The sequence below is a fragment of the Streptococcus sp. 27098_8_134 genome (assembly GCF_041431675.1).
GTDB lineage: Bacteria > Bacillota > Bacilli > Lactobacillales > Streptococcaceae > Streptococcus > Streptococcus sanguinis_R.
Genome location: NZ_JAPVYD010000005.1, coordinates 1 through 57,671 on the forward strand (window position 1 = coordinate 1; position 57,671 = coordinate 57,671).

Annotated in this window: 54 protein-coding genes, 5 tRNA genes and 1 riboswitch; of the genes, 33 read left to right on the forward strand and 26 right to left on the reverse strand. The window is 39.3% G+C overall.

The features are described 5' to 3' along the window. Positions 1-76: 76 nt before the first annotated feature. From O3620_RS10500 to ychF, 13 genes are all read right to left on the reverse strand, one after another. Positions 77-562: a sigma-70 family RNA polymerase sigma factor gene (locus O3620_RS10500; protein ID WP_002920042.1), complete on the reverse strand. Its 486-nt coding sequence runs from the start codon at positions 560-562 to the stop codon at positions 77-79. Positions 563-775: 213 nt separating this feature from the next. Then, positions 776-849 (reverse strand) — tRNA-Asn (locus O3620_RS10505). 5 nt (positions 850-854) lie between these two features. Beyond that, positions 855-926, reverse strand: a tRNA-Glu gene (locus O3620_RS10510). Positions 927-1,031: 105 nt separating this feature from the next. Continuing rightward, complete coding sequence (gene ftsH, locus O3620_RS10515) at positions 1,032-3,011, reverse strand: ATP-dependent zinc metalloprotease FtsH (RefSeq protein WP_002894312.1); 1,980 nt, start codon at positions 3,009-3,011, stop codon at positions 1,032-1,034. A gap of 17 nt (positions 3,012-3,028) precedes the next feature. Beyond that, positions 3,029-3,571 (reverse strand): hypoxanthine phosphoribosyltransferase, encoded by a 543-nt coding sequence (gene hpt, locus O3620_RS10520; RefSeq protein WP_032913127.1) that lies wholly within the window; start codon positions 3,569-3,571, stop codon positions 3,029-3,031. 4 nt (positions 3,572-3,575) lie between these two features. Next, the gene (gene tilS, locus O3620_RS10525; RefSeq protein ID WP_002920041.1) at positions 3,576-4,853 is read right to left on the reverse strand and encodes a tRNA lysidine(34) synthetase TilS; all 1,278 of its coding nucleotides are present in this window, start codon (positions 4,851-4,853) and stop codon (positions 3,576-3,578) included. After that, positions 4,850-6,133 carry a serine hydrolase gene (locus O3620_RS10530; protein ID WP_002920040.1) on the reverse strand — a complete coding sequence of 428 codons (1,284 nt, stop codon included), beginning with the start codon at positions 6,131-6,133 and terminating at the stop codon, positions 4,850-4,852. Before O3620_RS10530 ends, tilS begins: the two co-directional genes overlap by 4 nt. Continuing rightward, positions 6,126-6,254, reverse strand: a complete 129-nt coding sequence (locus O3620_RS10535; protein WP_002920039.1) for an SP_0009 family protein — start codon at positions 6,252-6,254, stop codon at positions 6,126-6,128. The genes O3620_RS10530 and O3620_RS10535 overlap by 8 nt, the downstream gene beginning before the upstream one ends. 2 nt (positions 6,255-6,256) lie before the next feature. Continuing rightward, positions 6,257-6,625, reverse strand: coding sequence for a septum formation initiator family protein (locus tag O3620_RS10540; RefSeq protein WP_002899511.1), 369 nt, complete (start codon positions 6,623-6,625; stop codon positions 6,257-6,259). After that, a complete protein-coding gene (locus tag O3620_RS10545; protein WP_002920038.1) occupies positions 6,618-6,884 on the reverse strand; it encodes an RNA-binding S4 domain-containing protein in 267 nt (88 codons plus the stop codon). The genes O3620_RS10540 and O3620_RS10545 overlap by 8 nt, the downstream gene beginning before the upstream one ends. 90 nt (positions 6,885-6,974) lie before the next feature. After that, entirely contained in the window at positions 6,975-10,478 is a 3,504-nt protein-coding gene (mfd, locus tag O3620_RS10550) for a transcription-repair coupling factor (protein ID WP_371601720.1), read from the reverse strand. Then, the gene (pth, locus tag O3620_RS10555) at positions 10,471-11,040 is read right to left on the reverse strand and encodes an aminoacyl-tRNA hydrolase (protein WP_002920036.1); all 570 of its coding nucleotides are present in this window, start codon (positions 11,038-11,040) and stop codon (positions 10,471-10,473) included. Before pth ends, mfd begins: the two co-directional genes overlap by 8 nt. A 72-nt stretch (positions 11,041-11,112) precedes the next feature. Continuing rightward, entirely contained in the window at positions 11,113-12,228 is a 1,116-nt protein-coding gene (gene ychF, locus O3620_RS10560; protein WP_032913039.1) for a redox-regulated ATPase YchF, read from the reverse strand. Between the two features lie 166 nt (positions 12,229-12,394). Between ychF and O3620_RS10565 the strand changes: the two genes are divergently transcribed. Next, a complete protein-coding gene (locus O3620_RS10565; RefSeq protein WP_002920034.1) occupies positions 12,395-12,886 on the forward strand; it encodes a DUF1307 domain-containing protein in 492 nt (163 codons plus the stop codon). 119 nt (positions 12,887-13,005) lie between these two features. On the opposite strand, the gene O3620_RS10570 is transcribed toward O3620_RS10565, so the two are convergent. From O3620_RS10570 to O3620_RS10590, 5 genes are all read right to left on the reverse strand, one after another. After that, positions 13,006-13,200, reverse strand: a complete 195-nt coding sequence (locus O3620_RS10570; RefSeq protein ID WP_002894296.1) for a DUF951 domain-containing protein — start codon at positions 13,198-13,200, stop codon at positions 13,006-13,008. Between the two features lie 127 nt (positions 13,201-13,327). After that, on the reverse strand, positions 13,328-14,464 hold the full coding sequence (dnaN, locus tag O3620_RS10575; RefSeq protein WP_002920033.1) for a DNA polymerase III subunit beta: 1,137 nt from the start codon (positions 14,462-14,464) through the stop codon (positions 13,328-13,330). A 158-nt stretch (positions 14,465-14,622) separates the two neighbouring features. Beyond that, entirely contained in the window at positions 14,623-15,975 is a 1,353-nt protein-coding gene (gene dnaA, locus O3620_RS10580) for a chromosomal replication initiator protein DnaA (protein ID WP_002920032.1), read from the reverse strand. Between the two features lie 213 nt (positions 15,976-16,188). After that, positions 16,189-16,950, reverse strand: a complete 762-nt coding sequence (locus O3620_RS10585; protein WP_002920031.1) for a ParB/RepB/Spo0J family partition protein — start codon at positions 16,948-16,950, stop codon at positions 16,189-16,191. 63 nt (positions 16,951-17,013) lie between these two features. After that, positions 17,014-18,186 carry a S1C family serine protease gene (locus O3620_RS10590; RefSeq protein WP_002899524.1) on the reverse strand — a complete coding sequence of 391 codons (1,173 nt, stop codon included), beginning with the start codon at positions 18,184-18,186 and terminating at the stop codon, positions 17,014-17,016. 203 nt (positions 18,187-18,389) lie between these two features. Here O3620_RS10590 and rlmH point away from each other — a divergent pair, with 203 nt between their 5' ends. The 7 genes from rlmH to O3620_RS10625 all read left to right on the forward strand — a co-directional run bounded on the left by rlmH (position 18,390) and on the right by O3620_RS10625 (position 21,601). Further along, positions 18,390-18,869: a 23S rRNA (pseudouridine(1915)-N(3))-methyltransferase RlmH gene (gene rlmH / locus O3620_RS10595; RefSeq protein ID WP_002920030.1), complete on the forward strand. Its 480-nt coding sequence runs from the start codon at positions 18,390-18,392 to the stop codon at positions 18,867-18,869. 42 nt (positions 18,870-18,911) lie between these two features. Then, a tRNA-Arg gene (locus O3620_RS10600) sits at positions 18,912-18,985 on the forward strand. A 180-nt stretch (positions 18,986-19,165) separates the two neighbouring features. Continuing rightward, positions 19,166-19,273 (forward strand): competence protein, encoded by a 108-nt coding sequence (locus tag O3620_RS10605; RefSeq protein WP_002905686.1) that lies wholly within the window; start codon positions 19,166-19,168, stop codon positions 19,271-19,273. A 27-nt stretch (positions 19,274-19,300) separates the two neighbouring features. After that, complete coding sequence (gene comD, locus O3620_RS10610; RefSeq protein ID WP_002920029.1) at positions 19,301-20,635, forward strand: competence system sensor histidine kinase ComD; 1,335 nt, start codon at positions 19,301-19,303, stop codon at positions 20,633-20,635. Between the two features lie 5 nt (positions 20,636-20,640). Continuing rightward, positions 20,641-21,405 (forward strand): competence system response regulator transcription factor ComE, encoded by a 765-nt coding sequence (gene comE / locus O3620_RS10615; protein ID WP_371601721.1) that lies wholly within the window; start codon positions 20,641-20,643, stop codon positions 21,403-21,405. 45 nt (positions 21,406-21,450) lie between these two features. After that, positions 21,451-21,522, forward strand: a tRNA-Glu gene (locus O3620_RS10620). 5 nt (positions 21,523-21,527) lie between these two features. Beyond that, a tRNA-Asn gene (locus tag O3620_RS10625) sits at positions 21,528-21,601 on the forward strand. Positions 21,602-21,688: 87 nt separating this feature from the next. On the opposite strand, the gene O3620_RS10630 is transcribed toward O3620_RS10625, so the two are convergent. Together O3620_RS10630 and O3620_RS10635 are read right to left on the reverse strand one after the other, a co-directional pair. Continuing rightward, a complete protein-coding gene (locus O3620_RS10630) occupies positions 21,689-24,274 on the reverse strand; it encodes a YfhO family protein (protein WP_002920028.1) in 2,586 nt (861 codons plus the stop codon). A gap of 75 nt (positions 24,275-24,349) precedes the next feature. Beyond that, complete coding sequence (locus O3620_RS10635; protein WP_002899531.1) at positions 24,350-25,972, reverse strand: ATP-binding cassette domain-containing protein; 1,623 nt, start codon at positions 25,970-25,972, stop codon at positions 24,350-24,352. Between the two features lie 290 nt (positions 25,973-26,262). On the opposite strand from O3620_RS10635, the gene trpS reads away from it, so the two are divergent. Together trpS and guaB are read left to right on the forward strand one after the other, a co-directional pair. Then, positions 26,263-27,288, forward strand: coding sequence for a tryptophan--tRNA ligase (trpS, locus tag O3620_RS10640; RefSeq protein WP_002908355.1), 1,026 nt, complete (start codon positions 26,263-26,265; stop codon positions 27,286-27,288). Between the two features lie 205 nt (positions 27,289-27,493). After that, complete coding sequence (gene guaB, locus O3620_RS10645; protein ID WP_032908038.1) at positions 27,494-28,975, forward strand: IMP dehydrogenase; 1,482 nt, start codon at positions 27,494-27,496, stop codon at positions 28,973-28,975. A 181-nt stretch (positions 28,976-29,156) separates the two neighbouring features. Here guaB and recF read toward each other — a convergent pair whose 3' ends face one another. Further along, the gene (gene recF, locus O3620_RS10650) at positions 29,157-30,251 is read right to left on the reverse strand and encodes a DNA replication/repair protein RecF (protein WP_002908353.1); all 1,095 of its coding nucleotides are present in this window, start codon (positions 30,249-30,251) and stop codon (positions 29,157-29,159) included. A 2-nt stretch (positions 30,252-30,253) separates the two neighbouring features. Next, on the reverse strand, positions 30,254-30,652 hold the full coding sequence (gene yaaA / locus O3620_RS10655) for a S4 domain-containing protein YaaA (protein WP_002920027.1): 399 nt from the start codon (positions 30,650-30,652) through the stop codon (positions 30,254-30,256). 187 nt (positions 30,653-30,839) lie between these two features. Here yaaA and yfmF point away from each other — a divergent pair, with 187 nt between their 5' ends. The 8 genes from yfmF (at position 30,840) to O3620_RS10695 (ending at position 38,067) form a co-directional block, all read left to right on the forward strand. Further along, complete coding sequence (gene yfmF / locus O3620_RS10660; protein ID WP_317627793.1) at positions 30,840-32,087, forward strand: EF-P 5-aminopentanol modification-associated protein YfmF; 1,248 nt, start codon at positions 30,840-30,842, stop codon at positions 32,085-32,087. Continuing rightward, entirely contained in the window at positions 32,087-33,382 is a 1,296-nt protein-coding gene (gene yfmH, locus O3620_RS10665) for an EF-P 5-aminopentanol modification-associated protein YfmH (RefSeq protein ID WP_371601722.1), read from the forward strand. The genes yfmF and yfmH overlap by 1 nt, the downstream gene beginning before the upstream one ends. A 33-nt stretch (positions 33,383-33,415) precedes the next feature. After that, positions 33,416-34,270: a cytoskeleton protein RodZ gene (gene rodZ, locus O3620_RS10670; RefSeq protein WP_002920025.1), complete on the forward strand. Its 855-nt coding sequence runs from the start codon at positions 33,416-33,418 to the stop codon at positions 34,268-34,270. A 16-nt stretch (positions 34,271-34,286) separates the two neighbouring features. Next, a complete protein-coding gene (pgsA, locus tag O3620_RS10675; protein ID WP_002894267.1) occupies positions 34,287-34,826 on the forward strand; it encodes a CDP-diacylglycerol--glycerol-3-phosphate 3-phosphatidyltransferase in 540 nt (179 codons plus the stop codon). Between the two features lies 1 nt (position 34,827). Next, positions 34,828-35,664 (forward strand): energy-coupling factor ABC transporter ATP-binding protein, encoded by an 837-nt coding sequence (locus O3620_RS10680; protein WP_002920024.1) that lies wholly within the window; start codon positions 34,828-34,830, stop codon positions 35,662-35,664. Then, positions 35,640-36,479 (forward strand): energy-coupling factor ABC transporter ATP-binding protein, encoded by an 840-nt coding sequence (locus O3620_RS10685; protein WP_002920021.1) that lies wholly within the window; start codon positions 35,640-35,642, stop codon positions 36,477-36,479. The genes O3620_RS10680 and O3620_RS10685 overlap by 25 nt, the downstream gene beginning before the upstream one ends. After that, positions 36,472-37,266, forward strand: a complete 795-nt coding sequence (locus O3620_RS10690) for an energy-coupling factor transporter transmembrane protein EcfT (protein WP_002920019.1) — start codon at positions 36,472-36,474, stop codon at positions 37,264-37,266. The genes O3620_RS10685 and O3620_RS10690 overlap by 8 nt, the downstream gene beginning before the upstream one ends. A gap of 210 nt (positions 37,267-37,476) precedes the next feature. Beyond that, entirely contained in the window at positions 37,477-38,067 is a 591-nt protein-coding gene (locus O3620_RS10695; RefSeq protein WP_002894257.1) for a LysM peptidoglycan-binding domain-containing protein, read from the forward strand. A 134-nt stretch (positions 38,068-38,201) separates the two neighbouring features. Here O3620_RS10695 and O3620_RS10700 read toward each other — a convergent pair whose 3' ends face one another. The 3 genes from O3620_RS10700 to sdaAB are packed head-to-tail and all read right to left on the reverse strand — an operon-like array spanning position 38,202 to position 40,453. Continuing rightward, the gene (locus O3620_RS10700; RefSeq protein WP_002920018.1) at positions 38,202-38,849 is read right to left on the reverse strand and encodes an HAD family hydrolase; all 648 of its coding nucleotides are present in this window, start codon (positions 38,847-38,849) and stop codon (positions 38,202-38,204) included. 51 nt (positions 38,850-38,900) lie between these two features. Next, entirely contained in the window at positions 38,901-39,773 is an 873-nt protein-coding gene (gene sdaAA, locus O3620_RS10705) for an L-serine ammonia-lyase, iron-sulfur-dependent, subunit alpha (protein WP_002920017.1), read from the reverse strand. An 8-nt stretch (positions 39,774-39,781) separates the two neighbouring features. Next, on the reverse strand, positions 39,782-40,453 hold the full coding sequence (gene sdaAB / locus O3620_RS10710; RefSeq protein ID WP_002920016.1) for an L-serine ammonia-lyase, iron-sulfur-dependent subunit beta: 672 nt from the start codon (positions 40,451-40,453) through the stop codon (positions 39,782-39,784). 298 nt (positions 40,454-40,751) lie between these two features. Between sdaAB and mnmA the strand changes: the two genes are divergently transcribed. From mnmA to O3620_RS10785, 15 genes are all read left to right on the forward strand, one after another. Further along, positions 40,752-41,873, forward strand: a complete 1,122-nt coding sequence (gene mnmA, locus O3620_RS10715) for a tRNA 2-thiouridine(34) synthase MnmA (RefSeq protein ID WP_002920014.1) — start codon at positions 40,752-40,754, stop codon at positions 41,871-41,873. Positions 41,874-42,010: 137 nt separating this feature from the next. Beyond that, on the forward strand, positions 42,011-43,918 hold the full coding sequence (gene mnmG / locus O3620_RS10720; protein ID WP_032913126.1) for a tRNA uridine-5-carboxymethylaminomethyl(34) synthesis enzyme MnmG: 1,908 nt from the start codon (positions 42,011-42,013) through the stop codon (positions 43,916-43,918). A 157-nt stretch (positions 43,919-44,075) separates the two neighbouring features. Continuing rightward, the gene (locus tag O3620_RS10725) at positions 44,076-46,097 is read left to right on the forward strand and encodes a DHH family phosphoesterase (RefSeq protein ID WP_002910955.1); all 2,022 of its coding nucleotides are present in this window, start codon (positions 44,076-44,078) and stop codon (positions 46,095-46,097) included. Then, entirely contained in the window at positions 46,094-46,546 is a 453-nt protein-coding gene (rplI, locus tag O3620_RS10730; protein WP_002894242.1) for a 50S ribosomal protein L9, read from the forward strand. The genes O3620_RS10725 and rplI overlap by 4 nt, the downstream gene beginning before the upstream one ends. 26 nt (positions 46,547-46,572) lie before the next feature. Then, on the forward strand, positions 46,573-47,928 hold the full coding sequence (gene dnaB, locus O3620_RS10735) for a replicative DNA helicase (protein WP_002894241.1): 1,356 nt from the start codon (positions 46,573-46,575) through the stop codon (positions 47,926-47,928). 2 nt (positions 47,929-47,930) lie between these two features. Further along, positions 47,931-48,206, forward strand: a complete 276-nt coding sequence (locus tag O3620_RS10740; RefSeq protein ID WP_002894239.1) for a Veg family protein — start codon at positions 47,931-47,933, stop codon at positions 48,204-48,206. Between the two features lie 96 nt (positions 48,207-48,302). After that, positions 48,303-48,926, forward strand: a complete 624-nt coding sequence (locus O3620_RS10745) for an HAD family phosphatase (protein WP_061603037.1) — start codon at positions 48,303-48,305, stop codon at positions 48,924-48,926. Between the two features lie 84 nt (positions 48,927-49,010). Further along, positions 49,011-49,112, forward strand: a riboswitch (TPP riboswitch). Positions 49,113-49,203: 91 nt separating this feature from the next. Then, on the forward strand, positions 49,204-49,983 hold the full coding sequence (locus O3620_RS10750) for an ABC transporter permease (RefSeq protein ID WP_002920006.1): 780 nt from the start codon (positions 49,204-49,206) through the stop codon (positions 49,981-49,983). Positions 49,984-50,027: 44 nt separating this feature from the next. After that, positions 50,028-51,026 carry an ABC transporter substrate-binding protein gene (locus tag O3620_RS10755; protein WP_032913036.1) on the forward strand — a complete coding sequence of 333 codons (999 nt, stop codon included), beginning with the start codon at positions 50,028-50,030 and terminating at the stop codon, positions 51,024-51,026. Further along, the gene (locus O3620_RS10760; RefSeq protein WP_002920003.1) at positions 51,026-51,748 is read left to right on the forward strand and encodes an ABC transporter ATP-binding protein; all 723 of its coding nucleotides are present in this window, start codon (positions 51,026-51,028) and stop codon (positions 51,746-51,748) included. The genes O3620_RS10755 and O3620_RS10760 overlap by 1 nt, the downstream gene beginning before the upstream one ends. 262 nt (positions 51,749-52,010) lie before the next feature. Continuing rightward, positions 52,011-52,622, forward strand: coding sequence for a 30S ribosomal protein S4 (rpsD, locus tag O3620_RS10765; RefSeq protein ID WP_002899562.1), 612 nt, complete (start codon positions 52,011-52,013; stop codon positions 52,620-52,622). A 198-nt stretch (positions 52,623-52,820) separates the two neighbouring features. Beyond that, entirely contained in the window at positions 52,821-53,852 is a 1,032-nt protein-coding gene (locus O3620_RS10770; protein ID WP_002920000.1) for an NAD(P)-dependent oxidoreductase, read from the forward strand. Continuing rightward, entirely contained in the window at positions 53,827-54,654 is an 828-nt protein-coding gene (locus tag O3620_RS10775; RefSeq protein WP_002919999.1) for an MBL fold metallo-hydrolase, read from the forward strand. The genes O3620_RS10770 and O3620_RS10775 overlap by 26 nt, the downstream gene beginning before the upstream one ends. Beyond that, positions 54,623-55,882 (forward strand): F390 synthetase-related protein, encoded by a 1,260-nt coding sequence (locus O3620_RS10780; RefSeq protein WP_002919998.1) that lies wholly within the window; start codon positions 54,623-54,625, stop codon positions 55,880-55,882. Before O3620_RS10775 ends, O3620_RS10780 begins: the two co-directional genes overlap by 32 nt. Before the next feature lie 100 nt (positions 55,883-55,982). After that, positions 55,983-56,927 carry a 3-oxoacyl-[acyl-carrier-protein] synthase III C-terminal domain-containing protein gene (locus O3620_RS10785; RefSeq protein WP_002919997.1) on the forward strand — a complete coding sequence of 315 codons (945 nt, stop codon included), beginning with the start codon at positions 55,983-55,985 and terminating at the stop codon, positions 56,925-56,927. A gap of 103 nt (positions 56,928-57,030) precedes the next feature. Here the strand turns inward: O3620_RS10785 and O3620_RS10790 are convergent, their stop codons facing one another. Beyond that, complete coding sequence (locus O3620_RS10790) at positions 57,031-57,561, reverse strand: TetR/AcrR family transcriptional regulator (protein ID WP_002899570.1); 531 nt, start codon at positions 57,559-57,561, stop codon at positions 57,031-57,033. Positions 57,562-57,671 lie beyond the last annotated feature (110 nt).

Sequence of the window (57,671 nt, forward strand, 5' to 3'; positions counted from 1 at the left end):
ATTTTTTTCTTGATAAAAAAACTTGATAGTCGAACCCATTCTATTAAAACAGATAGCGACTCATCAAGCTTGATTATTATAAAATCGTATTATCTTGAAAATCTTTTAAATGATTTTTTAAATCTTTAAGCATAGTTCTTCTTCCTTTAAAGCGCTCATTGCTCATCAATCGCTGGTAGTTATCCAATCCAACATCATCAAGAGTTCTTTTATAATTGTCAATCGCTTCTCTGAAGGCAACTAACTCATCTAGAAACAGTTCTTTTGATTTTAGTCGATGACCAATCTCACTCACTTCTTCATAAGGCTGGCGATCCAATTTGCGCTTTTGGCTTTCTTGTTTACGAATTTTATCATGTATATGATTCCTGAATTTTGTTTTGAAATAACGATAGAGTTTTTCCTCATCATTTTCAATTCCTTTTTCTTTAAGCAGAAGTTCGTATAAAACTAACATCCCTTCTTGCTCCCAATCGCTATGTTCCCACAAGTGTATATAGTAATCTTTCTTACACTTCCAAACTATCCATTTCACCTTCTCATAAGTAGCTTTAAAATCCATAGTTCCTCCTTAAAATTTACTTGGCTTAATTCTACTGTAAATAGAAAGCAAGGTGGGCTTTTTCTTCTAAAAAGCATCGTTTAGGAACTCTTCTGACTTGAATAATTGCTTTTAAGTCATTTCAGGCACATATTTAGTCATTTGGGAGGATTGTGCGAAGCATGAAAGCAAGAAAAAAATCAAATGCTTACACATTTGATTTTTTAAACCTAGCTCCGCCAGTAGGACTCGAACCTACGACATCATGATTAACAGTCATGCGCTACTACCAACTGAGCTATGGCGGATTATATAGTCCGTACGGGATTCGAACCCGTGTTACCGCCGTGAAAAGGCGGTGTCTTAACCCCTTGACCAACGGACCATTTCTTGCCCTTCTGCAGAACATATTCCATTATATCAGCTTTTCTTCCTTTGTCAATAATTATTTCAGAAAAAGAGAAAAAAGTTGGAATTTCTCCAACTTCTTCTACTCAGAACTTTTTTCTTCCATTTTCGTTTTAATTTCATCATAAGAAAGTGCATGAGCTTCTTTGTCTAATTCAAGTTCAGACTCTTCTGGCATTTTGCCAGTTTCATACAATGATTTAATCTGATTGCTATCCAAAGTTTCATATTTAAGAAGCGCTTCAGCAATCAATTTATGAGTTTCGCGATGGGACTGGATAATCTCTGCAGCTTTGTTACGAGCTTCATTAAGAAGTTCTCTTACTTCTTCGTCAATCTCATATGCAGTCTGTTCTGAAATTGATTTTTGAGGACTGGCTGCACCAAACATAGCATGGTTTCCTTCGTATTGAACCGGACCAAGTTTTTCGCTCATTCCATATTCTGTTACCATACTGCGGGCCATCTGAGTTGCCTGTTCAAAGTCATTAGAAGCACCTGTTGTTTGAACATTAAAGATAATCTCTTCAGCCACACGACCACCCATAAGACCAGCTAATTGCTCTTTCATATCTTCTTTAGATAGAAGCATTTGGTCTTCCTTAGGCAGGGCAATCATATATCCGCCAGCGCGTCCACGAGGGACGATGGTTACTTTATGTACGACACGCGCATTTGATAATACCAAACCAACAATAGTATGTCCAGCTTCATGATAAGCAACCATTTGACGATCGCGTTCAGAAACCATCTTATCTTTCTTAGAAGGTCCTGCAATTACCCGGTCTTCCGCTTCATCAATATCATCTGCATCAATGACTTTCTTGTTACGACGAGCAGCAACCAAAGCAGCTTCATTCAAGACATTTTCCAAATCAGCACCAACAAAACCTGGTGTCTGCTGAGCAACTAGTTTCAAATCAACATTTTTAGCCAGCGGCTTATTCTTAGCATGAACACGAAGAATAGCTTCCCGACCTTTAACGTCAGGACGACCGACCAAGACTTTTCTGTCAAAACGGCCAGCACGCAGCAAGGCTGGATCCAATACATCCGAACGGTTAGTAGCCGCAATGATAATGATTCCTTCATTGCCTTCGAAACCATCCATTTCAATCAAGAGCTGATTGAGGGTTTGCTCCCGCTCATCGTTACCACCGCCAAGGCCAACACCACGCTGACGACCGACTGCATCGATTTCATCGATGAAGATAATAGCAGGAGCTGCTTTTTTCGCATCTTCAAACAAAGAACGGACACGGCTTGCTCCGACCCCAACAAACATTTCTACAAAGTCGGAACCTGAGATACTGAAGAAAGGAACACCTGCTTCTCCAGCAACTGCCTTAGCAAGCAAGGTTTTACCAGTTCCTGGAGGGCCTTCCAGAAGGACACCGGCAGGAATACGAGCACCTAGTTTGGTGTAACGTTTCCGATCTTTCAAAAACTCAACAACTTCTACAAGTTCTTGTTTTTCTTCTTCGGCACCAGCTACATCCGAGAAACGAACTTTAATATCTTCTTTGTTAGCAGCACGCGCTTTATTGCGCCCGAAATTCATGGCACCGCGGGCACCGCCGCCACCACCTTGATTCATCATGGACATAAAGAAGAAAATGACAATCACAAAAGGAACGATGGAAGTGAGGATTGTAATCCACATTCCGCTTGAACTTTCACGCTTTATGCTGATTTCAGTGTTATGCTCAGAGGCTAATTTTTGTAAATCAGAAATTGTAATATCTGACGGTAAAATAATACTTGTGAATTTCTCTACTTTAGAAATGTTTGGAGTAAAAAATAAAATCCCTGTATCTTCTTTTGATTCCTGAGGTGTTTTGTAAGTACCTGAAATCTCTACGACACTACCATTGGGCTGGTAGCTCATCTCTGTGACATTATTTTCCTTAATTTCCTTCACTAATTCTGTGTAATTGATTTGCTGACTGCGACCGCCAGTATCTCCTGAGAAGAAATACTGAAACCCTGTCACTAGGACAACAATAATCAGAATATAGAGAAATGGATTTTTTATAAAACCATTATTTTGCTTATTTTTCATCTATTAATAGTAAACCTTTATTTTGTATAAACTTCTTCTTTCAAAATACCAATATATGGAATATTACGATAGTTCTCATTATAATCTAATCCATATCCAACAACAAATTCATTTGGAATTGTGAAACATGTATAATCTGCATCAATTTCAACAACACGGCCTTCTGGTTTATCCAAAAGTGTAGCAATTTTTACTGATGCAGCATTTCTTTCCTTAAACAAATTGCACAGATTTTTTAAAGTCTGACCAGTATCAATAATATCCTCAACAAATAGGATATCACGTCCTGTGATGTCTTGATCAATGTCCTTAATAACATTAATGACACCTGAGCTAGCAGTACCACCATGGTAGCTAGAAACCAACATAAAATCAAGCTCAATATGTGTGTCAATATGCTTGATTAACTCAGCTATAAAAGGCACGGAACCTTTTAAGATTCCAACAAAAATTGGATTCTTACCTTGGTAGTCTTTGGTTAATTGCTGACCAAGCTTTTTTGCAGCATCCACGATTTCATCATGGGAAATCAATATTTTTTTGATATCTTGTTCTAGCATAATTTTACCCATCTATTTTCTGAATATAAAGTACAGTACTCATTATATCACTTTTTAATGCCTTACTCAAATCACTGATAGCAATATTTAAGATTGCTAAAATTTGATGATTTTGTTCCACTATTACAGATGAATTCCGTTCTTCAAAGGAAACCTTCTTATCAATAAAAAGACGACGAAGTTTCTTGTGATGATCATTCAGCAAAATACTATCTCCCTCTTTTCGGAAGCGAAGTGTCAGAGAAGTTTCACGCGAAACAAAAATTTTCTGGATATTTTCACCACTCAAAGGAATCCCGAATGAAAATCGATAATGCCCAAACTCAATCAGATTCTCAAATTCTAACAAAATTGAATCCATTTTTAAATCGGGCTTACGACTGATTTTTCTAATTTCAAAACGCTGGTAATCTTTAACAAGCTCATAGTCTTTTTTCAAAGTATGCTGATAATTAGCCTTAGTCCGCAGGATGTTTAAAACTTCCTCAAACTGCTGCTTGCTCAGATTCAGACCAGGAAAGCTTTCAAGATAGTTCTGCAATAGAAATCGTTGAACCTGAGGGATTTGCTGATGAAAGACTTGGACATTTTCTATATCTAAATCTCTGGTCAAGTGAGACAAAGCGGTCTGCCAATCTTCAATTTCCTTTCCTAGATACCGCAAAGAATCCTTAAATTGTGGATTTTCTTTTTCTAGATCCGGCAGATAAAGATTGCGAATTCGATTTCTGAGATAGTCATTTTGAAAATTACTGCTATCTTCAAAATGCTGAATATCTGGAAAGTCTGACTTACGAAAAGTAAGCAAAGGACGAATCAGTTCCCCGCAAGCAAAAGACTGGACAGCTTTCATGCCGGACAGATGACGAAGTCTAGCTCCACGCAGCAGCCGCATAAAAACAGTCTCAGCTTGGTCATCTGCGTGGTGGGCAGTTACCAAAGCTGTATAGTGCCCCTCCTGCATCACTTTCCCGAAAAAATCATAACGGAACTGCCGAGCAGCATTTTCTGAAAAATTACCAGAAAAACTTGATGTAAAAATCTTTACACCAAGCTGTTCCGCAATCTTTACCAATGCCTTTTCTTCTTGATCTGACTCTGGCCGCTGTTTGTGATTGACATGAGCAATCGCAAGCTCGATAGCTAGTTCTTTTTGAGAATCAATCAACAGCTGTAGCAACGTCATAGAATCCAGTCCACCTGATACAGCAACCAAAACTTTTTGATGGTCTTGGAAATACTTTTTCTCCTGCATTTTTTTAAGAAATTCTTGCTTAATCATTTCAGGACTCCATAGACATCGTCTGCTATCTGAGAAATGTTATCGTAGTTTGAATTATTAGTGAAAATGACAATGATAAAAGGAGAATCTGCATAGACAATCGCAGCATCGTGCTTAAAATCATAGGCGTCACCAATTTTATGAGCCACTTTAACATCTATATTTTTAGAAATCCGCTGATTATCATAATTTGTCTGAGACAAGGCATCGATAATCATGCCATTTTGCTCATAGATCGCTTCCAAAACATTTCCAGCCATACGTGAAGATGCTTGCCTTTCTTCCACATCCCATTTCTTTCCAGCTATTTTGTTGATCGTCTGCTGAAAATTTTTATCAGATTGATTGGTCGCATAATAGCCTAAGATATTGTGGGCGACATTATCTGATTCTTTGGCCACTCGATTTATCAAATCCTGAACTGAATATTCCTTGTCATCAGCTGACTTAGCAATACTGCCACTTCCTTCTGGTTCGTAAGCACCTGCAAAATCATTGACTGCTCCAATATACTTGAACTTCTGATCTAACGAAAGTTTTTTCTGATCCAGCTGTTCCTGCACATAGTAAAGATAAGGCAATTTTGTCACACTAGCTGAATACATCTCTTGATCTTGATTAATGCCTGCTTCTTTGCCTGTGTCCAGCTGTTTGACGTAGATAGAGTAGTCTGCCTTGTTGTACTTACTGCTCAAAATTTCTTGAACCTTGTCCATTCGATTATCAGTTTCATCCAGGAATTCCATAGAAACCCAGCCCTGTCCTTCAAGCTGGGCATAAGTTCCTTTGACTGTCTGAACAATTTGAACAATGTTTACTTTTGTATATGGAGCTACTGTTGTATTTATTTTTTTAGCTCCGTTGATATTGGCTTTATCATAGAGAATGAAGCCAGGTTTCAGCCACATTTCTTGATGGATATCTTCGATTAACTGGACAGTATCTTCGTAAATTGTATTTTTATCCGCTATCACAAAATGACCGTTTTTCAGCTTGAAAATCGGGACTCCTTCTTCATTTACATAAAATCCTGCTATCTGGATAGGCTGGTCTGGAACTAGCTTTCCAGCAGTCTTACTCAGAGTAGAATCTGTAAATGTAGGAGTTTCTTCGTAAACATTAGGATTTGTCGGGATACTATCATAATAGCGTCCATACGCAGTGCTTGTAAAATGATATTTTTCTTCCTCGTCTAATACGAAATCTTTTTCGGTACTAATAACTGTGATACTGCTAAATAAAGCTGGTAGCAAAAATATCAGTAACAAAAACTTACGCATGTTTTCCCCTTTCCTCTTTATTTTCTTGAAGTTTCAAAGCTTGATTTTTTTCAGACAGTTCTTCTAGTTTTTCATCAGAAAATTCCAAGAACTGCTCAATTGTTTTTAATAAATCTTCCATAACTACTGCGGTAATAAATCTGGGATAGTATAAATGTACTCACCCTCTTTTGAAAAAGAGTATTTAGCGCGTGCATACTTAGCAGCATAGCTATCATCTTTTAACTTTGTTGCTATATCTGATTGATAGACCTTTTCTTCGCTGAGCGTCTGATATTTCTCCTGCAGTTTAGAATACTGTTCACGACGCTGCAGCAAGGTTTGATAGCTCTGGTATAAATTATAAGTAGGTAGAATAAATAAGAGAATCACCAAAATCAGAACCCAGCCCATAAAACGGTTGCGTTTCCGCCGTTCCTGATCCACATATCTGCGGCGTTGATTTTCATCTTGTATAAAACGATTATTGAGTTGGACGATATTTTTAGGCATCTTCTTCTATCCTTGTTTCACTGACTATTTCGTACATTTTAACTGCATCTTCTTTTTTGGTACTATCTTTCATCTCCAGAACCTTTACAGTTAAGAGTTTATTACCAAAGCGTACTTCAACCAAGTCATCCACTTTCAAATCTGTTGAGCTCTTGGCCAAGATACCGTTCACTTTTATCCGGCCCTTGTCAGCTACTTCTTTAGCCACTGGACGTCGCTTGATAATTCGTGACACTTTCAAATATTTATCTAATCTCATCCTATTACCTCATTTTCTCTTAATTTATTATTCTACCATTTTTTGAGAAAAATAGAGCTTAAAAAGCCAAACTTCACTGAATTGTAACCTTTATTCTGCCTTGCGCTGTTTAATTTCCAGCATCTTTTCTCCAAAATTAACTAGACCTTCTAAAATCTCATAATCTTTTTTGTTCCTCACATCAAAAATCACTTCAATCAAGCCATTTTTTTCACCAATTCGAGCCTTTAAATTCGTCATCGAAAGTGCTTCAAAATAGTCCTGCGTCAGATAAAGCTGCTGCGAAATCTTCTCAAAATGAATACTTACTGCATTCTGCTTACGTTCTACTGACTTTACAAATGCTTGATCTAAATAAGACTTAGCAAGTCCAATCTCCAGTAAGTATGCTACAACATCAGGGTATTCCCCAAAGCGGTCAATCAATTCATCCTGTAGATTTTCATAGTTTACACGGCTGTCAATTTCACGAATTCTCTTGTAAATTTCAATCTTCTGTCTTTCATCAGAAATATAGTTACTAGGCAGATAGGCATCAATCTGCAGATTAATCTCTGCATTGCTCTTTTGACGTTTGTTTTCTCTACCCTGCTTTTTAGCAATGGCTTCTTCTAGAAGCTGTGAGTACATCTCAAAACCAACAGAATCAATAAAGCCAGATTGCATACTTCCTAGAATATTGCCAGCCCCTCGAATAGACAAATCTCGCATGGCAATCTTAAAACCAGAACCTAACTCTGTAAATCCTTTAATAGCCTCTAGACGCTTTTCAGAAACTTCTGTTAAAATTTTATCTGGTCTATACATCAAATAAGCATAGGCAATCCGATTGCTGCGGCCAACCCGTCCACGAAGTTGATACAAGGTTGACAACCCCATATGGTCAGCATTTTCTACAAACAAAGTATTGGCATTTGGGATATCAACCCCAGTTTCAATAATGGTTGTAGTCACCAAAATATCGTACTCTCCATTGATGAAGTCCAGTAAAGTGTTTTCTAAACGAATCTCACTCATTTGACCATGAACATAGCCTATAGAAGCTTCTGGGATTAACTCTCTTAATTCTGAAACTTTCTGTTCGATTGTGTCAACCTTGTTGTAAAGGTAGTAAACCTGTCCACCTCGGTCTATTTCACGTAAGACAGCTTCTCGAATCACTGTAGGATTGCTTTCTAAAACATAAGTCTGAACAGGATAACGATTGGTAGGTGGGGTCTCAATGACTGACAAATCGCGAATCCCCAGCATAGACATATGAAGAGTTCGAGGAATAGGAGTTGCTGTCAAGGTCAGGACATCAACTTTCTTTTTCAATTCCTTTAATGTTTCCTTGTGCTTAACTCCAAAACGCTGCTCCTCATCAATGATGATTAAACCTAAATCCGCAAATTCTACATCTTTGGATAAGAGTCGGTGGGTTCCAATAATAATGTCAACTTGTCCCTTCTGCAGCTTCTCCAAAGTCTGTTTTTGTTCTGCCTTACTCCTGAAACGGCTGAGTACCTCGACATTGACCGCAAAATCATTAAAGCGTTCTTTAAAGTTAGTATAGTGCTGCTGGGCTAAAACCGTTGTTGGCACTAATACAGCTACTTGTTTATGATCATTGACAGCCTTAAAAGCAGCCCGCATAGCTACTTCTGTTTTCCCAAAGCCTACATCACCAACTAAGAGGCGGTCCATCGGACGACTGCTTTCCATATCCTTCTTCACTTCCTGAATACTTCTTAGCTGGTCCTCTGTTTCAACATAGGGAAAATCATTATCAAATTCCTCTTGATTAGAATCATCCGCTGAGAAAGCAAAACCTTTTAGCTGGCTGCGTTCAGCATATAGTTTAATCAAATCATCCGCAATATCCTGAACCTGATGTTGAACTTTTTGCTTACTCTTCTGGAAACGACCGTCATTTAGCTTATTTACCTTAGGTGTTTTTCCATCGCTGGCAACATACTTTGATAGGAGATCAATCTGGTCAACTGGAATCGAAATACGATCAGAATTTTGATATTGAATTGTCAGATAATCACGGTGGACACCAGAGATTTCAATCGTTTCTATTCCCAGATAACGTCCTATCCCATGAATATTATGGACAACATAATCCCCTTTTTCTAGCTCATTATAATCTTTCAGTCGTTCAGCATTTGAGATATTCTGACGCCGGATTTTTCGTTTTATTTTCTTGTGAATAATTTCGTACTCTGTAATAAGAATAATTTTCTCATCTACGAAATTAAAACCCTGAACAAGATTTCCTTCAATAAGCTGAACTGCATTTTTTTGGATCTCAGCCTCTCTTATATAGTCTAAATGAATATCATATTCCTGTAAATTTTTATGTAAACTTTGTAAACCTGCCGAAGAATTTGCTTGTAAAATTATTGTATAGCCAGATTTTTTATAACGATTAATCTCTTCCTTGAGCAAGGAAAACTGACTGAAAAATTCTTGCATTGGATACTGATTGAATTGATACAAAGCATCAAATTTCAGATTTCCCAAACCTTTTTGAAAGCTTGAAAAGAAAGTGGCTGGTTTATATTGACGATAATCTTGGTACTTATCTGCAAAATATTTTTGAGTTGACAAAGATTTACATTTTTGTAAATCATCTGTCAATAAACCAGCTGTTTCCAGTTCAAATTGAGCATGTCGATCCACAATTTTTTGAAAATCATCAAAAAACACAGGGCTATGAACAGGTAAATAGTCTAAAATAGTCCATTCTTTCTGATAAAAATAAGAAAGGAATTTACGAATATCTGCATGATGAAACTCCTCTTTGGCATTGATTAGTAACTCTTCTAAGTAAGATTTCAAAGCAGGATCAACAGTTTTTTCTAAAATAGCTTCCAGATTTTCTCGTCCTCGAGCATAATCTTTCTCAGAAAGCAGGATATCAGAAGCAGGTTTAATCAAAATACTTTCTATATTCTCAATTGAAGTTTGATTTTCTGGATTGAAAATCCGAATACCATCAATTTCATCTCCAAAAAACTCCAGTCGATAGGGAAACTCTGCTGAGCGCTCAAAAATGTCTAAGATATCTCCTCTTAGACTATATTCTCCCTGACTTAAAACTTGGGATACCTTCTTGTATCCTGTTCTTGACAACATCTTTACAAGATTATTTAGGTCATATTCTTGTCCAACTATCAAATTTATGTTGGTTGTTTTAAAATCAATGGGATCAGGCAAGAGTAATTTACTAGCCGCAACATTAGTAACTAGAATTCCAGACTTTTGATGGTCTATTAAAAAGTTCAGAGCATCTAATCTTGAAAATATTTTTTCCTGTGAGGCAAAGACAAATTCTGCTATAGGAGTATCATCTGCTAAGAAAGTATAGACCTTGTCTTCTCCCAACAAAGAAATCAAATCACTAGCCAAACGATCTGCTTCATTTTGACTAGAAGTCAGCACAAGGATTTTATCAGCTTCTTCTAATCCAGCCGCTATAGTGATTGCTTTTGTTGATGCAGACAGTCCCATTATCAACTGTCTGCTGCTTTTATGGAGATTTTTCTTCCAATCTGAAATTTGCTGGTTTTGACAAAATAAGTCAATCAGGTTCATTTTATTATCCATTGTATTTCTGCATTGTTTGTTCAAAATTGTCTGACTGTAAATAATAATTTACAGCATTGTCAACTTTATCAAGAGTATTCAAAATTGTTATATAATCATCTGTATCAAATTTTCCTAGAACATGGTGAACCACTGTCATGCCTTCTTTTGGACGGCCAATACCTATCTTTATCCGTTTAAACTCTTGACTTCCAATATGTTTGATAATAGATTTAATGCCGTTATGGCCGCCAGCTGAACCCTTGCTGCGCAAACGAATCTTACCAACTTCCATATCCAAATCATCATAGATGACCAATAAATCCTCTATATCTAAACCATAGTATGCCAGTAAAGCTTGAACAGCCTTTCCGCTCTCATTCATAAATGTAGTTGGTTTGACAAAATAGACTTTTTCACCATTCAGAAAAGTAGAAGCAATATCTGCTTGAAAGATTTTATCAGCTGTAAATTTTAAATCAAGATCTTTACAGATCTTGTCAACTAGCATAAAACCAACATTATGTTTGGTTTCAATATATTTTTCTCCTGGATTTCCCAGACCGACTATTAACTTTACCATTTTTCTCCTTTATAAAAGCCAAAAGGGCTGGAAAAAATTTTCCAACCTAGAATTTTTAAATTTACAAATACTTTACACATTAAATCTAAATTCCATAATATCGCCATCTTGAACGATATATTCTTTTCCTTCTTCGCGCAAACGTCCAGCTTCTTTAACTGCTTTTTCGCTGCCATAGTACACTAAGTCATCATAAGACATAGTCACTGCTCGAATAAAGCCTTTTTCAAAGTCTGAGTGAATAATACCAGCCGCTTGAGGAGCTTTCATTCCACGCTTAAAGGTCCAGGCACGCACTTCTTTTTCACCAGCTGTAAAGTAGGTTCCAAGTCCCAACAGATGATAAGCTGCTCTGGTCAGTTTATCCACACCTGATTCTGTCAAGCCGATAGCTTCCAGAAATTCTGACTTATCTTCATCGTCCAATTCAGAAATCTCTTCCTCTGCACGCGCTGAAATGACAACAACTTCAGCATTTTCTGTAGCTGCAAATTCACGAATCTGCTTCACATAGTCAATATTATCTGGATCAGCTACCTCATCTTCACTAACATTGGCCACATAAAGCACAGGTTTAGTCGTCAAGAGAAAGAGGCCTTTGACAATTTTTTGCTCTTCTTCTGTAAACTCAATTGTACGAGCTGACAGACCGTCTTCCAGGACAGGCTTAATTTTCTGTAAAACATTAAATTCTGCCACTGAATCCTTATCTTTTTGAGTACGAGCCATCTTCTCTACACGTGCATAACGTTTGTTAATACTTTCTAGGTCTGCTAAAATCAATTCTAGATTAATAGTCTCAATATCGGCCATTGGATCTACAAATTCAGACTCACGGCCTTGTTCTCGCATGACATTTTCATCATCAAAAGCACGTACTACGTGGACGATAGCATCTACTTCACGGATATTGGCTAAGAATTTATTCCCTAGTCCTTCTCCTTTTGAAGCACCTTTCACAATTCCAGCAATATCAGTAAATTCGAAGGTTGTTGGAACTTTCTTCTGTGGTTTGATGAGTTCTGTTAATTTATCCAGACGAGCATCCGGAACTTCTACCCGCCCGACATTTGGATCAATTGTCGCAAAAGGGTAATTAGCTGCTTCTGCACCTGCTTTTGTAATTGCATTAAATAAAGTTGACTTACCAACATTGGGTAAACCAACGATTCCTGCTGTCAAAGCCATTCTTATCTTCTCCATTCATCTTTTCAATCCAAACCATTATACCATAAATCCTTATCCTAAACAGCGGATTTAAGTTATTTTTTCTAGCTTTCTTTACAAAAATGTAAAATAAATTGAAGAAAAAAATGGTATAATATAGCTAATATTCTTATTAAAGGAGTCCCTAATGAAAAAGAATACTTTCAAAACACTTTTTCTTTCCTTCCTTGCAGTTTCCGCTTTGTTTGTTTTAGCTGCCTGCAGCAGTCCTAAAAAAGCTTATTTCCAGCTGATTGACCAAAATACTAAACAAGATAGCCGCATCACTGTTGAATATAAAGGTGATGAGCTTCTTATAAACGAAACAAACAACACCTTCTACTATAAACCAGTTGGCTTGACAAAAGACACTGCTAAAGAGCAGACAGAAGCCTATGCTAAATCTATTGAGGGTATCAAAGGATTAACTCATAAAATTGAGTACAAAGATGATTATTTAACTGAAAAACTGACAATCGATTTCAGTAAAGCTGATATTGAAGAACTACAAAGTAAACAGCTTCTTCAAACATCTGGTAATCAAAAAGCAGATTATATCAGTTACAAAGAAACTGCTAAATTACTCGAAAAAGCAGGTTATAAAGAAGTTAAAGACGGTAAATTTGAAGAACTTAAATAAAAGCAAAATGGATAGGACTTAAAAAGTCCTATCCATTTTTGCTTGAAAAATTAAATCTAAATCTGATCTTCAGCAATGCAAATTAGTTTTCCACAATAGCATTTACGATGATTTTTAGTTCAATCAATTATTTTCTTCATTTTTCTTTCAAAATCGTGACGACTCATCATCACAAGATGTTCACAATTAGTGCAACGGATTTTGATATCTGCACCAACCCTTGTGATTTCCCAGCGATTCGCCTTTTTCCCAGTCGCTTTAATGGTGCAGGCATGTGGCTTTTTCATTTCTACAAAATGACCAATTTCATACATTTTCTTTCTCCTTTCAAAGAACTATCATTGTCCAGGAAGAAAACTTAAGTATCTATCATACTCTGTGAATAAAAAACGATTAGGACCAAGAATTAAAAATCTTTAACTTGGTCCACTGCTTTTCATCTTAATTAGTTCTAACAGGTGTAATTAGCTGAATAAAGTTTTCTGTGTCTTCACTCGGTACCAAGGTGAAAGGACGAACGGATGAGATAAAACTAATCGTTACTTTTTCACTGTCAATGGCCTTCAAAGCATCGATCAGATAAGTTGGATTAAAGCTAATGGTCAAATCTTCGCCAGTTACACTTTCTGTATCAATTTCTTCGTTAACACGTCCGACCTCTGGTGAATTTACATGGGCACTGACAATACCGCCTGTAATCTCCAGTTTAACTGTTCCATTCTGTGTGGCATTAGATAAGAGACGAGCGCGTTCCATAGCTGCACGCAAATCAGAAGTATTAAAAGTAAGGATACTCGTAAATTCAGTCGGAATCAAACGATCTGTATCTGGATAATTTCCTTCCAAGAGGCGGGTGTAGAAACTGATATTTTCGCTTCTGAAAAGAATTTGATTGTTAGCAAAGAAAACCTCTACCGTTTCAATTTCATCGGTAAAAACAGCCGTAAATTCACGTAAAGAGCGACTTGGAATGACTACGTCAAAATTATCTCCGTTTTTCTCCAGAGTAATTTTCTTTTGACTCATTCTGTGGGAGTCTGTCGCAACTGTCTTCAAAGAACGGTTATCTGTCAAAACAAAGTGAACCCCTGTTAAAATTGGACGGCTTTCCTGAACACTGGCTGCAAAAGCTGTTTCGTTAATGACATCTTTGAGAATTTTTGTTTCAAGAACCAAGGGATTGCTGGCAGAAATTTCCTGGATTCGTGGATATTGGTCAGCGTCTTTTCCTTTCAAGGTAATCTCTGATTTGCCGCTAGTCAAGACGATTTGTTTTTGTTCAATTTCTTTAAAATCCAAAATAATATCTGGCAGGCTAGAAACAACATTAATAAAGAAAGTCGCTTCTAATAAAATTGAACCTGTTGAGTTGACAAGCAAGCCTGCATTTTCATTTTGAGTAGAAATAAAGTTTTCAATCGACACTTGGCCATTTGAGCCGATTAAGGTGATTCCTTCTTTGGTAACATCGATTTTTACAGTAGAAAGAATAGGAATTGCATTTTTATGGCTGATAGCCCTTTTAGTGGTATTTAAAGCTTGTAAGAAGAGATTTTTATTAATAGAAAAATGAATCATGGGATCTCCTTTTTATTTATTTATGATTATAAGATTAATAGTAATAGTAGTTTGTGTGAATTATGTGGAAAAATAGCTTTGTCCTTATTCTAACAAGTTTTGAGACTTGTTCACAAAGTGTGGATAAGTTTTGAAAAAAATCTGTAGTTTTCCACACGCTATTTAATTTTATTCTTGATGCTTTCAATTTCTAAACGCAAATTGTCGTCTGATTCAATCATAGTTTTGATTTTTCCATGTGCATGGATAACAGTCGTATGATCTTTCCCGCCAAATTCACGACCAATTTTAGGCAGACTGTTGTCAGTCAGCTCACGAGTCAGATACATAGCTACCTGTCTAGCTAAAACGATATTTTGCACTCGACGGCTGCCTTTCATCTCTTTGACACTAACACCATAGAATTTCCCAACTTCAGACTGAATCTTATCAATCGGGATAACTGTTACCTGGCTTGAATCCTGTTTGCGTGCTCGAATGGCTTCCGCAGCGATATCAATAGTAATTTCCTTTAGATGACGAACTCTAGCGATGAGACTGATGTCATTCAAAGCACCTTCCAAGTCGCGGACATTAGAGTCGAACTGTCCTGCAAGGTATTCCAAGGTATCATTCGGGAAAATATAATCCAAATTTTCTATTTTGTTTCGCAGAATTGCAATTCGTGTTTCAAAATCTGGCGGTGTAATATTTTGAGTTAATCCCCATTTGAAACGTGTTACCAAGCGTTCTTCCAAATTGTCCAGATGATCAGGACTGCGGTCGCTGGTTAAAACAATCTGTTTATTTTCACCATGAAGAGCATTGAAAGTGTTGAAAAATTCTTCCTGAGTTGAAACCTTTTTTCCTCCTAAAGATTGAATGTCATCAATCAGCAGAAGATCCAGACTACGATAGATTTTTTTAAAGCTATCCATTTCTCCCAATCTTAAATGTTCAAGGAAGTCGTTAATAAAGGTTTCAGCCGGTATATACTTGACACGCGCATCTGGAATATTTTCTAAAATTTGATTGCCAATAGCATTTAATAAATGAGTTTTACCCAGGCCAGGTCCTCCATAGATAAAAAGAGGATTATAGGTTGTGGCTAGATTCTCAGATACCGCTAAGGCAGCAGCTTTAGCCCAGATATTTCCGTCTCCCTGAACAAAATTATCAAAGGTATATTTTGACTTTAAGCCAGTATCAATAGGTGGCAAGCTTGGCTGAACAGTGCTGATTTGAGGACTGGTTACTGCAGATTTCGGTGTATCAATGTTAGTTTCTTCTTCAAAAATATACTTTCCCGCAATCTGATCATTAAAAATCTCAAATCCTGCAGTAAGAATAACTCCTACTAAGTTTTGCTCCCAAAATAGTTGTTTTACTGGACTATCTAGGAAAATAACAGCTTGCTTTTCTTCAACTTTGACAAGCTTGGCTTCAGCAACAAAGAAATCATAAGTTGTCTGTTTTAGCTGAGCATGAGCCAATTCTAAAATACGATTCCAAAAGTCCTGTTCTTTGGTCATAACTTCCCTCCTTTTCTATAATTTTCTGATTCATACGCATCTTATTTTATCATAAAGGTTCAAAGTTTTCCACAAGAACTGGAAAAGAATTCACATTGTTAGCTGAAGTTATCCACAGAATGTGAATAAAGCTAAAATTTCGTATTTTAATAAGCTTCCTAATTAATTTAACAGTGGATAATTTTGTTATTTTAAAAAAAGAAAATAACAGTTTTATTTAAAACTGTTTATAATTCTTTGATATTCTTCTTCGCTTTCAAAAGGAATAATCAGCTTTCCTTTACTCTGGTTTTTTAACTGAATAGAAACTTCCAGACCGAGAATTTTTTTAATTTTTTCCTCTTCAGATTTAGCAAATAGTTCTTTATTAGGTTTCTTTTTGAGACTCTTTTTTTGCTGAAGAAGCTTTTCGACTGCTCGAACCGATAAATCTTCTCTACATATCTTTTCCAGCCATAGTAACTGTTCCTCTTCTTTCAAGGGAACCAGCAGGCGAGCATGTCCTTGAGAAATCTCTTCTTCCTTTATAGCTTGACGAACTTCTTTGGATAATTGTAAAAGTCTGACAATATTGCTAATATAGGGTCTAGATTTTCCCATGATTTTAGCAATTTCATCATGTGTCAAGCCTTTGTCAATCAAATTTTGATAAGACTCAGCCTCTTCTATAGGATTCAAGTCTTCTCTTTGAAGATTTTCGATAATGGCCTGTTTCAGCATTTCATCATCAGATAATTCTTTGACGACAGATGGGATCGTTTCTAGGCCAAGAAAAGAGGCAGCTCTAAATCTCCGTTCTCCTGCTAAAATTTCATAACCAAAAAGTGAAGATTTCCGAAGAATGATTGGCTGAATGAGACCATTTTCTTTGATTGATGACGCCAATTCTTCAATCTTTTTTTGTGAAAATTGTTTACGAGGCTGATAAGGATTGGTTCGAATGTCTTTAAGTGCAATATATTGAAAGTTTTCCATTTGTATATAGAATAACACACCTTTACGATTGTGTAAAGGTGTGTTGACAATCTTGTAAATAGGTTAATTTGAGCTTAACTCTTTTGTTGATTTAGTGAGTTTGATTTTGACTGTTTGAGATTTACCATCTCGATAATAAGTAATCTCTACCTCATCTCCAATGCTATGCTTGTAGAGAGCAGACTGAAGGTCACTAGTGGATTCCACATCTGTGTTATCTACTTTTGTAATGACATCATTTTTTTGAAGTTTGCCATCAGCAGGCATCCCTTGCTGAACAGAGCGAACAAGAATACCTGATTTCACTGAAGAAGGAAGATTTAATTTAGAAAAATCAGAAGTTGTTAAATTAGATAAATCCATCATTTGAATTCCTAAAGCAGGACGTGTGACTGTTCCATTTTTCTCTAGTTGATTGATAATATTTACGACATCATTAGACGGAATCGCAAATCCCATCCCTTCAACAGAGGTTTGCCCATTTGTTGAAATTTTACTTGAAGTAATCCCAATAACTTGTCCTTGGATGTTAATCAATGGGCCGCCAGAGTTACCAGGATTGATTGCAGCATCTGTTTGCAGTGCAGTTGTTGAAATATTTTCACCATTTTCAGATTGTAACGTAACGTTTCTGCCTAGGCTAGAAATGATTCCTTGTGTTACAGAGTTAGCATATTCTGTTCCAAGAGGACTTCCGATAGCGATAGCTGTCTCACCAACTGTCAGAGAACCAGAATCTCCAAATTCAGCGACATCAGTTACTTTTTCAGAGCTAATTTTAACGACAGAGATATCTGAATAAACATCTGATCCAACTACTTCACCTGGAACCTTGTTTCCATCAGCTAGCAAGATATCTACATTAGTTGATCCGTTCAGAACGTGGGTGTTGGTTACCAGATAGGCTGATTTTCCATCTTTTTTATAAATTACGCCAGAACCTTCACTGGAGATTTGTGATTCATCGTTGGAAGATTCATCATTGATAACGCTGCTAGAAGATTCAGCATAAGTAATTACTGAAACAACTGCATTTTGAACCTTTTTCACAGCTTCTGAAATATCTGTAGAGTTTTTATATGAAGTAGCTACACTAGTTGTTGAATTTCCATTCATTTTTACACGTGAAGTTACTAATGTAGTAACATAATTTCCTAAACTTCCACCGATAAAACCTACAATTAACACTGCAAAAAGCAATAAAGCCTTTTTGATGGCATTTGAAGAGTTTTTCATGTTTTCCTCCTTGAATTACAATTGATGAAATTATAGTTAGCTAAACTTAATTATAACTTAAATCCTCTAAGTTTTCCACACCTTGTGGAAAACTTAGAAAAACTGTTGATAGGCATTAGAAAATACACAGATTAGCCGATTCCCAGATAAATTTTACTTGTTAATAAAGTGTGAAGTATAGATGAATATGATAGAATAAACTTATGAAAATAAAACTTGTAACAGTTGGAAAACTGAAAGAAAAATATTTAAAGGATGGAATTGCTGAATACATGAAGCGTCTCAATCGATTCTGCAAGGTGGAAATGATTGAGCTAGCGGATGAAAAAACACCTGATAAAGCTAGTGATTTAGAAAATCAGCAGATTCTTGAAAAAGAAGGAAATAAAATTCTGGCTAAAATCAATGAGCGTGAATTTGTTATTGCTTTGGCAATTGAAGGAAAGCAATTTCCGTCAGAAAAGTTTAGTCAGCTCATGATGGATACTACAGTGCATGGCTTTTCTGATATCACTTTTGTTATTGGCGGAAGTTTAGGTTTATCTCCTGCAGTAAAAAAACGGGCAAATCTTCTGATGAGTTTTGGCAAATTAACGCTACCTCATCAACTGATGCGCCTTGTTTTAATAGAGCAAATCTATCGAGCTTTTATGATTCAGCAGGGGAGTCCTTATCATAAGTAATCTTGACGGCAATCCTATTTTCTGATAGAATGAGATAGTATTGGTCTCATAGCTCAGCTGGATAGAGCATTCGCCTTCTAAGCGAACGGTCGCAGGTTCGAATCCTGCTGAGATCAGAAATGTAAAAAATGCGAAATATTTTACAATATTTCGTGTTTTTTTCTTCTATTTTTTTGGTATAATGTCATTTCGGGGATAAAAAATGACATTTCAGGGAAAATTGTCACTAACTCTTTCTATTTTTCTATAATGATAAATGTAAGGTGACTTACAAGATAAAAAGATAGGAGATAGTTATGAAAATCTATTCTTTTCAAATTGCTTTAAATAGCAATTCACTTGTTCAAACCTTTTGGGATTTAAGAGGTGTTCCAAATCCATGGGGTTGGATTTTTGGAAGATAAGAATTTTAAAGTTTAGGGGAGAAATTTATGTCACTTGAAATAATTGGATTAATTATTCATCCTTTTATTAATGTAGCTGCATTTTTAGTTATTTTATCAAAAATCACTAAAATTAAGCATACTCGCTTTTTTGTATCTGTTTGCTTTGGTCTTGAGATTATAGTTCCGTTTATAATTGCTTTTTTAGGACACATATTTTCATTTTCTAGCACAATTCCATCATATACACTGTCATTTTTTCTCCCTATATTTTTAGTTTGGTATTTTTGTAGAGTTGAAAAAATTAAAAGATACCAATCTTTCTTACTTTCGTTCTTTTTATGTTTGTCAATTGATAGCTCTACTACTTTCTTTTCAGTTATTATTTCATCTGTTTTAGGAGATGATTTTGTAGCTCAGTACATGGGCTTGTTTCTGACATGTATCAACTTAATATCCTTGTTCTTTATGGCAAAGGTTATTGATATTTTTGATTTCAGAATAGATTATTTTAAAAGAAGTTTCTTTAAATCTCAGATTCTGATGATTAGTAGTTTATATGCAGTGAATTGGCTGATTTTAAATCTCTCTCATTGGATTAGTAATATAAGGCATTTCAACAGTTTTAGCAGTATGATTGCTACTATTTGTTTCTTGGCCTTTCTTTCTACCTTGGTGACATTCAAGGACAGCCGTGAGAAATACGAAAAAGAAGAGCGTTTGCATCAAAAAGAGTCTGAACAGCTTCGACTTCAGGAATATACTGATGAAATTGTGAGATTATACTATGAAATCAAAGGATTTCGTCATGATTATGCTAGCATGCTGACAAGTATGCAAGTGGCTATTCAAACTGGAGATATCAAGGAAATTGAGCACATTTATCAAGAGGTCTTGGCTGATGCAAATTTGAACCTACGTTCAGATAAATATACAGTTTTTGATTTGAATAATGTAGGAGATTCAGCTTTAAGAAGTGTCATGACTGAGACAATCTTTCAAGCGCGTGAACATCAGATTCAGCTGACTTTTGAAGTTAAGGATAAAGTGGAACGCCTTCCAATCAAGTTGTTAGATTTGGTGAGAATTGCTAGTATTTTATTAAATAATGCTATTGAGAGTGCCATTGACAGCTTAGAAAAAATTGTCCATGTTTCTCTGGTTCAACTGGATGATAGAACCATTTTTGTTGTTCAAAATTCTCGTAAAGAAGGAAAATTGGATTTGGAAGAACTCTATCAGCCCGAGTTTTCAACTAAAGGAGAAAATAGAGGCTTCGGATTGAATAACATCAAGGAAATTTTAAATAGGTATGAATTTATCACCCTTGATACACAAATTGAGCCAAGCAATTTTACACAGATTTTAACAATTAGGAGATAGAATTTATGAAAGTGTTAGTTTTAGAGGATACCGTATCTCATCAAGTCAGGATGGAAACGACATTAGCAGAAATTGCTGAGGAACTTGGAATTGACATCCAGGTTCAGGTTACAGGAAAAATCAAAGAATTCAAAAAATATATTGAAAATGGAGACGTTAACCAGCTTTATTTTTTGGATATTGACATTAAGGGTGAGGAAACAAAAGGGCTGGAAGTAGCTCAATTTATCCGTCATCATAATCCTTATGCCATTATAGTTTTTGTAACCTCAAAATCTGAATTTGCTACTATGACTTTTAAATATAAAGTATCAGCATTTGATTTTATTGATAAAGATATCAACAATGATGCTTTTAAAAATAGAATCAAAGACAGTATTCTTTACACTAAGAGTACACTAATTGAAAATACCAATATGGTAGATTATTTTGAATATAGTTATCGTGGCAATGATGTTCGAATGCCTTATAACGATATTTTATATATCGAAACGACAGGGAGCTCTCATAAACTTCGGATTGTCGGTAAAAATTTTCTTAAGGAATTTTATGGAACAATAACAGATATTCAAGAAAAAGATCAGCAATCCAAACGATTTTTTTCACCACATAAATCTTATCTGGTTAATATTGGCAACATTGTTGATTATGACAAGAAAAATCGAGAAATTATTTTTTACGAAAATCATCGCTGTCCGGTCACTCGTTTAAGAGTAAAATATCTGAAAGATATTTTCGAAAATAAAGGGAAAAGAGTTGACAAAGCTTAAAAACCTGATATAATGGAATATGTTCTGAAAGAGAGCATACCATATGGTCCGTTGGTCAAGGGGTTAAGACACCGCCTTTTCACGGCGGTAACACGGGTTCGAATCCCGTACGGACTATATTATCCGGCATAGCTCAGTTGGTAGTAGCGCATGACTGTTAATCATGATGTCGTAGGTTCGAGTCCTACTGCCGGAGCTAGAGACACTCCTAGTGGGTGTTTTTTTATTGTTCAAAAAAAGGCCTTCACTAGCATTTTAATGAAGAGCCTTATTTTTTATATATTTACATTCTATGTCGTTTCCTACGTAGAAAATTATAGCAAACAAATAAAATTATGCCAGATATGAAGGCAATGCCACCTTCTTTCAGTCCATTAGGAATGAAAGTGAGGACAACATTTCCTTCTCCTTTTTTCACATCTAATTTCATAAAGCCGTTTTGAGCTCGTTTTAGTGCGATAGGCTTCCCGTTAAGAGTGGCTGACCATCCCTTATCATAAGGAATGGTAAAGAATAATGAAGTATCCTTTTCCGCTCTATAATTCGTTTTTACTGTGTTTAAATCAGTAGTTGTGGAAACGGGCTGCTCTTTTAATTTTTGAATGACATTTTGATATTGCTCAGTATTAACGGCAAAAAATTCTGGCGTATCAAATGAAACTGTCGAATTGTCTGGGAATGTAAAGCGAATAGACACTGTCTGACTTTGACTGAAATAGCCAGCATTAAAGAAAGGAAAGACATTATTAGTTGTATAACGTTCTGTAAAGTTATTGACAGTAATGTCAACATCTGTCTGATCATCATTACTAAAATCAATCCCAGCAACATTAACATATAGTTGACTGTTAGCAGGTACATTGACAGTATAGACTACACTAGCAAAGCTTGTATTATGCTCTCTGTCAACATCCACAGTCACTCTGTTACCAATTTGCTTGACATTTTCATTAGTAGTTATAGCATCTACTTTATCATAATATTTAAAATCAAAGCCAGTTAATTGATTCAAAAATTCTGTCTGATTATCTAAAGTCAAATTTGTAAACTTGACATCATGGTAAACATCATTGGTCAGAAAAGCTAAACCAAGAGCAGCATCATTTTGGTAGAGAGACATTTCTTTTTCAGTTTTCTCAGGAAGAAAACCAAATTTTTGAGGATCTGTTTCAGATAGATTGTAGCGAACACCAAAAATACTGTCCATTAAAATACTGTTGTTTTGATAACGTAGATTCAGATTTGTTCCTGCTGATTTAAAACCAAGTTTATCTAAAGTAGAACTTGCTTGAGTATTTCTGACAGATGAGAACTGGGAAATTCCATTGTAGTTGAATTTCATACTGTCATTTCCCGTTTGTGGATTCAATCTTTCAGTTCTAAAAAAGTCAATATTTTCCTTTTTGGAATAGTTGACAAGCTTGTCAATCTCGTCAAGGTGACTGGAATATGAAGAACGAGTGGCAAATACCCATTCTTTAGCAATTCCTCCAACTTGATAATAGGAATTAAGCGACAATTCAAAAGTAACAAAGAAAAGCAAGACAGGGAGAATGATTTTTGGTTGAATCGAAGATTTTGCTAAGACAAAGCTAATCAAGAGATAAGCCAGCAGAAATTCTAATGTTAGAATATAATTCTCAGGAGCCAAAAAGTCATAATGTTTTCTCTGAATAAAAGTAAGAATGAATCCGAGGCTGAGCAAAGTGAAACTAATGGCAACATTCATTACTTTCACATCTTTCCAACGATTTAAAGTCTCAGCAGCCATATAGATAACTACCAGAGAAAATAGCCAAGAATAACGGTGAAGAAACATGTTCGGTGCATGCATTCCCTGCCAAAGCAAGTCTAAATATTGAAGATAAAAACTAGCTATAAAAATTGCAATGAGTAAAAAGTAGCAAAGTTTCACGTGAAACTTAACAGATTTTAAGGTGAAAAATAAGATAGCCAGAATCAAGGGGAAGGTTCCGACATAAATCATAGGGATAGAACCATACTTGGTTGTATCAAAACTGCCAATAAAATTTTTAGCAAACACATCTAAGAACCAACTTTTTTCTGTCAGCAAAGAAGAAACTTTTGTCAAGGTTTCACCATGAGTACTTATGTCTAGGTAAGTTGGCAGAATCATGATTAGGCTAGTCAGACCTGCTAAAGCAGATACGATTGTAAAGTCAAGTAAACTTTTAATTCTATTTTTGAAATCCCAAGATAATTGAAGAAGGTACCAAAAGACCAAAAAGATTGCCATCATATATCCAAAATAATAATTTTGGATGAAGAGAATTGACAGTGTTGTAAAGTATAGTACTCTTCCTTTTCCAGCTATCAATCTATGTAAACCTAGCACAATCAAAGGTGCAAGGATAAATACATCCAGCCAGGTTTTAATTTCCAATTGACTGACTGAAAAACTCATTAAAGAAAATGAAGTTGAAAGAGTGATGATGAGTAAAGCTGGAATCTTTTTGAATATTCCTTTGATGCTGATAAAGGTAGAGAGTCCAATTAATCCAAACTTGATTAAGGTAAATAGATAGACGGCATCTGGCATTGATTTCAAATCAAAGAAATAAACCAAGGGAGATAAGAAGCTACCTAAATAATAACTGGATAAAGCATAGAAATTCTGTCCAAGTCCACTGGAGAAAGTATAGAAAATACTATCTGTGCCATGAAGGATATTTCTTAGGTTTATATCAAAAATGACATATTGATGAAAGCCGTCACCAAGCAAGGGAGACGTTTCGCTATTCCAGTAAATTCCGTACATCAAGTAGACAAAGAACATGATGAAAAAAGGAAGAAAGAAGGCACAAAAATAAGGCCAATTTTTTTTAAAATATTCTTTAATGTGATTCATATTTCTTATATAGAAAGAGGCAGAAACGTTGTTTCATGCCTCTGTAAAGCTTTGTAAACGTAAATTGACAAGAGATTAATCTTTCCAAAGTTCTTTGACTTTTGCCTGAACTTCTTGATTTTCCAAGAATTCATCATAGGTTTCGTCAATGCGGTCAATCACACCATTTTTAGACAGGACAATGATATGGTTGGCCAAGGTTTGAATAAATTCATGGTCGTGACTGGCAAAAATAATGGATCCTTTGAAGTTTTTCAAGCCATCATTTAAGCTGGAGATTGATTCCAAATCTAAGTGATTGGTTGGATCGTCCAAGACTAAAACGTTGGATTTAAGCAACATCAGCTTAGATAGCATAACCCGAACTTTTTCTCCTCCTGACAAGACATTGACAGACTTGTTAACCTCATCTCCAGAAAAAAGCATGCGTCCAAGGAAACCTCGGAGGAAGGTGTTGTCATCCTCTTCTTTGCTAGCAAATTGACGCAGCCAGTCAAGGATTGATTCACCACTAGCGAAGTCACGAGAATTATCTTTTGGTAGGTAAGATTGACTGGTTGTGACACCCCACTTGACAGTTCCTTCATACTCAATATCACCCATTAAAGCACGAATTAAAGCTGTTGTTTGGATGTCATTTTGACCAATCAAAGCTGTTTTATCGCCAGGACGTAAAATGAAGTTAATATTATCAAGAATAGTTTCTCCGTCTATCTTGACAGAAAGGTTTTCCACTGTCAAGAGATCATTACCGATCTCACGTTCTGCTTTGAAGCTGATAAATGGGTATTTACGGCTAGATGGAACAATTTCTTCTAACTCAATCTTGTCAAGCATCTTTTTACGAGAAGTTGCTTGTTTTGATTTTGAAGCATTGGCAGAAAAACGAGCAACAAATTCTTGAAGTTGCTTGATTTTTTCTTCTGCTTTGGCATTTCGGTCAGCGAGCAGCTTAGCCGCTAGTTCACTTGATTCTTTCCAGAAATCATAGTTTCCGACATAGAGCTTGATTTTTCCAAAGTCAAGGTCGGCCATATGAGTGCAGACTTTATTCAAAAAGTGGCGGTCGTGGGATACAACAATAACTGTATTGTCAAAATCGATAAGAAAGTCTTCCAGCCAAGTAATAGACTGAATATCCAAACCGTTAGTTGGCTCGTCCAGAAGTAAGACATCAGGTTTACCAAAAAGGGCTTTGGCTAAGAGTACTTTAACCTTGTCTCCGTTAGAGAGCTCGCTCATATTTTGGTAGTGAAGATCTTCCGGAATATTGAGATTTTGCAATAATTGTGAGGCTTCACTTTCAGCTTCCCAACCACCTAGTTCAGCAAACTCTCCCTCAAGCTCGGCCGCACGTACACCGTCTTCATCAGAAAAATCAGGCTTCATATAAATAGCATCTTTTTCTTTCATGATGTTGTAGAGATGCTCATTTCCCATAATTACAACATCAATAGCCCGTTCTTCTTCATAGTCAAAGTGGTTCTGGCGGAGGACTGAAAGACGTTCATTTGGTCCTAGAGAAATGTGGCCTGTTGTTGGCTCGATATCACCAGCTAAAATTTTTAAAAAGGTTGATTTTCCAGCGCCGTTAGCTCCAATCAATCCATAAGTATTTCCTTCTGTAAATTTGATGTTGACTTCATCAAACAATTTTCGGTCACTGAAACGCAGTGATACATCTGATACTGTAAGCAATGTCTTTCTCCTATATATATAATCTTCTTCATTTTACTAGAAAACAGAACTTTTTTCAAATAATTCTGAGATAAAAAGAAAAAATCAAAGCAGAAAGAAAAAAGGAGAATAGAATGAACTAAGACTTTTAGGTTTTACAGCTAGAATAGTTTGTCAATTAAGTTTACAAATGTTGTAAAGGCTTGTCAATAAAATTGTAAAAACTGGATTTTTTGCTTTTTTCTAGAAACTTCTTTCTCATTTTCATTGAAAATGATATAATGAACTCATTATAAATTGAGGAGTAATAAATGACTAAACCAATTATTTTAACAGGAGATCGTCCGACAGGAAAATTGCATATTGGTCATTATGTAGGAAGTTTACGGAACCGCGTGCTTTTGCAGGATCAAGGTAAATATGAGATGTTCGTATTTTTGGCTGATCAGCAAGCTTTGACAGATCATGCAAAGGACCCCCAAACAATTGTTGAGTCCATTGGTAATGTAGCTTTAGATTATCTAGCGGCTGGATTGGATCCTGAAAAGGTGACTATTTTTATTCAAAGTCAGATTCCTGAGTTGGCAGAGTTGTCAATGTATTACATGAATTTGGTGTCATTGGCTCGTCTTGAGCGTAATCCTACTGTCAAGACTGAGATTGCGCAAAAAGGATTTGGTGAAAGTTTGCCGACTGGGTTTTTAGTTTATCCTATTTCTCAGGCAGCAGATATCACTGCTTTTAAAGCTAATTATGTACCAGTAGGACATGATCAAAAGCCTATGATTGAGCAGACTCGGGAGATTGTTCGTTCTTTTAACAACGCTTACCAGACAGATGTTTTGGTAGAACCGGAAGGAATTTATCCTGAAAATGAAGCAGCTGGACGTTTGCCTGGTTTGGATGGCAATGCTAAGATGTCTAAATCTCTCAATAACGGTATTTATCTGGCAGATGATATGGATATTCTGCAAAAGAAAGTTATGAGCATGTATACAGATCCTAATCATATCAGAGTGGAAGATCCTGGAAAAGTTGAGGGAAATATGGTCTTTCATTATCTGGATGTTTTTGGCCGCCCCGAAGATGCTGCTGATATTGCTGCAATGAAAGAGCATTATCAAAGAGGTGGTCTGGGAGATGTCAAAACCAAACGCTATCTGTTAGAAATTTTAGAGCGAGAGTTAGGTCCGATTCGTGAGCGTCGTGTGGAGTTTGCTAAAGACATGGGACAGGTCTATCAGATGCTGCAAGAAGGATGCGATAAGGCACGTCAGACTGCCGGTCAGACTCTTTCGGAAGTGAAGTCTGCGATGGGGATTAATTATTTTAAATAACGAATATTATTGATTATGAATCACAAAAACTATCGTTTTTAGTTTAAAAAATGATGGTTTTTATTTTTTGTATAATAATGATTGACAATTTCCTATAGAATGGTATGATATTAACAACAAAAAAACCAGCTCTTATTCAAAGAAATCTGAACTTCAATTTTCTTTGGGTATTAGTTCAAATAAGAAGGAAAAGAGGAAACTGTGGATGTCTAACTGGGACACTAAATTTTTAAAAAAAGGTTTTACCTTTGATGATGTGCTGCTGATTCCAGCTGAGAGCCATGTACTGCCCAACGATGCTGATTTGAGTACCAAGCTTGCTGAGAATTTGACCTTGAATATCCCAATCATTACTGCCGCTATGGACACTGTTACAGAGAGTCAGATGGCTATCGCTATTGCCCGTGCTGGCGGTCTTGGAGTTATCCACAAAAATATGTCTATTGAGCAACAGGCCGATGAAGTTCGAAAGGTTAAACGTTCTGAGAATGGCGTTATTATTGATCCTTTTTTCCTAACGCCAGAGCATACGATTGCTGAAGCAGATGAGCTAATGGGACGTTACCGCATCAGTGGTGTTCCTGTTGTAGAAACTCTTGAAAATCGTAAGTTAGTAGGGATTCTAACTAATCGTGATTTGCGTTTTATTTCTGACTATGACCAACCTATTTCTCGCCATATGACCAGTGAGAATCTTGTAACGGCGCCTGTTGGAACAGATTTGGGAACTGCAGAGCGTATTTTGCAAGAACACCGGATTGAAAAGTTGCCTTTGGTTGATGATAAGGGCTGCCTTTCAGGTTTGATTACCATTAAAGATATTGAAAAGGTTATTGAGTTTCCAAATGCTGCTAAAGATGAATTTGGTCGTCTTTTGGTCGCTGGTGCTGTCGGTGTTACTTCAGATACTTTTGAACGTGCAGAAGCTCTCTTTGAAGCGGGTGCAGATGCGATTGTTATTGATACTGCTCATGGACACTCAGCTGGGGTTTTGCGCAAGATTGCTGAGATTCGTGCTCATTTCCCTGATCGCACCTTGATTGCTGGAAATATTGCAACTGCTGAGGGTGCGCGTGCACTTTTTGATGCAGGTGTGGATGTTGTTAAGGTCGGAATTGGCCCAGGTTCTATCTGTACAACCCGTGTCATTGCTGGTGTTGGTGTTCCTCAAGTAACGGCTATTTATGATGCGGCTGCTGTGGCACGTGAATATGGAAAAACCATCATTGCTGATGGTGGAATTAAGTATTCTGGAGATATTGTCAAGGCTTTGGCTGCAGGCGGAAATGCTGTTATGTTAGGTTCAATGTTTGCAGGAACAGACGAAGCGCCAGGCGAGACGGAAATCTTCCAAGGTCGGAAATTTAAGACTTATCGTGGTATGGGCTCTATTGCCGCTATGAAGAAGGGCTCTAGTGACCGTTACTTCCAAGGGTCTGTTAATGAAGCTAATAAGCTAGTTCCAGAAGGAATTGAAGGCCGTGTGGCTTACAAGGGAGCTGCTGCAGATATTGTCTTCCAGATGCTGGGTGGTATCCGCTCTGGAATGGGCTATGTTGGTGCTGCAAATCTGCAAGAACTTCACGATAATGCTCAGTTTATTGAGATGAGTGGTGCTGGATTAAAGGAAAGTCACCCTCATGATGTGCAAATTACAAATGAAGCCCCTAACTATTCAGTTCAATAAAAAAATGAAACGAGGTCGGGAATTTTTCCTAACCTCGTTTTAAATTTACGATTTAAATTGACATATGTTTACAATTTAAAAGACTATAAAAGCTGTTCTAATAACAATTCGATATAATTCGTTTACACTATAAGCAATATTTTGTAAATGAAATTTACAAAAACGTAAAGTTTGTGTAATGCTAGGATTGAGATACAATTTGTCCTTGCTGGATGGTGAAAATTTTTATATCTTGTGGAAGATTTTTTAAATGTTCTAAAGTTGTTGTAGTAATGAAAGTTTGAATATTCTGAGAGATAGTTTCTAATAATTTTAGTTGACGGTTATTGTCAAGTTCGCTCATTACATCGTCAAGCAACAAAATAGGTGTTTCCTTTGTAATGCTTTCTATTAACTTGATTTCGGCTAGTTTCAGTGATAAAACAAGACTGCGATGCTGACCTTGGCTACCAAAGTTGGCATCCATCTGGTTGATAAAAAAAGCAATATCGTCACGTTGAGGACCAACACCTGTATTTTTTTTGAATAGATCACGTTTACGGCTGCTTATTAAGGAAGAGCGGTAAGTTTCTTCTAAATTGTCAATTTTTTGTAAAGGAATAGATGACAGATACTTGACAGTCAACTTTTCCAGATTCTGAGAAATGTCCCAGTGCTTGTCCTGAGCAAAGCTTTCTAATTTTTGCAAAAAATCTAACCGATGCCTGATTACACGACAGCCGTAGTCAACCAGTTGCTCATCAAGGACAGTCAAGAAGGTTTCATCAACTTTGTCATTAGCTTTCAGATAGGCATTGCGTTGTTTAAGGACATGATTATAATTGGATAAATCCGATAGATAGACAGGCTTAATTTGTCCAAGCTCAATGTCTATAAATTTACGGCGTAGACTGGGAGAACCTTTAATCAGCTGTAAATCCTCAGGAGCAAAAAGAACAACATTCATAGTTCCAATATAGTCTGATAATTTACTTTGTTTCAAGTGATTGACTTTTGTGATGCGACCTTTTGGTGTCAAGTTAATGTCAAGGGGAACTTTACCAGTCTTTTTTTCTAAGAGGCCAGAGACAAGGAGGTCATTTTCTGTAAAATGAATCAGATCCTTATCTGAGCGTGTGCGGTGGCTTCTTGTCAAGGCTAGGAAATAAACAGCTTCTAAAATATTGGTTTTACCTTGTGCGTTCTGGCCTAGAAAGACATTTAAGCCAGGATGGAAGTCAATATCAGCTTCCTGATAATTTCGGAAATGCTTGATTTTTAATGATTGTAGCCACATGATTAGATACCAGGGAAGCGAACAGGGCTTTTAGTAGTTTTCTGCTTTTTAGGTAGCCCTGTATTCTTACGCTTTTCTTTTTTAGAAGTCTGAGATTTTTTTAAATCCTTATTCATGGCTTTGACAAGTTCAGCAACTCGTTTTTTTTCTGCGATTTCTTTCTGGTGTTGCAGAATTTCTTCTTGACTAGGAGCTGTCAGATTAATTTCGATTCCTTGCTCGGGAAGGGAGACGATATCATTGACACGGAGTTTTTTTCCCCGACGGTTTTCTGGCTCACCGTTAAAAAGAACTGGATATTCACTTAGAAATGTTTTAATTGCTCCGCCGCTTTGGATAATTCCTGTTTCTTTTAAAAGGGCTTGTAGCGTGATGTAGTCATCAAATAATTTGTATTCCATATTTCACCTCAACCCTGTCATTATACCATATTTGTTAGTAAAAAGTGCTGAGGTGCTTTGGATAAAATCGGAAATTTTCTCCTGTTATCAGAAAACGTTTTAATCAGCAAAAAGCTTGGTAGAACAAACAAATCAGAGGCATTTCATGATATAATAGTAGTCTATATTATTCAGTATGAGGGGCGTCATGGAAATCACTAAAGGAGTTCGTCTCCATTTTATTCAATCAGAAAAATTTAAAACAAACAAAATTAGGGTTCGTTTTTCAGCGCCTATGTCCAAAGAAACAGTAGCTGGTCGGGTTTTAACAGCCAGTATGCTAGAAACTGTCAATGCGGTTTATCCTACTTCGCAGGCCTTCAGGGAACGTTTGGCCAATTTGTATGGAGCTGATTATTCTACGAGTCTTTCAAGGAGAGGATTGGTCCATTATTTAGATATCAATCTTTCTTTTGTGCGGGATAAATTTTTGAGTCGCAAGAATGTCCTGACAGATGCCATGCTTGATTTTTTGAAAGCCAGCTTGTTTTCTCCATTGGTAAGTCAGGACGCTTTTGATGAATCTGCTTTTGAAATTGAGAAGAAAAATATCTTGAATGATTTGGAAGCTGAAATTGAGAATCATTTTTATCATGCTCATCGAGAATTAGATAAACTCTTTTATGAAGTCGAGGAAATGCAGATGCCTCGTGTTGGGACGATTGAATTAATCCAGAAAGAGACCGCTACAAGTAGTTTTGCTGCTTTTCAGCAGATGCTTCAGGAAAATCAGATTGACTTTTTCTTTATTGGGGACTTTAATGAAGTTGCTGTTCGGGAGAAAATTCAATCTTTCAATTTTGCACCTCGCCAGCAAGAACTTCAGTTAGTTTATCAGCAAGAATATTCCAATGTTTTGCGAGAAGGACTGGAGCAGAAGGACGTGCATCAGTCAATTATTGAGTTAGGTTATCACTTCCCTATTCAGTACGGAGAGAGTGAGCACCTGCCTTTGGTCGTTTTAAATGCTTTGCTAGGTGGTTTTGCCCATTCGAAATTATTTGTCAATCTTCGTGAAAGGGAAGGGCTGGCTTATACAATTTCTAGCAATTTTGATATTTTTTCAGGAATGATGCGGATTTACGCTGGTATTGACCGCAGCAATCGGACCAGAACAGTTGCTTTAATCAACCGACAGATTCTTGATTTGAAGCGTGGGAATTTTAGTCAGGAAGAACTGAATCAAACCAAGAAAATGCTGAGAAATTCGGTATTGTTAGCTCAGGATCGACAGAATACAATCTTAGAGAGAGCTTATATGGCTTCTGTTTTAGGGAACAAATTCTTATCTCTTGAAGCTTGGCTGAAAGCTTTGGAACAGGTTCGTAAGGATGATATTATCAAGGCAGCTGGTCTCTTAAAATTACAAGCTATTTACTTTATGGAAGGAAAATAATGCAGGGAGAAGTGCTAGAAAAAATCAATTATTCAGCAGTAGGAGAAACTGTCTATCAGACAGTATTAGCAAACGGTTTGCGTGTTTTTCTTCTACCTAAAAATGATTTTAATGAAACTTATGGGATTATCTCAACTAATTTTGGTTCAGTGGATACAGGGATTGTTTCACGTGAAACCAAGCAGGTCACTCAATATCCGGCTGGAATAGCTCATTTTTTGGAACATAAGCTTTTTGAAGGCCCGCAGGGAAAGGATTTGCTGCTGGAATTTACTAAGTTAGGGGCTGAGAGCAATGCCTTTACAAGCTTTACTCGGACCAGCTATCTGTTTTCTGCAACAGATAACATTTCAGAAAATCTACAGCTTTTGCAAGAACTTGTGCATCGGGCTGATTTCACAAAAGAATCCATTTTGCGGGAACAGGATATTATCGGCCAAGAAATTGAAATGTATCAGGATAATCCGGATTATCATCTCTTTTTTGGAGCCTTGGCCAATCTCTATCCTCAAACACCTCTGGCAGAAGACATTGCAGGAACGAAAGAGTCCATCTCTGAGATTACCGTCGAAAATTTGAAGGAAAATTTCAGTAACTTTTATCATCCTTCTAATATGACTTTGTTTGTAATTGGTAATTTTGATTTGGAACAGATAGCTGCAGAGATTGCAGAACAGCAGGAAAAACTAGTTTTTGCTGGGAGTTCGGAACCGATTGAAAAAATTCCTGTTAGCCTTCACCCAGTTGTGTCAACGGATACCTACCGAATGGAGGTGGCTAGTCCAAAACTGGCAGTTGGGATTCGAGGTACGGACTTTGTTGATGAATCGGAGTTGTATCGCTATAAAATCACTTTGAAACTCCTATTTGCCATGATGTTTGGCTGGACTTCCAAGCGTTTCCAGTCCCTCTATGAAAGTGGGAAAATGGATAATTCTTTAACGCTGGAAGTGGAAGTAGAAAAAGATTTTCACTTTGTCATGCTGACGATGGACACTCAGGAGCCGGTGGGACTTTCTCATCAATTTCGCTCAGCCATCAAGAATTTTGATAAGGATCCAGATGTGACAGAAGAGCATTTGGATACGATTAAAAGTGAGATGTTTGGTGATTTTCTGCATGGTTTAAACTCGCTTGAGTATATTGCAACCCAATATGAACCGCATTTGACGGCTGAGAATCTGTTTGATTTGCCGAAAATTTTACAGGACATCAGCTTGAATGATGTGATAAAACTAGGTCATCGATTTATCGATCAGTGTGATATGACAGATTTTACTATTTTTTCAAAATAATTCCAGAATCGTTTTTAAAATTTTGTTAAAATAGTGAAGAATAGAAATAAGGGAAAAGTACGTATGAGAAAAAAAACGATAGGAGAAGTGTTGAAGCTTGCCCGGACCAATCAAGGGCTTAGCTTAGAGGAATTGTCAAAAAAGACAGATATCCAGCAGGATTTGCTGGAAGCGCTGGAACGAAATGACTATGATTTGCTTCCTAGTCCTTTCTATGCCCGCAGCTTCTTGCGGAAATATGCTTGGGCTGTAGATTTGGATGAATCTATTATTCTGGAGGCTTACGAAGCTGGTGAGATGATTGTCTTTGATGAAGTGGCACTGGCAGCAGATGAGGAATTCAGGAGTAGAAAAAATAAAAATAAAAGCTCTTTTCTGCCCTTGTTCTATTTTCTCTTATTGGCTTCAGCTATTGCTGCTTTCGTAGCTTACTATATCTGGAGCTATGCTCATACTAATTCGGTAAGTTTCAAAGCATCTGACAATAATTATAGTCTGGTGTCTTCTACAAGTACTAACAGTCAGATGAGTTCCTTTTCTTCGGCTGATTCTAAGTCAGTTTCTTCCTCAGCTGGGCAATTGACAGTTAGTGGAAGCGGAGATAATTTGACTGCTGAGTACAGCGGAGCAAGTCAGCCTGTCAAAGTGACCGTTTCTGTGGAGCAAACGACCAATTTGGTAAGCATAAGCGATTCAGAACTAGCCGAAGGCATCACCTTATCTCCTGAAAAATCAAGCCAGACGGTTGCTCTTGAGCCAGGCAATAAGTATCTTATAACGTTAGCACCTGTTAAAGGAGCAACTGTGACGATAGAGGGAAAAAAACTAGATACTTCGGCTTTGACTAGCGATAGTGGAACCATTAGTTTGAACATTACGAAAGGATAAAAACGAAGGGAATCCCATGAAAAAAGAAAATATTCCAAATGCCTTAACTCTTGTCAGGATTGCTTTAATCCCTGTATTTGTTGTGATTTTAACATTCGGTCATTCTTCCATCATGCATATTTTGGCAGCTTTTATCTTTGCTTTTGCTAGTATAACTGATTATCTAGATGGTTATTTGGCTCGAAAGTGGGAAGTGGTAACAAACTTTGGTAAATTTGCTGATCCCATGGCTGATAAGCTTTTAGTGATGTCTGCTTTTATCATGTTGATCGAGATGAAAATGGCTCCTGCCTGGGTTGTGGCTATTATTATTTGCCGGGAATTGGCAGTAACAGGTCTACGCTTGCTTTTAGTGGAAACAGGCGGTACAGTCTTAGCGGCTGCTATGCCAGGTAAAATCAAGACCTTCACGCAGATGTTTGCTATTATTTTTCTACTGATTCATTGGACTCTCTTAGGGCAAGTCCTTCTGTATATCGCTTTAATCTTTACGATTTATTCTGGATATGACTACTTCAAGGGAAGTGCCTATCTCTTTAAAGATACCTTTAAATAATATGGAAAATATCATCGAAGTAAGAAATCTTAAGTACAAATACGATAGTGAGTCTGAGAATTACACTTTAAACGATGTCTCCTTTCAGGTAAAAAAAGGGGAATGGCTGTCTATTGTCGGTCATAATGGCAGTGGAAAATCAACCACAGTTCGTTTGATTGACGGTCTTTTAGAAGCGGAAAGCGGAGATATTATTATCTCAGGCGATAAGCTGACAGCTGAAAACGTTTGGGAAAAGCGTCGACAGATTGGCATGGTATTCCAAAATCCAGATAATCAGTTTGTCGGTGCAACTGTAGAAGACGATGTAGCCTTTGGTTTGGAAAATCAAGGGCTGGACTATGATCTGATGGTAGAGCGAGTCCAGCAGGCATTAGAGTTTGTCGGCATGCAGGATTTTAAGGAGCGTGAACCAGCTCGTCTTTCTGGAGGCCAGAAACAGCGGGTAGCTGTTGCAGGTGTGGTAGCTCTGAGACCGGATATTATTATTTTGGATGAAGCAACCAGCATGCTAGATCCAGAGGGACGTTTGGATCTTATCCAGACCGTGAAAAAAATTAAAGATAGTAATCAACTGACCGTCATTTCTATCACTCATGACCTGGATGAAATAGCCTTAAGCGACCGTGTTTTGGTCATGAAAGAGGGTCAGGTTGAATCTACCGCTACCCCGAGAGAACTTTTTTCTCGAGAAGATTTGGAAGAGCTAGGATTGGATCAGCCATTTGTTAATCAGGTAAAGACGACTTTGCGTCAGTCAGGGCTTCCTCTGCCAGACTCTTACTTAACAGAAAAAGAATTGAAGGATCAACTATGGGCATTACTCTCAAAAATGTAAGTTATACTTATCAAGCTGGCACCCCTTTTGAGGGACCAGCGCTTTTTGGGGTGGATTTGGAGATAAAATCCGGCAGCTATACCGCTCTTATCGGCCATACAGGCAGCGGTAAGTCAACCATTCTCCAGCTTTTAAATGGCTTGCTGGTTCCCAATCAGGGCAGTGTTGAAGTAGGCAGTACAGTCATCACAGCTGATTCCGTCAATAAAGACATTAAACAGGTACGCAAGAAGGTCGGTCTGGTCTTTCAATTTCCAGAAAGTCAAGTTTTTGATGAAACAGTTTTGAAAGATGTGGCTTTTGGTCCTCAGAATTTTGGTGTTTCTAAGGAAGAAGCGGAAGCTTTGGCGCGTGAAAAGCTGCACTTAGTCGGAATTTCTGAGGATTTGTTCAATCGCAGTCCTTTCGAACTTTCTGGTGGCCAGATGCGTAGGGTGGCCATAGCAGGTATACTGGCTATGGAGCCTGATATCTTGGTTTTGGACGAGCCGACAGCAGGACTTGATCCATCTGGTCGAAAAGAACTGATGAGGCTCTTTGAAGAGCTGCATCGTGCCGGTATGACCATTGTTTTGGTAACACACCTAATGGATGATGTAGCCAACTTTGCTGATACAGTCTATGTTTTAGATAAGGGCAGAGTAGTCAAGAGCGGCCAGCCTGCTCAGGTCTTTCAGGATTTGGATTTTATGGAGAGTATTCAATTGGGCGTTCCCAAGATTACAAAATTTGCTCACGAATTGGTGGAGAAAGGGATGACTTTCTCGCATTATCCTATTACAATTGAAGAATTCAAGGAGATCTTGCATGGATAAGTTGATTTTAGGTCGCTATATTCCCGGAAATTCAATTATTCATCGTTTGGATCCGCGGAGCAAGTTGCTGGCGATGTTTCTTTTTATTCTATTAATTTTCTGGGCTAATAATCTTGTGACCAATCTGCTGTTGTTTGTTTTCGTTTTTAGTTTGGTCTTGCTGTCCAAGGTTCCTTTGAAGTTCTTTTTAAAGGGTATCCAGTCCATGGTTTTTATCATAGCTTTTACCACCTTGTTTCAGCTGTTTTTGACCTCGGGAGGGGCCACAATCTTTCGATTCGCTTTTATCAGAATTACAGAAGCAGGACTGTCACAGGCTGGTATTATTTTTAGTCGCTTTATTCTGATTATTTTCTTTTCTACTCTTCTGACTCTGACAACGACGCCCTTAAGCTTGTCCGATGCGGTTGAGTCTTTGCTGAAACCTCTGAAGGTTTTCAAGGTGCCAGCACATGAGATTGGCCTGATGCTCTCTATGAGCCTGCGCTTCGTTCCAACGTTGATGGATGATACTACTCGGATTATGAACGCCCAGAGAGCGCGTGGTGTTGACTTTGGCGAGGGAAAGCTTGTTCAAAAGGTTAAATCTATTATTCCCATTCTAATCCCTTTGTTTGCTTCTAGTTTTAAAAGGGCAGATGCTCTAGCTATTGCCATGGAAGCACGTGGCTATAATGGAGGTGAAGGTCGGACACGTTTTCGCCGATTAGCATGGAAAAGAAATGACAGCTTGGCTATTATTAGCTTACTTATATTAGGTATTCTACTTTATATATTGAAAAACTGACCTGCTGTTTAAAGTGTTTTTAGAGAATAGTATAAGTTAAACTTGTCTATTTTTTACTTGGTCAAAGAAAATATTTGGCAAAAAAGCTCTAAAAGTCTGTTTTTAACGTCTAAACTAAATGTTCTTGTAACGTTTGACTTGGTAATGTAACTTTTTGGTAATATTTTATGTGTAAGATAGTATTATCACCGAAAGGAGAATTACTTTTTAATGAACAAAAAAACAGCAAAATGGACTTTAACAGGTGCAGTCGCTGCAGCGGCTTTCTTGGTTTCAGGTATTGCAAATGCTGAGACCTATACAGTTGAAGCCGGTGATACTTTATCAGCTATTGCTAACGAAAAAAATACAACTCTTGAGAAATTAGTAGAGTTAAACAAGATTGCAGATCCAAATCACATCCGTGTTGGTCAAATCTTGGAACTTGGAAATAGTGCCAAAACGTCTGAAACAAGCGTAGCAGCAACTGCAACTCCCGTAAATAATTATGCAGCACCTGCAGCAACAGCTAATTCAGCAGCAACTTCAGGAGGCCTTGTACTTAGCAATGGTAATACCGCTGGTGCAACTGGTTCTTATGCAGCATCACGTATGGCAGAAATGACAGGTGTTCCTGCATCAACTTGGGAAGCTATTATTGCCCGTGAATCAAATGGTCAAGTAGATGCTTACAACCCTTCAGGTGCTAGTGGCCTTTTCCAAACGATGCCAGGTTGGGGATCAACAGCTACTGTTGATGATCAAATTCAATCAGCCTATAGCGCCTATAGTGCTCAAGGACTTTCAGCTTGGGGTTACTAAGATAAAAATAAGAAAACCACAGAAACTCTGTGGTTTTTTGGTTTACAAAAAATTGACAATTTATAAGCAGAAAATGATAGTTTAGATAAAGATTTAAAGGTTACAAACTTATCTGGATTGACAGGTGTGTAAAGTTATGAAAAGTGTTCATTCAATATTTTTAAAATGAGATTGGGAGAATCAGCTAGTAAATCTGCTCCATTTTCTAGTAACTCTTTTTGACTGCCAAAGCCCCAAAGGACTCCTAGAGTTGAGATTCCTACTTCTTTACCGCCAATTATATCAAACTTTGTATCGCCTATAATTATGGTTTCTTCTGGATTTGCATCTAGTTTTTGCAATGCTCGACGCAGAACATCTGCTTTATGGAATGAATCCGGCAGTGAGCCAAAAATATCATCAAATTGGTCAAAGATAGCTAGATTTGCTAATAAATCTTGTGCTGTGGGTTGATTTTTACTCGTTGTTACATAAATCTGATAGCCGGCTTCTTTTAACTGTTTCAGCAATTCTGGTATCCCTTCATAGAGGCGAACGCCCCAGATACCTTTTTCCTTATAGAAGCTACGATAATAGTTAATCGCTTCTGGGACTTGGCTTTCTTCAAGAACGGAGGCGAAGCTTACTTCCAGAGGCGGCCCCATAAAACTTTTGATAATACTTTCTTCAGGGCACTCTTTTCCAAGTTGTTTAAAGCTGTATTCAAAGGATTTTTGGATGCCCTTTGAACTGTCAACTAAAGTTCCATCCAAATCAAAGAAGATATATTTCAAATGGCTCATATTGTCTCCTTGTTTACTATCTAGTAAATCTACTTGACAAATTTGTCAAAGTTATTCTCCAAAGATTTCTTTTGAAAGTCTGCGTCCTGTAGGTGTTGTAGCTAGACCGCCTTCAGCTGTTTCTCTGAAAGCAGTAGGCAAGCTTGACCCAACTTGATACATGGCGTCAATGACTTCGTCAACAGGAATTTTAGATTCGATTCCCGCAAGAGCCATATCAGCTGCAATAAAGGCGTAGCTGGCTCCCATGGCATTTCGTTTGACACAAGGCACCTCCACTAGACCAGCTACTGGATCACAAATCAAGCCCAGCATGTTTTTAATGACAAAACAAATAGCTTGACTGGCTTGAAAAGGTGAACCTCCAGCAGCTAGAACTAAAGCAGCTGCACTCATAGCAGAAGCGGAGCCAACCTCAGCTTGACAGCCACCTTCAGCTCCCGAAATTGAGGCGTTATTAGCAATGACTAGGCCAAAAGCGCCTGCAGCTAATAGAAAGTATAGCTGTTCTTCTTCTGAGAGGCCTAATTTTTCAATGGCTGATGTAAGGACAGCAGGCAGACAGCCAGCGCTACCAGCTGTTGGTGTAGCACAAACCAAGCCCATTTTAGCATTGTGTTCATTTACAGCAATAGCATTTTTTGCAGCAGTCAGCACAGTGTGGTCTGATAAAGCCTTTCCTGTCTGGATATAATGGTCAAGTTTTGCCGCGTCTCCACCAGTCAATCCGCTTCGAGACTTGCTCTCATCGAGTCCAAGAAGGACAGAGGCTTTCATGACTTCCAGATTGCGATGCATCAACCGCAGGACTTCATCTCTTTCACGACCAGTCAATTCATACTCGGTAGCAATCATTAATTCAGCAACATTTCCTTGGTAATCTAAATCAGCTTGCTCTACCAATTCTTTGATGGAATAAAACATATTTTCTCCTATTTAAAGAAATTCACATTATGCAGATGAGGAATATTACGGATTTCGTCAATGGCTTCCTCACAGCTGCGGCTGTCAACTTCAATAATCATAATCGCTTTTTCCCCAGCTTTCTCACGAGTGACATTCATCTGAGCTATATTGATATTGTAGCGTGACAGAGCTTCGGTGACATGGGCAATCATACCTGGGACATCCTGGTGGACAATAATGATGGTTGGAGTATTCATACTCAGAGATACTGAAAAGCCATTCAACTCTGTTACTTGAATGTTGCCGCCACCAATAGAGACTCCAGTCACACTGATTGTTTTATGGTCATTTTTGATTGTAATCTTTGTCGTATTTGGGTGAGGAGCATTGCTATCTTTTTGAATGGTCCAGACAATCTTGATGCCGCGTTTATAGGCAATTTCAAGGCTGTTAGGAATCTCTGGATCATCTGTATCCATACCTAAAATCCCTGCTACAAGAGCCAAGTCAGTTCCGTGACCTCGGTAAGTTTTGGCGAAAGAGTTAAAGAGCTGGAACTCTACCTCTGTTGGCTCATCGTTAAAAATAGAGGAGACAATTTTTCCAATACGGACGGCACCTGCCGTATGGCTGCTTGATGGACCTATCATCACAGGTCCGATAATATCAAAAACAGATTGAAATCTTAGTGAAGTCATGATTTCTCCTTGCAGCTTATTTATTATTTTCATTATAACAAAGTTAAGGGCTTTCTGCTGATTTTTTGAATGAATTAAAAGTGGATATTATAAAAGTTTGTTAGAGAAGAAAGTAAACGAGAAAATCAATAACTTTACAACGTTGTAAATATTCTTTACAGTTGATAATTCTAGCTGAATTTCTGATTTGTTTTCCTAGTCCTTTCATGCTATAATAGGGCTTGCTCAAGCGACCTTCAATCGTTGAAAGCACAGCACGACCTTCAATCGTGAAATAACGAAAAGATGGGAGAACACAATGAGTGATAACTCTAAGATTCGTGTCGTTGTTGGTATGAGCGGAGGTGTTGATTCATCAGTAACTGCCTTGCTCTTGAAAGAGCAAGGTTACGATGTAATTGGCATCTTCATGAAAAACTGGGACGACACAGATGAATTTGGTGTCTGCACAGCCACAGAAGACTACAAGGATGTAGCTGCTGTTGCAGATCAGATTGGCATTCCTTACTACTCTGTCAACTTTGAGAAAGAGTACTGGGATCGCGTTTTTGAATACTTCTTGGCGGAATACCGAGCTGGTAGGACTCCAAATCCAGATGTCATGTGTAACAAGGAAATCAAATTTAAAGCCTTTCTTGACTATGCCTTGACACTGGGTGCAGATTACGTTGCAACGGGTCACTATGCTCAGGTGAAGAGAGACCAAGATGGCTTGGTTCACATGCTGCGTGGCAAGGACAACAATAAGGATCAGACTTACTTCCTAAGCCAACTATCACAGGAACAACTGCAAAAGACTATGTTTCCTCTGGGTCATTTAGAAAAACCAGAAGTTCGAGCAATTGCTGAAAGAGCTGGTTTAGCTACAGCTAAGAAAAAAGACTCGACAGGTATTTGCTTCATTGGTGAGAAGAATTTTAAAGAATTTCTGAGTCAATATTTACCAGCCCAGCCGGGTCGCATGATGACCTTGGAAGGCCGAGATATGGGCCAGCATGCTGGCTTGATGTATTATACTATTGGCCAGCGAGGTGGTCTTGGAATTGGTGGTCAGCACGGGGGAGATAATGAGCCTTGGTTTGTGGTTGGAAAAGATCTCAGCCAAAATATTCTTTATGTCGGTCAGGGCTTTTACCATGACAATTTGATGTCAACCAGCCTTGACGCTAGTCAGGTTCATTTCACAAAAGAAATGCCAGAAGAATTTACTATGGAATGTACAGCTAAGTTCCGTTATCGTCAGCCAGATTCCAAGGTGACAGTTACTGTAAAGGGTGACAAGGCAGCTGTCAACTTCGATCAACCACAAAGGGCTATAACTCCAGGCCAAGCAGTCGTCTTCTATGATGGCGATGAGTGCTTAGGTGGTGGCTTGATTGACAGAGCTTATAAGAATGGTCAAGTCTTACAGTACGTTTAGATTGACAATCTAGCTCAATCTGCTACAATAAGATAAGCAATACCTATGATGGTCAAAGCTCATGGATGTTGCAGGCTTTTTTGTCCTGCACTTCTAGAGACTTGGCCTTTTTTGGTGAAAAAATGAAGGAAAAAGAAATGTCACACAATTTTACTGAAAGTTATGATATTATCGTGATTGGAGCAGGGCATGCTGGGGTTGAGGCATCGCTGGCTGCTAGTCGAATGGGTTGTAAGGTTCTTTTGGCAACCATCAATATTGAGATGCTGGCTTTCATGCCCTGTAATCCCTCTATTGGAGGATCTGCAAAAGGCATTGTCGTTCGTGAAGTAGATGCTTTGGGCGGAGAGATGGCCAAGAATATTGACAAGAGCTATATCCAGATGAAAATGCTCAATACAGGCAAAGGACCTGCTGTTCGAGCTCTTCGGGCGCAGGCGGATAAAGAACTTTATTCCAAAGAAATGCGGAAGACTGTTGAAAATCAAGAAAATCTGACTCTACGGCAAACCATGATTAATGAAATCTTGGTAGAAGATGGTAAGGTCATTGGGGTTAAGACAGCGACCCATCAGGAGTATGCGGCTAAAGCCGTCATTGTTACGACTGGAACAGCCTTGCGGGGAGAAATTATCATTGGTGATCTCAAGTATTCATCTGGCCCTAATCACAGTCTAGCAGCCATTCCTTTAGCTGATAATCTGCGTGATCTAGGTTTTGAAATTGGTCGTTTTAAGACAGGAACGCCACCGCGTGTCAAGGCATCATCTATCAATTATGATGTGACTGAAATTCAGCCAGGTGATGAAAAGGCCAATCATTTCTCTTACACTTCTCGTGATGAGGACTATGTGAAAGATCAAGTGCCTTGCTGGTTGACTTATACCAATGCGGAAAGTCACGAAATTATCCAAAATAACCTGCACCGGGCTCCTATGTTTTCAGGTATCGTTAAGGGTGTGGGCCCTCGCTATTGCCCGTCAATCGAGGATAAGATTGTCCGTTTTGCGGATAAGGAACGCCACCAGCTTTTCTTAGAACCTGAGGGTCGTGATACAGAAGAAGTTTATGTGCAGGGGCTGTCAACCAGTCTGCCAGAAGATGTACAAAAGGACTTGGTTCACTCTATCAAAGGTTTAGAAAATGCTGAGATGATGCGGACAGGCTATGCCATTGAGTACGATATGATTATGCCCCACCAGTTGCGGGCAACCTTGGAAACCAAGAAAATTTCTGGGCTCTTTACAGCAGGTCAGACCAATGGAACTTCTGGTTATGAAGAAGCTGCGGGTCAAGGGATTATTGCTGGGATTAATGCGGCCTTGAAGATCCAAGGGAAGCCGGAGTTAATCTTGAAGCGCAGTGATGGTTACATTGGAGTCATGATTGATGATTTAGTGACCAAGGGGACCGTTGAACCTTATCGCCTCTTGACTAGCCGAGCTGAGTACCGTTTGATTCTCCGTCATGACAATGCTGATATACGTTTGACAGAGATGGGACGGGAAATTGGTCTTGTAGATGATGAGCGCTGGGCTCGTTTCGAGATTAAAAAGAATCAGTTTGATAATGAGATGAAGCGTTTGGAATCTATCAAACTAAAGCCTATTAAGGAAACAAACGCTAAGGTAGAAGCGCTAGGCTTTAAGCCTCTGACAGATGCAGTAACTGCCAAAGAATTTATGCGACGTCCGGAAGTGTCTTACAAAGATGCGGTTCAGTTCATTGGTCCGGCTGCAGAGGAGCTTGATGAGAAGATTATCGAGCTGATTGAGACAGAGATTAAGTACGAAGGCTATATTTCTAAAGCTCTCGATCAGGTTGAAAAGATGAAGCGTATGGAAGAGAAGCGGATTCCAGCTAATATTGACTGGGATGATATTGATTCGATTGCGACAGAAGCACGACAGAAGTTCAAGAAAATCAATCCAGAAACAATTGGTCAGGCTAGTCGTATTTCTGGTGTCAATCCAGCAGATATTTCTATTTTGATGGTTTACCTAGAAGGCAAATCTAGAAGTATTTCTAAAAATCAAGCGAAGTAACTCTTGTAAAAGGCTGAGTTTCCTTTGGGAAGCAGCCTTTTTGTGTAAATTTACAAGGGCTTGACAAGATTGTAAACTTTGAAGGATTATTTTTCGCTTCCTTTACCATTGTTAAATGCTTTGATTATTGGGAGAAATTCGCTTTTTTCTAGGATTTATGGTAAAATGGCGTAATAAGAGGTCTATGATGAAAAAATTTCGTTTTGCCCCAATTCACTTGGCGATGGCGGGTCTAATTTCCTTTATAATCTTAGCCATCTGTCTGAGGCTTTTTGGTGATAGTTTGGCCATGCTAGCTGCTCTCATGCTTGTGCTGGCTCTTTTGATTGTGCTTTTTATCCAGCAACAGAGAGTATCCGAGCTAGATGAGATTGAGCAGATTCATTATGTCAATCATCAAGCAGAAGGAAGCCTCGCTTCCTTGCTGGATAAGATGCCAGTTGGTGTCATTAAAATAAGTGAAGATAATGGTGATGTAGAGTGGTTTAATCCCTATGCAGAACTGATTTTTACAACCGAAGATGGTGATTTTGATGCAGATATGCTCAAGAATATCATGAAGGCTGCTTATTCAGACTCTGGTCATTATGCTACGGTTGGAGACAAGAAATATTCGGTTTACTTGGACCGTGCATCAAGTGTGTTTTATTTTTTTGATGCATCCAATGAATACGAAGCTACTGTTGGTTTGGTAACAACGCGCCCGGTGATTGGGATTATCTCGGTGGATAATTATGATGATTTAGAAGATGTCGTTTCAGACACGGATATCAGTCATATCAATAGCTTTGTGGCCAACTTCGTAGCAGAATTTTCTGAGCAGTTTCACATGTTTTACCGTCGGGTTGGCATGGATCGGTTCTATCTTTTTACCGATTACACAGTGCTGGAACAGCTGATGGAAAATAAATTTTCTATCATTGATCAATTCCGGACGGAAGCTAAAAATCGAGAGCTGTCGCTGACACTCAGTATGGGCTTTTCTTATGGCGATGGCAATCATGATGAAATCGGTCGGGTTGCCCTGCTTAACCTCAACTTGGCTGAAGTTCGTGGCGGGGACCAGGCTGTCGTCAAAGAAAATAATGACAACATGAACCCAATCTTCTTTGGTGGAGGAACGGCGTCAGCTGTTAAGCGCACGCGCACCCGTACTCGGGCTATGATGACTGCGATCTCTGATAAGATTAAGAGTGTGGATCAGGTCTTTATAGTCGGACATAAAAATCTGGATATGGATGCCTTGGGTTCTTCTCTTGGTATGCAACTCTTTGCTAGTAATATCATTGAAAAAGCTTATGTGGTCTATGATCCGTCCCAGATGGCTTCTGACATTGAGCGGTCCATTACAAAGCTCCAGCAGGAAGGGGCTGACTATCTGGTGCCGCTTTCTGAAGCAGTAAATATGGTGACCAATCGTTCGCTTTTGATTATGGTTGACCACTCCAAGATATCTCTGACTCTGTCTAAGGATTTCTTTGATCAATTCAGTCAGATTATCGTAGTGGACCACCATCGTCGTGATGAAGACTTTCCGGAAAATGCTGTGATTGCCTATATCGAAAGTGGGGCTAGCAGTGCCAGTGAGTTGGTAACGGAGCTGATTCAGTTCCAGAATTCTAAAAAGAACCGTCTCAGCAAGATGCAAGCCAGCATTCTCATGGCAGGTATCATGCTTGACACCAAAGGATTTTCATCTCGAGTCACTAGTCGGACTTTTGATGTGGCCAGCTATCTACGAACTCGGGGCAGTGACAGTGTTGTGATTCAGGATATTTCTGCTACGAATTTTGAGGAATATCGTGCGATTAATGAGCTGATTTTAAACGGCAAGAAGATTTTGCCTAATGTCATTGTAGCAGCTGGTCCAGAAGAGAACACTTATGATACAGTTGTCATCAGTAAGGCAGCTGATACCATGCTCTCTATGTCAGGAATTGAAGCAACTTTTGTCGTGAGCAAGAATACCAAAGGTTATGTGTCTATTTCGGCTCGCAGTCGTAGCAAGATCAATGTTCAGCGAATTATGGAAAAGCTGGGCGGTGGCGGCCATTTCAATCTGGCTGCAGCTCAAATTGAAGGTAAAACAGTTTCTGAGGTCCTTCAGTCGCTGAATCAAGAAATTATGGACCAAGTCATTAAAGAGGAAGTAATAATAGACGAGGAGAAAAAAGGATGAAAGTAATTTTTTTAGCAGATGTAAAAGGCAAGGGCAAAAAAGGCGAAATTAAGGAAATGCCGACTGGCTATGCTCAAAATTTTCTGATTAAGAAAAACTTAGCCAAGGAAGCAACAGCGCAGGCTATCGGTGAACTGCGCGGTAAGCAAAAGTCCGAAGAAAAAGCCCACGCAGAACTAGTGGCAGAAGCTCAGGCTATTAAGGCTAAGTTAGCAGAAGAAGCTACTCTTGTTGAATTTACTGAAAAAGTTGGTCCGGACGGCCGCACCTTTGGCTCTATTACCAGCAAGAAAATAGCAGAAGAGTTACAGAAGCAGTTTGGCATAAAAATTGACAAACGTCATATCAAGGTGGACTCACCGATTCGCTCCATTGGTCTGATAGATGTTCCAGTGAAGATTTATCAGGATATAACTGGGGTGATTCGTTTGCGAGTTAAAGAAGGATAATAGTGATTTGAAGGAAGGATTTACCGATGGCAGAGATTGATGAACTCCGAGCTCAGCCTCAGGATATTTTAGCGGAGCAGTCCGTCTTAGGAGCCATTTTCATTGATGAGAGCAAACTGGTCTTTGTTCGCGAGTATATCGAGCCTGCTGACTTCTTTAAGTATGCCAATCGCTTGATTTTCAAAGCTATGATTGACTTGGCTGACCGCGGCGATGCCATTGATGCAACGACTGTTCGTAACATTTTGGACAGCCAGGGCGACTTGCAGAATATCGGCGGTCTCAGCTACTTAGTGGAAGTGGTCAATTCTGTGCCAACATCTGCCAATGCTGAATACTATGCTAAAATCGTTGCAGAAAAGGCCATTCTAAGGCGGCTGATTTCGCGTCTGACAGAGTCTATCAATCAAGCCTACGATGGTGACCGTCTGTCAGAGGAAATTATCGCCGGAGCTGAAAAAGCCCTAATTGATGTCAGCGAAACAGCCAACCGCAGTGGCTTTAAAAATATCCGTGATGTGCTGAATCTTAACTTTGGCAATCTGGAGGCTCGGTCTCTGCAGACATCAGATATTACCGGGATTGCGACCGGCTATCGTGAGCTGGATAAGATGACGACTGGTCTGCATGAGGAAGAGTTAATCATTCTGGCGGCTCGGCCAGCGGTCGGAAAGACGGCCTTTGCCCTTAATATTGCTCAGAATATCGGAACCAAGCTGGATAAGACTGTAGCCATTTTCTCTCTGGAAATGGGGGCGGAGAGCTTAGTGGACCGGATGCTGGCTTCAGAAGGGGTGATTAATTCTCACTCTATTCGTACGGGGCAACTGACAGATGAAGAGTGGCAAAAATATACCATTGCGACAGCTAATCTGGCTAATGCTAGTATTTATATCGATGATACACCAGGGATTCGGATTACAGAGATTCGCTCGCGGGCTCGAAAACTGGCCCAGGAAACGGGCAATCTAGGTCTGGTCTTGATTGACTATCTGCAGTTGATCACAGGAACGGGTCGTGAAAATCGCCAGCAAGAAGTTTCGGAAATTTCCCGTCAGTTGAAAATCTTGGCGAAGGAGCTCAAGGTACCGGTCATTGCGCTGAGTCAGCTCTCACGTGGCGTGGAACAGCGGCAGGATAAGAGACCAGTGCTGTCTGATATTCGGGAATCAGGTTCCATTGAGCAGGATGCGGATATCGTTGCCTTTCTTTACCGGGATGATTATTATGATCGAGCTGGTGAGGAGGAAGAAGGCATTCCCAACAACAAGGTTGAAGTCATTATCGAGAAAAACCGGAGTGGAGCGCGTGGTACAGTAGAGTTAATTTTCCAGAAAGAGTATAATAAATTCTCAAGTATTTCCAAAAGAGAGGACGAATAAAGATGAGTGATGCATTTACAGATGTGGCAAAAATGAAAAAAATCAAAGAAGATATCAAGGCGCATGAAGGACAAATCGTTGAGATGACGCTGGAAAACGGTCGTAAGCGCCAAAAAAGCAAGCAAGGCCGTCTGATTGAAGTTTATCCGTCTTTGTTTATCGTGGAATATTCCAATGAAGGCGGTCAGCCAGGGGAAATCTCCAATACCTATGTGGAGTCTTATACTTATTCTGACATTTTGACAGAAAAGAACCTCATCCGTTATTTTGATGAATAGAAAGGTCCAGTGGGTCTTTTTACTTATATTTGAAGCAATTCCTCAGTCAGATCAACGTATATAGAGGTTAATAAGCAAAGAAAACAGGTGGTCATCATGATTAAACATTTGGTTTTTGATTTGGGCAATGTCTTGATTGAATGGAATTCTGAGAAAATCTTGACATATTTTGAACCTGAGAAAGAGCAGCGGCAGGTCCTTAGGCAGGTCATTTTTGAGTCGGGTGTCTGGCATCAGACGGACAAGGGAGAGCTGAGTTTGAAAGAAGCCTGTGAGGAAGTCCTGGCTCAGTTGGACGTTTCCTATCATTCCGCCATTAAGAATATCTTTTATCATTGGTATGAGGTTGTGCATGTTTACAGTGATTTACAGGAAAGGATTCGGCTATGGGCTGACCAGGGCTATCGAATCTATATCTTGTCAACCACTTGTGAGATTTTTTATCATATTGAAAAAGCTGGTTTGTTGCCCATTTACCCACTGCTGTCAGGCTATATCCTTTCCTCAGAGGTCGGTGTTGTCAAGCCGGAAGCAGAGATTTACCAAAAGCTGTTGAAAAAGTATGGTTTGAATCCAGTAGAATCCGTCTTCATTGATGATATTCAGGCTAACTTAGATACGGCAGCTGAACTGGGCTTTGAAACCATCTTATCCACAAGTGAGACTGAGAATATCAGGGCTATGGAGACTTTGCTGGCTTTGAAAGGGAAGTTTGGCTGATTGATGATAGTTTGCTTTACTTATAGTTGAAAGGGAGTGAGCCCAAGCTCCAACCTTGACATTTGCTGATGATTGCGCTATTATAGTCCTATATATGGGAGTCTGTGTACAGTCTGAGAGGAAGTGTAAGCTTCGACCGCACCTGATCTGGGTAATGCCAGCGTAGGAAACATACCGAAAAACAGTGGTATTTGTGCGCCTTTTCCATATACGGAAAAGGCCTTTTCTTTTATCATCTTTATCGAATGGTGATATCTTGAAGAATTGCAGCGCTAAAATGCAGGAAGGGAGGAAAAGCATTCTAATGAAAGCACTACAAAGGCTGATGCGGCAGCAAATTGGTCTCTTAGGTATGCTGGGTGTACTTGTCATCTGGCAGGTCATGGGCTGGCTCAAGCTCTTGCCCAAGTTTATCCTGCCGACGCCTCTGGAAATCGGTCAGGCCTTTATCAGAGATGCTGGATTTCTAGCGAGTCATAGCTGGGCGACCTTAAAAGTAGCCTTGCTGGGTTTAGTCTTGGGCGTCTTCTTGGCCTGTATACTAGCTATACTCATGGACAGCATGAGCTGGCTCAATGATCTAATCTACCCCATGATGGTCGTGGTGCAGACGATTCCGACTATTGCTTTGGCGCCAATCTTGGTTCTCTGGCTGGGATATGGGATTTTGCCCAAGATTGTGCTGATTATTCTGACGACGACTTTTCCAATTATCGTCAGTATTCTGGATGGTTTTCGGCATTGTGACAGAGACACCTTGACTCTCTTTGAGCTTATGCAGGCCAATCGCTGGCAGATTCTCTGGCATTTTAAGATTCCAGCCAGTCTGCCCTATTTCTATGCGGGCTTGCGTGTCAGTGTTTCCTATGCCTTTATCACGACTGTGGTTTCCGAATGGCTGGGCGGTTTTGAAGGGCTGGGTGTTTATATGATTCAGTCCAAGAAACTTTTCCAATATGATACCATGTTTGCTATTATCATATTGGTTTCGGTTATCAGTCTTCTGGGGATGAAGCTGGTGGCTGTCAGTGAAAAATATGTCATCAAGTGGAAATAGGAGCTCAGCTCTGCTATTTCCCAAATAAAGAAAAGAGGATAATGATGAAAAAAAGTTATAAAGTATTGCTGGCAGGCTTGGCTGCCGTATCAATCATTGGCCTAGCGGCCTGCGGTCAGTCGAAATCTACGTCTGAAAGCAAGGATAAAAAGATTGATTTTATCCTAGACTGGTCACCTAACACTAACCATACCGGCCTTTATGTGGCTCAGGAAAAGGGCTACTTCAAGGAAGCAGGAGTGGATGTGGATATCAAGTTGCCGCCTGAAGATAGCAGTTCGGATTTGATTATCAACGGCAAGGCACCTTTTGGTATTTACTTCCAGGACTCTATGGCTAAAAAACTGGATAAGGGCGCAGAAATCACAGCAGTTGCGGCCATTGTAGAGCATAATACTTCAGGCATTATTTCTAAGAAGTCTGCAGGTATTACAAGTCCTAAGGATCTGGCTGGCAAGAAATATGGCACCTGGAATGATCCAGTGGAGCTAGGCATGCTCAAAACTTTGGTTGAAAGCCAAGGCGGCCAGTTTGATGAAGTGGAAAAAGTTCCCAACAACGATTCCAACTCTATTACGCCGATTGAAAATGGTTTGTTTGATGCAGCGTGGATTTATCATGGTTGGGATGGTATCATGGCAGAGACTCAGGGCATGGACACTAATTTCTTTTATATGAAGGACTATGTCAAGGAGTTTGACTATTATTCTCCTGTCATCATTGCTAATAATGACTATCTCAAGAAGAATCCGGACGAGGCGAAAAAGGTCCTGCAGGCTATTAAGAAGGGTTATCAATATGCCATGGAGCACCCTGAAGAAGCAGCGGATATTTTAATCAAGCATGCGCCAGAGCTGAAGAACAAACGAGACTTTGTTTTGGCTTCTCAAAAATATTTGTCCGAGCAATATGCATCAGATAAGGACAAGTGGGGTCAGTTTGAGGCTAGTCGTTGGAATGCTTTTTACAAATGGGCCAAGGATAAGGGTATCGTGGACAATGACTTGAGTGACAAGGGATTCAGCAACGATTATATAAAATAATGACAGAAATTAAACTTGAAAATGTAAGCTATGCTTATGATGAGCAGCAGATTTTGAAAGATATCAGCCTAGAGGTAGAAGCAGGCCAGGTCGTAGCGATTTTGGGACCAAGTGGAGTCGGGAAAACGACCCTCTTTAATCTGATTGCGGGGATTTTGGAGGTCCAGTCGGGCAGGATTGTCCTAGATGGGCAGGAAAATCCCAAGGGCCGGGTGAGTTATATGCTTCAGAAGGACTTGTTATTGGAGCATAAGACGGTACTGGGCAATGTCATCTTGCCCCTCTTAATCCGAAAGGTATCCAAAAAGGAAGCGACGGAGCAGGCAACTCAGATTTTGAAAGAGTTCGGGCTCTTTGATGTAGCAGACAAGTATCCACATGAGCTGAGTGGGGGGATGCGGCAGCGTGTGGCTCTGCTGCGGACCTACATGTTCGGTCACAAGCTATTTCTTCTGGACGAGGCCTTTAGTGCTCTGGATGAGCTGACCAAGATGGAACTTCATGCTTGGTATCTGGATATTCATCGTAGGCTGGGTCTGACGACCCTTCTCATTACTCATAGCATCGAGGAAGCTCTGGCTCTCAGTGACCATATCTATATTCTGAAAAATCGGCCTGGAGAAGTCGTTACAGATCTCCAACTGACTTGGTTAGGTAGCGAGGATAAGGAATTGCAGAAGCTGCGATACAAGCAGGAGATTTTGAGGATTTTGGGAGTGTGAAGCAACTGTCGGAATTCTTTTGCTTTCAAGAAACAACTTCAATCAAGCCGTTTGGCTTGATTTTTTGGATGAGCCCCTTTACTTTTGACTTTATTCATGGTACAATAGCCTTTGTGTGAAATAGCAGCAGGAAAGCATGGAGCTCGTCAACAGAACATCAGCTATAAAAGTAGCCTTAGCTGTTTGGGCGAAAATGTTCTGCACGAATCAGGGCTTTCTAAGTGACTATTTCCTCAAAAATATTTTACAGGAGGACATTTTTATGTCACGTTATACAGGACCATCTTGGAAACAAGCTCGTCGTTTGGGTCTTTCTCTTACTGGTACAGGTAAAGAATTGGCTCGCCGTAACTATGTACCTGGTCAACATGGACCAAACAACCGCAGCAAATTGTCAGAATACGGTTTGCAATTGGCTGAAAAGCAAAAACTTCGTTTCACTTACGGTGTAGGTGAAAAACAATTCCGTAACTTGTTTGTTCAAGCTTCAAAAATCAAAGAAGGAATCCTTGGTTTCAACTTCATGCTTCTCTTAGAGCGTCGCTTGGATAACGTTGTTTACCGTCTTGGTCTTGCGACTACTCGTCGTCAAGCTCGTCAATTCGTAAACCACGGTCACATCCTTGTTGACGGCAAACGCGTTGATATCCCATCATACCGCGTAACTCCAGGTCAAGTGATCTCAGTTCGCGAGAAATCATTGAAAGTTCCAGCAATCCTTGAAGCTGTTGAAGCAACTCTTGGACGTCCAGCATTCGTATCATTCGATGCTGAAAAATTAGAAGGTTCATTGACTCGCCTTCCAGAGCGCGATGAAATCAACCCAGAAATCAACGAAGCACTTATCGTTGAATTCTACAACAAAATGCTTTAATTTGTATTTGTTCAGAAGTCGGTTTCCCGGCTTCTTTTTTATACTCTCAATGAACTAATAAACCTGATTCTAACTAAGAATAGGTCGAAAAGAGGCAGCTGTTTTTCAGAAATTTAGTGATTTCTTTCTGCTCCTATCCAATCAGATGAGACACTCTGTAAAGATTTTTTCCAGCTTTTTTACGGAAGATTTGCTGAAATGGTGTATAATGGGGACAAGACACAAACAGAAAATTGTATGAAAGGAGTAGCGATGAAGGTTCTAGTGACAGGAGCGACTGGCTTTCTAGGAAAGTATGTTGTTGAAGAGCTGGCTGAACAAGGCTATCAGGTGCGGGCTTTTGGTCGTAATCTGAAGGCTGGTCGGCAGTTAGAAGGTTCTTCAGTAGAGTTTTTTGCTGGAGATTTTACCAGAGAAGAAGAAATTTTTGCAGCCTGCGAAGGAGTGGATGCAGTGGTGCATGCTGGTGCTCTCTCAACGATTTGGGGACCCTGGGAGCAGTTTTATCAGACTAATGTGGTAGGAACCAAACTGGTTATGGAAGCCTGCCGGCATTTTGGAATGCAAAGACTGGTCTATATTTCCTCCCCAAGTGTTTATGCTGCGGCGCGTGATCAACTTGCTATTAAAGAAGAGGCTGCTCCTCAAGAGAATGAGCTGAATTTCTATATTAAAAGCAAGCTCATGGCTGAGCGGATTGTCCGAAGCTACCCTCAAGTTCCATCGGTTATCTTGCGCCCTAGAGGGCTTTTTGGTATTGGAGATACCAGTATCTTTCCTAGGATTCTGCGCTTGAGCCAAAAACTGGCGATTCCACTCATAAGAAATGGTCAGCAAATGATGGACATGACTTGTGTGGAAAATGTGGCCTTGGCTGTTCGTCTGGCTTTGGAAATTCCAGAAGCGCAAGGACAAGTTTACAACATTACCAACGGAGAATCCCGTAGTTTCAAGGATATGCTGGATGAAGCTTTAGATGGTTTACAGATTCGTAAACGTTATGTTAAGTTACCTGCTGCTTTTCTAGGTATTCTGGCACAGGGATTTGAAAGCTTTTATCGCTTCTTTCACATTGAAAAAGAGCCACCTTTGACTCTTTACACTTATTACTTAATGCGTTACAGTCAAACGCTGGATATATCAGCAGCAGTAAGGGATTTGGGCTATCAACCCAAGTTGACAATCAGTGAAGGGATTGCAAAATATGTCCAACATTATCGAGAAAATTGAGTATCTTCAGCCTGGACGCTGCAGCAGTCACTTGCAGCAGATGTTTAAGGGAGTTGCCAAGAAAAAAATGATTTTTCCAGCTGGTGTTTTCCTCTTGAAGCATCGTGAGAAAGGCTATATTCTCTACGACACTGGCTATTCTCCAGCTATTCTGAAGCCCAATTTCAAATACTGGCTTTATGGTCTGGGAACGCCTGTTGATATGTCAGAAGAGGAGCGTGTAGATCGTCTTCTTGAGCAAAAAGGAATTGCGCCAGAAGATATTTCTTATGTCATCTTGTCGCACTTGCATCCAGATCACATCGGCGGAGCCGCTTTCTTTCCCAAGGCTCGCTTCATTCTGACCAAGACCGTCTTCAAAACGTATCAGCATGTCAAGCTTAAGGATTTGATTTTCAAGGAATTTCTTCCGCAGGATTTTGAGAGTCGGTTGGAAGTTGTGGAACCTCAGCAGGTGCAAGAAGCATTCCTCTATCGCAAGACAGTCGACTTGTTTGGGGATGGCAGTATATATCTGGCCTCAGTTGATGGCCATGCCGCTGGTCAAGCTTGTCTCTTTTTGCCAGATTATCATCTGTTTATCGGAGCTGATTTGTGCTGGGGCGTGGATCTGTTGCCGTACACGGAGCAGATGCGTTTCTTGCCGTCACTGATTCAAGATAGCAAGGAAGAATACATAGCCGGTGTGGCACTGCTTCGGCAGTTACTTGCTGTTGGCTATCAGGTGCTAGTCAGTCATGATCCGGCTGAGAGAGCGGAGCAGATTTTGTATGAAACTAGGAACATTTCTAAAAACCTTTAGCGTCATGCGCTGGGGGCATCGATTTAAGGATCGACAGGCCCTGGAACGCTATCAGATTAAGGCTCTAGCGGTCTATCGAGAATTTCTGCAGCAGGAATCACCTTATTTTAAATCAGGCATTCCAGCAGATTTTAAGATGAATAAGGCCTTTATGATGGAGCATTTCAATGAGCTCAATACTCAGGGACTGGATCGAGATGAGTTGCTAGCCTTGGCACTGGAGAGCGAGCGGACACGTGATTTCAGCCCCATGATAGGAGAAATTGCTGTCGGCTTGTCTTCGGGGACATCCGGTCACCGAGGTTTATTTGTCACTACTGAAAAGGAGCGGAGTATGTGGGCGGCAGCCATCTTGGCCAAGATGCTTCCTAAAGGCCAACTCTTTGGGCACAAAATTGCCTTCTTTCTTCGGGCAGACAACCAACTCTATCAGACTGTCAATTCAGGCTTGATTTCTCTGGAGTATTTTGATACTTTTCAGGGAGCCGAAGAGCACGTAGAGCGCTTGAATGCTTACCAGCCGACAATTTTGGTGGCACCAGCATCAATGCTCTTAGAGCTGTCCAAACAAGTCCAAGTGGGAAATTTGCAGATTGCCCCTAGCAAAGTCGTATCGGTGGCAGAGATTTTGGAAGAGCCAGATCGGCAGAGGATTCAAGCAAGTTTTGCTCTGAAAAAAGTAGAACAGGTCTACCAAGCGACCGAGGGCTTTCTAGCTTGCACTTGTTTCCATGGGAATCTTCATCTAAACGAAGACATTGTCCATGTAGATAAGCACTACTTGGATGATAGGCGCTTTTACCCAATTATTACGGATTTTAAGCGGACTTCTCAGCCAATTTTTCAATATGAGCTGAATGATATCTTGGTGGAAAATCCTGAACCTTGCCTCTGCGGTTCGGTCTTTACACGAATTGACAGGATTGAGGGGCGCTCAGATGATATTTTCATTTTTGAAAATGCTGCAGGTCAGTCGGTGGAGGTCTTTCCAGACTTTATCCGCCGTTGTCTGCTCTTAGTTGATGGGATTGGAGAATATCAAGTCGCTCAGAAAAAGGACTACTCGCTGACCATTGCTATCGAACATCGTAGTCAGCAGCGAGAAGACGAGCTTGTCCAGCAGTTTCAGAACTTAGCGACTGATAAAGACTTTCTTATGCCGGCTATTTCTTTTGAAGATTACCAGCGGGACAGAAGCCGTAAGTTGAAACGTATCTATCGGGCTTAAGAATGCTCCAAGTGGAAAAACATATGAATCAGAGGCTGAAGTGCTTTGGCAGTTTACCTAGCTATTGAGCAGCCCCAAGTCTGACAAGAAGGAGTTTAATATGACTGCAGTAAAGAATCATATAAAGATTGTTGGTTACGGTACGCATCTACCTAGAAATACTGTGACTTTTAAGGATCAGACCCGTTATCGAGTGGTGGAAAATGAAGAAACCCAGCTTTCTATGGCTGTTAAGGCGATTGAAAAAGCCCTGCAGCAAGCGGGCTTGACTATCAAAGATGTTGACTGCATCGTATCGGCCAGTGCAGTGGGCGTTCAGCCTATTCCTTGCACAGCGGCCCTGATTCATGAGTTGGTGGCCAAGGGCTTGTCCATTCCAGCCATGGATATCAATACGACCTGCACCAGCTTTATCTCTGCTTTGAGTCTCATGTCTCATTTGTTGGAGGCTGGTGAGTATCAAAGGATCCTCATCGTGTCCAGTGAGGTTGGAAGCCTGGGCCTCAATCCTAATCAGAAGGAAAGTTTTGAGTTGTTCAGTGATGGAGCGGCTGCTTTGATTTTTGAAGCAACAGAGGAAGAGAGAGGGATTATCTCCAGCCTGCAGCGGACCTGGTCTGAAGGAGCTCACGATACAGAGATTCGCGGTGGTCTGACATCTTTTCAGCCTAAGGAGTATTCGGATGCTACCAAGACTCACTACATGTTTGACATGAATGGCAAGAAGATTCTCTTGCTCTCTGCCAGAAAAATTCCAGAAATGTTTAAAGAATTTAAAGAAAAGAGTGGCCTCAGCCTGTCTGACTTGGATTATATCATTCCACATCAGGCTAGTCGTGCCCTGCCAATGGTCATGCGCAGCTTGGGTATTCCTGATGATAAATACCTTAATATTGTGCAAGACTATGGGAATATGGTGTCAGTGGCAGTACCTTTTTCTCTCTGCTATGCTCTGGAGCGCAATCTAGTCAAGGAAGGGGACACCATCGCTCTGATGGGAACAGCAGCTGGTATGACAGTTAATATGCTGGCTATGAAACTATAATGCAATAAAAATAGGGTGTACAGAACCAAAAGAGGTTTTGTACACCCTGTATAATTTTTCAAAATATGAAAAGAACTGGAACCCATTGGGTTCCAGCAACTTCTTACAGCATTTTCAAAAGAAATTCTGCTATTTGTTCAGGACTTTCTTTTTTTCCTCTTGCAATCCACATTTGGCAGACACCAAAGAAGGCGTTGGCAAGAAAGACTCTGCTGTATTCTTTTTCAAAATGATTGTAAACACGTCTACTAAAACGGTCCTGCAGACTATCCGCCAGCATCACCTGCAGCTTATGGCGCAGGAAATTTTGAATCTCTTTCGTGCCGTTTTCTGTTAAAAGGGCGGCCAAGAGTGGCTCTAGCTGGAGGAACTGAAAGACCTCTGTAATCGCAGTTTGAATATCTTCTTGATTATTCTCAAAAATATATCCCAACTGATGAAAGAGGTTTTGCTGATAACGTTCAATCATATCGTACTTGTCCTTGTAGTGAGTATAAAAACTACTACGGCTGATACCAGCAGCTTGAGCTAGCTGGACAGTAGTGATATGGTCGAAGGACTGCTTATGCAGTAGTGAAACCATGGCTCTTTCAATAATAGCCTTGGTTTTTCGGCGTTTATTGCTTTCTAACATAAAATCTCCCTTTGAGGCTAAGCCTCAGTCTGCTCTTCAAGCTAATAACTATCATAGCAAACTACTTTTTCTTTTTCTCCGTGTACTATTATATCAAATGTTTTTCCAGT

What these genes read in the sequence shown, in the direction of transcription:
- O3620_RS10500 (WP_002920042.1), bottom strand. Translation starts at nt 562, where the DNA reads ATGGATTTTAAAGCTACTTATGAGAAGGTGAAATGGATAGTTTGGAAG.
- ftsH (WP_002894312.1), bottom strand. Translation starts at nt 3,011, where the DNA reads ATGAAAAATAAGCAAAATAATGGTTTTATAAAAAATCCATTTCTCTAT.
- hpt (WP_032913127.1), bottom strand. Translation starts at nt 3,571, where the DNA reads ATGCTAGAACAAGATATCAAAAAAATATTGATTTCCCATGATGAAATC.
- tilS (WP_002920041.1), bottom strand. Translation starts at nt 4,853, where the DNA reads ATGATTAAGCAAGAATTTCTTAAAAAAATGCAGGAGAAAAAGTATTTC.
- O3620_RS10530 (WP_002920040.1), bottom strand. Translation starts at nt 6,133, where the DNA reads ATGCGTAAGTTTTTGTTACTGATATTTTTGCTACCAGCTTTATTTAGC.
- O3620_RS10535 (WP_002920039.1), bottom strand. Translation starts at nt 6,254, where the DNA reads ATGGAAGATTTATTAAAAACAATTGAGCAGTTCTTGGAATTTTCTGAT.
- O3620_RS10540 (WP_002899511.1), bottom strand. Translation starts at nt 6,625, where the DNA reads ATGCCTAAAAATATCGTCCAACTCAATAATCGTTTTATACAAGATGAA.
- O3620_RS10545 (WP_002920038.1), bottom strand. Translation starts at nt 6,884, where the DNA reads ATGAGATTAGATAAATATTTGAAAGTGTCACGAATTATCAAGCGACGT.
- mfd (WP_371601720.1), bottom strand. Translation starts at nt 10,478, where the DNA reads ATGGATAATAAAATGAACCTGATTGACTTATTTTGTCAAAACCAGCAA.
- pth (WP_002920036.1), bottom strand. Translation starts at nt 11,040, where the DNA reads ATGGTAAAGTTAATAGTCGGTCTGGGAAATCCAGGAGAAAAATATATT.
- ychF (WP_032913039.1), bottom strand. Translation starts at nt 12,228, where the DNA reads ATGGCTTTGACAGCAGGAATCGTTGGTTTACCCAATGTTGGTAAGTCA.
- O3620_RS10565 (WP_002920034.1), top strand. Translation starts at nt 12,395, where the DNA reads ATGAAAAAGAATACTTTCAAAACACTTTTTCTTTCCTTCCTTGCAGTT.
- O3620_RS10570 (WP_002894296.1), bottom strand. Translation starts at nt 13,200, where the DNA reads ATGTATGAAATTGGTCATTTTGTAGAAATGAAAAAGCCACATGCCTGC.
- dnaN (WP_002920033.1), bottom strand. Translation starts at nt 14,464, where the DNA reads ATGATTCATTTTTCTATTAATAAAAATCTCTTCTTACAAGCTTTAAAT.
- dnaA (WP_002920032.1), bottom strand. Translation starts at nt 15,975, where the DNA reads ATGACCAAAGAACAGGACTTTTGGAATCGTATTTTAGAATTGGCTCAT.
- O3620_RS10585 (WP_002920031.1), bottom strand. Translation starts at nt 16,950, where the DNA reads ATGGAAAACTTTCAATATATTGCACTTAAAGACATTCGAACCAATCCT.
- O3620_RS10590 (WP_002899524.1), bottom strand. Translation starts at nt 18,186, where the DNA reads ATGAAAAACTCTTCAAATGCCATCAAAAAGGCTTTATTGCTTTTTGCA.
- rlmH (WP_002920030.1), top strand. Translation starts at nt 18,390, where the DNA reads ATGAAAATAAAACTTGTAACAGTTGGAAAACTGAAAGAAAAATATTTA.
- O3620_RS10605 (WP_002905686.1), top strand. Translation starts at nt 19,166, where the DNA reads ATGAAAATCTATTCTTTTCAAATTGCTTTAAATAGCAATTCACTTGTT.
- comD (WP_002920029.1), top strand. Translation starts at nt 19,301, where the DNA reads ATGTCACTTGAAATAATTGGATTAATTATTCATCCTTTTATTAATGTA.
- comE (WP_371601721.1), top strand. Translation starts at nt 20,641, where the DNA reads ATGAAAGTGTTAGTTTTAGAGGATACCGTATCTCATCAAGTCAGGATG.
- O3620_RS10630 (WP_002920028.1), bottom strand. Translation starts at nt 24,274, where the DNA reads ATGAATCACATTAAAGAATATTTTAAAAAAAATTGGCCTTATTTTTGT.
- trpS (WP_002908355.1), top strand. Translation starts at nt 26,263, where the DNA reads ATGACTAAACCAATTATTTTAACAGGAGATCGTCCGACAGGAAAATTG.
- guaB (WP_032908038.1), top strand. Translation starts at nt 27,494, where the DNA reads ATGTCTAACTGGGACACTAAATTTTTAAAAAAAGGTTTTACCTTTGAT.
- recF (WP_002908353.1), bottom strand. Translation starts at nt 30,251, where the DNA reads ATGTGGCTACAATCATTAAAAATCAAGCATTTCCGAAATTATCAGGAA.
- yaaA (WP_002920027.1), bottom strand. Translation starts at nt 30,652, where the DNA reads ATGGAATACAAATTATTTGATGACTACATCACGCTACAAGCCCTTTTA.
- yfmF (WP_317627793.1), top strand. Translation starts at nt 30,840, where the DNA reads ATGGAAATCACTAAAGGAGTTCGTCTCCATTTTATTCAATCAGAAAAA.
- yfmH (WP_371601722.1), top strand. Translation starts at nt 32,087, where the DNA reads ATGCAGGGAGAAGTGCTAGAAAAAATCAATTATTCAGCAGTAGGAGAA.
- pgsA (WP_002894267.1), top strand. Translation starts at nt 34,287, where the DNA reads ATGAAAAAAGAAAATATTCCAAATGCCTTAACTCTTGTCAGGATTGCT.
- O3620_RS10680 (WP_002920024.1), top strand. Translation starts at nt 34,828, where the DNA reads ATGGAAAATATCATCGAAGTAAGAAATCTTAAGTACAAATACGATAGT.
- O3620_RS10685 (WP_002920021.1), top strand. Translation starts at nt 35,640, where the DNA reads ATGGGCATTACTCTCAAAAATGTAAGTTATACTTATCAAGCTGGCACC.
- O3620_RS10690 (WP_002920019.1), top strand. Translation starts at nt 36,472, where the DNA reads ATGGATAAGTTGATTTTAGGTCGCTATATTCCCGGAAATTCAATTATT.
- O3620_RS10695 (WP_002894257.1), top strand. Translation starts at nt 37,477, where the DNA reads ATGAACAAAAAAACAGCAAAATGGACTTTAACAGGTGCAGTCGCTGCA.
- O3620_RS10700 (WP_002920018.1), bottom strand. Translation starts at nt 38,849, where the DNA reads ATGAGCCATTTGAAATATATCTTCTTTGATTTGGATGGAACTTTAGTT.
- sdaAA (WP_002920017.1), bottom strand. Translation starts at nt 39,773, where the DNA reads ATGTTTTATTCCATCAAAGAATTGGTAGAGCAAGCTGATTTAGATTAC.
- sdaAB (WP_002920016.1), bottom strand. Translation starts at nt 40,453, where the DNA reads ATGACTTCACTAAGATTTCAATCTGTTTTTGATATTATCGGACCTGTG.
- mnmA (WP_002920014.1), top strand. Translation starts at nt 40,752, where the DNA reads ATGAGTGATAACTCTAAGATTCGTGTCGTTGTTGGTATGAGCGGAGGT.
- mnmG (WP_032913126.1), top strand. Translation starts at nt 42,011, where the DNA reads ATGTCACACAATTTTACTGAAAGTTATGATATTATCGTGATTGGAGCA.
- O3620_RS10725 (WP_002910955.1), top strand. Translation starts at nt 44,076, where the DNA reads ATGGTAAAATGGCGTAATAAGAGGTCTATGATGAAAAAATTTCGTTTT.
- rplI (WP_002894242.1), top strand. Translation starts at nt 46,094, where the DNA reads ATGAAAGTAATTTTTTTAGCAGATGTAAAAGGCAAGGGCAAAAAAGGC.
- dnaB (WP_002894241.1), top strand. Translation starts at nt 46,573, where the DNA reads ATGGCAGAGATTGATGAACTCCGAGCTCAGCCTCAGGATATTTTAGCG.
- O3620_RS10740 (WP_002894239.1), top strand. Translation starts at nt 47,931, where the DNA reads ATGAGTGATGCATTTACAGATGTGGCAAAAATGAAAAAAATCAAAGAA.
- O3620_RS10745 (WP_061603037.1), top strand. Translation starts at nt 48,303, where the DNA reads ATGATTAAACATTTGGTTTTTGATTTGGGCAATGTCTTGATTGAATGG.
- O3620_RS10750 (WP_002920006.1), top strand. Translation starts at nt 49,204, where the DNA reads ATGCAGGAAGGGAGGAAAAGCATTCTAATGAAAGCACTACAAAGGCTG.
- O3620_RS10755 (WP_032913036.1), top strand. Translation starts at nt 50,028, where the DNA reads ATGAAAAAAAGTTATAAAGTATTGCTGGCAGGCTTGGCTGCCGTATCA.
- O3620_RS10760 (WP_002920003.1), top strand. Translation starts at nt 51,026, where the DNA reads ATGACAGAAATTAAACTTGAAAATGTAAGCTATGCTTATGATGAGCAG.
- rpsD (WP_002899562.1), top strand. Translation starts at nt 52,011, where the DNA reads ATGTCACGTTATACAGGACCATCTTGGAAACAAGCTCGTCGTTTGGGT.
- O3620_RS10770 (WP_002920000.1), top strand. Translation starts at nt 52,821, where the DNA reads ATGGTGTATAATGGGGACAAGACACAAACAGAAAATTGTATGAAAGGA.
- O3620_RS10775 (WP_002919999.1), top strand. Translation starts at nt 53,827, where the DNA reads ATGTCCAACATTATCGAGAAAATTGAGTATCTTCAGCCTGGACGCTGC.
- O3620_RS10780 (WP_002919998.1), top strand. Translation starts at nt 54,623, where the DNA reads ATGAAACTAGGAACATTTCTAAAAACCTTTAGCGTCATGCGCTGGGGG.
- O3620_RS10785 (WP_002919997.1), top strand. Translation starts at nt 55,983, where the DNA reads ATGACTGCAGTAAAGAATCATATAAAGATTGTTGGTTACGGTACGCAT.
- O3620_RS10790 (WP_002899570.1), bottom strand. Translation starts at nt 57,561, where the DNA reads ATGTTAGAAAGCAATAAACGCCGAAAAACCAAGGCTATTATTGAAAGA.